This is a genomic window from Holzapfeliella sp. JNUCC 80 (genome assembly GCF_053667655.1).
Genome location: NZ_CM132205.1, coordinates 1,095,758 through 1,153,428, shown reverse-complemented (window position 1 = coordinate 1,153,428; position 57,671 = coordinate 1,095,758). Strand labels below are relative to the sequence as shown.

Genomic DNA, 57,671 nt, shown 5'->3' with positions numbered 1-57,671 from the left:
AAGCTCCGTGTGTCGGCAGTTCGATTCTGTCCCGAGCCATTTTCCGGAGGAGTAGCGAAGTGGCTAAACGCAGCGGACTGTAAATCCGCCCCATTATTGGTTCGGTGGTTCGAATCCACTCTCCTCCATTGAATAGGGATATAGTTTAACGGCAAAACTACGGTCTCCAAAACCGTCGATGTGGGTTCGATTCCTACTATCCCTGTTTTGTTATCACGGCGGTATTGGTGAAGTGGTTAACACACCGGTTTGTGGATCCGGCATACATGGGTTCGAACCCCATATACCGCCCTTATTAATGGGTTATAGCCAAGCGGTAAGGCAACGGACTTTGACTCCGTCATGCGCTGGTTCGAATCCAGCTAACCCAATATAATCTTATATGTTTCTGGCGGTATAGCCAAGTGGTAAGGCAGAGGTCTGCAAAACCTTTATCGTCGGTTCGAATCCGACTACCGCCTTTTCACTTGGGCTATTTTAGGATTATGGAATTTTATTATGCCGGTGTGGCGGAATTGGCAGACGCGCTGGACTCAAAATCCAGTGCCCATTATGGGCGTATCGGTTCGACCCCGATCACCGGTATCTTAATGCTTATACGAACAAATAGAACCCTAATAATTATTTAATTATTAGGGTTTTTATTTTTGTAAAAATTACAAAAACTAACTTTTATATCGATTAATTCTTTAACTTTTTTTAACTGTGATCTGTTTGAAGTGGAGAAATATAACCGGTATACTTAATAAGATAGTAATAAGGAGGACATGATATGAATATTGGGATTTTTACGGATACTTATTTTCCACAAATTAGTGGTGTTGCAACGTCAATTCAAACTTTAAAAAATAGCTTGGAAAATTTGGGGCATTCCGTGTTTATATTTACAACAACCGACCCAAAAGTATCATCAGATGATTCTGAACCTAATATATTTAGATTTGGTAGTGTGCCGTTTATTTCTTTTACAGATAGACGTGTTGTGTACAGGGGACTCTTTCACGCTACAGAAATCGCCAAAGAATTAAACTTAGATATTGTCCATACGCAAACCGAATTTTCGATGGGGTGGATTGGAAAATATGTTGCTAAAAGCCTAAAAATCCCAGTAATTCATACTTACCATACGATGTATGAGGACTATTTACACTATGTGTTAAATGGTCATCTATTAAAGCCTGTTCACGTTAAACGCTTTACACGTGCATTTTTACATCATACAAAAGGCGTTGTTGCACCTAGTTTGCGTGTTAAAACAACACTAGAAAGTTATGGGGTTAAACAACCAATAGAAATTATTCCGACAGGAATTGAACTCAATAGTCTAAACGATAGTTATAATAGTGGTTTACGAGAAGAACTAGGGTTATCAGCGGATACGCCTGTTATGTTGACATTGAGTCGTATTTCAATGGAAAAGAAAATCAGTCGTATTCTTGAAGCAATGCCTAAACTGATTGACTCAGTAAAAGGAATCGTTTTGATTGTTGCTGGGGATGGTCCTGATTTAAAGACACTACAAAATGAAGCTAAAGACTTAGGAGTATCTGATTCAGTTAAGTTTATTGGGGCGGTTCCTCATGAAAAAGTAGGCAGTTATTATCGAATTGCAGACCTATTTGTTTCAGCAAGTGATACGGAAGCACAAGGGTTAACTTACATTGAAGCGATGGCAACTGGAACTAAATGTGTTGTGTTCAGCGGGGAATATACTGATCGACTATTTAATACACCCGAATACGGTCGAACATTTACAGACCATGAAGAAATGTATCAAGAAATTGTTGATTATTTACAAGAAGGTCCAGGCAAAATTAAACCTGAATTGTTGGAAGAAAAGTTAGAAGAAATATCAGCCGATACTTTCGGTGAAAAAATAGAGAAGTTCTATCAAACAGTTATTGATGAGAACTAATTAGTATAGTGTCATAAGGAGTATACAAGTGATCAAAATTAATATGTTTTCGCATGCAGACTCAGTACAAGGACAAGGAGTCGGTAGTGCATACAAAGAATTGATTCGATTATTAGATCAGCATTTGAAAGAGACTTTTGAAGTGACGATTAATCAAAAACAACCGGTAGATCTTACGCACTACCACACCATTAACCCTTCTTTTTATTTGAATTCATTCAGCCGTAAAAGAGGCCGTAAAATTGGTTATGTTCACTTCTTACCTGAAACGCTTGAAGGCAGCATTAAATTACCTTGGATTGCGCGAAAAGTATTTTATAAATATGTTATCTCTTTTTATAAACGAATGGACCAGATTGTAGTAGTTAACCCGATTTTTATTGATAAGTTAACACAATATGGTATTCCACGTGAAAAAATCAAATATATTCCAAACTTTGTGACCAAAGATGTCTTCTATGAAAAGACAGCAGAGCAAAAAGCAGAACTGAGAAAAGCTTATAACATCGATCAAGATAAATTTGTTATTTTTGGTGATGGTCAAGTGCAACAAAGAAAAGGTGTGCTTGATTTTGTTAAATTAGCAGAACAAAATCCCGACTTACAGTTTATTTGGGCTGGTGGTTTTTCTTTTGGAAAAATTACAGATGGCTATGAACAACTGAACAAGGTCGTTAAAAATCCGCCTAAAAATTTAATTTTCACAGGAATTATTCCAAGAGATCAGCTTGTTGATTATCTTAATATGGCAAACCTATTCTTATTACCTTCATTTGATGAGTTATTCCCAATGTCAGTACTAGAAGCATTCAGTACAGGAACCCCTGTTATGCTGAGAGACTTAGAACTATACCGTGCTGTGATTGATGGATACTATGAGTCTTGTAAAGATGCAGATGAAATGCAAGCCAAAATCCGTGAATTAATTCATGACGATAATCGATTAGACGAATTAAAATCCTTTTCAAGGACAGCTTCAGACAGATACTCTGAAGAAAACTTAACTAAAATTTGGAAGCAGTTTTATGAAGAACAATACAAAATTGCTAAAGAAAATAATCAAAGTAGAGGATAGCTGGACTTATGACTAGGAAAAATAAATTATGGTTTATCGGGATGCTTTTATTTGGGTCATTTATTTTTTGGCTTGAAGCAAAAGATGTGCCGTTTTCACACTTAGTTAACGCAACAAAAAACTTCAATTGGTTTTACTTAGCTATTGCGTTTTTGTGTATGATTGTCGCTTATTACTTTGAATCTTTGATTTTGAAAGTATTGTTGATAGGTAAAGAAAAATCGAAGTACTCGATGTGGCAGTTTTATCGCATACCGTTAGTACAAGCCTTATTCAATGCTATTACGCCATTCTCATCTGGTGGACAGCCAGCGCAACTTTACGCGTTGTCTACAATGGGAGTTGAAGTTGGGCGTGCGAGTTCGCTGTTAATGACTAAATTTATCATTTACCAATTGGCAGTACTGGTGAACTTCATTTTGACAATGATTTTTGGGTTTCAATTAGTTGCTCAACACTTTGGCGGATTAGCCTTTTTGATCTTATTTGGGTTCATTATTCATGTATTTGCTATCGTGTTTCTTCTATTAGTAATGTTCCAATATAAATTTACCAAAACGATGATGCACACATTCTTGAATATTGGTGTGTACTTTATTGATAAATTTTATGATTTTATCGGATTTGCTATTCGTTCAAGAACCGAAAAAGTTACTGAACTTAAGCGAAATCTACAAGGTAAAAAAGTAAAATGGGAAGAAGCTGTCGATGAAAAGATTGATACTTTCTATAATGAAGGACAGCATTTGAAGAACGAGAAGAAAAAAGTAATGTGGGCTGTATTATACACAATGATGCAATTAGTTGTGTTTTATGCCATTCCGTATTTTGTTTTGCTAGCACTCGGCGTGAAGGCTAACCTTCTGACTGTTATTTTTATGCACATTATGATTGTGATGATTACCTCTATTTTTCCTTTGCCAGGAGGAGCAGGGGGAGCAGAGTACAGCTTCAAGATGTTGTTCTCAACATTTGGACTAGCTCAGCCCCAACTAGTGTTAGCCCTATTCTTATGGCGTTTTATTACCTATTATTTAGGGATGTTTCTGGGAGCCTTTGCCTTCTTATACAAGAAGAAGTCATAGTGCTTCTTTTTTTTATAGAAAAATAGGAAAAAAGGTTGACCCAAAGAAACAGGGATGCTATTATAGTCTTTGTCGTTGAAAAGCGACAGCTAAGCAGCTCAAACGAAATCAAAAAGATTTCAAAAAAGAGTTGCAAAGCAAAAGGGAACATGGTATATTAATTAAGTCGTCAAGTTGAACAAACAAATTATTCTTTCATAAGAAAAAAATAATTTAAAAAATTCTTGACACTGGTTATCAGCTTTGATATAATAGAGAAGTTGTTAAACAAAGTAGACCTTTGAAAACTGAACAAAGTTTCGCATAAATGTGTGGGGGTAATTAACCCCAAGCAATGAGCGAAGTCAATTCGCTAGTAAGTTTTAAAAAGAGCAAGTCAAACAATCTAAAATGAGAGTTTGATCCTGGCTCAGGACGAACGCTGGCGGCGTGCCTAATACATGCAAGTCGAACGAGTTTGCTCTTATGATGGTAGTGCTTGCACTACTTGACTAAGAATCCAAACGAGTGGCGGACGGGTGAGTAACACGTGGGTAACCTACCCTAAAGCGGGGGATAACATTTGGAAACAGATGCTAATACCGCATAACAATAAGAATCGAATGTTTCTTATTTAAAAGATGGTTTCGGCTATCACTTTAGGATGGACCTGCGGCGTATTAGCTAGTTGGTAAGGTAATGGCTTACCAAGGCGATGATACGTAGCCGACCTGAGAGGGTGATCGGCCACATTGGGACTGAGACACGGCCCAAACTCCTACGGGAGGCAGCAGTAGGGAATCTTCCACAATGGACGAAAGTCTGATGGAGCAACGCCGCGTGAGTGAAGAAGGGTTTCGGCTCGTAAAACTCTGTTGTTAGAGAAGAAAGATAGTAAGAGTAACTGTTTATTATTTGACGGTAACTAACCAGAAAGCCACGGCTAACTACGTGCCAGCAGCCGCGGTAATACGTAGGTGGCAAGCGTTGTCCGGATTTATTGGGCGTAAAGCGAGCGCAGGCGGCTAATTAAGTCTGATGTGAAAGCCTTCGGCTTAACCGGAGAAGTGCATTAGAAACTGATTAGCTTGAGTGCAGAAGAGGAGAGTGGAACTCCATGTGTAGCGGTGAAATGCGTAGATATATGGAAGAACACCAGTGGCGAAGGCGACTCTCTGGTCTGTAACTGACGCTGAGGCTCGAAAGCGTGGGTAGCAAACAGGATTAGATACCCTGGTAGTCCACGCCGTAAACGATGAGTGCTAAGTGTTGGAGGGTTTCCGCCCTTCAGTGCTGCAGCTAACGCATTAAGCACTCCGCCTGGGGAGTACGACCGCAAGGTTGAAACTCAAAGGAATTGACGGGGGCCCGCACAAGCGGTGGAGCATGTGGTTTAATTCGATGCAACGCGAAGAACCTTACCAGGTCTTGACATCTTTTGACCACCTAAGAGATTAGGTTTTCCCTTCGGGGACAAAATGACAGGTGGTGCATGGTTGTCGTCAGCTCGTGTCGTGAGATGTTGGGTTAAGTCCCGCAACGAGCGCAACCCTTATTACTAGTTGCCAGCATTAAGTTGGGCACTCTAGTGAGACTGCCGGTGACAAACCGGAGGAAGGTGGGGATGACGTCAAATCATCATGCCCCTTATGACCTGGGCTACACACGTGCTACAATGGATGGTACAACGAGCAGCGATACCGCGAGGTTTAGCTAATCTCCTAAAACCATCCTCAGTTCGGATTGCAGGCTGCAACTCGCCTGCATGAAGCTGGAATCGCTAGTAATCGCAGATCAGCATGCTGCGGTGAATACGTTCCCGGGCCTTGTACACACCGCCCGTCACACCATGAGAGTTTGTAACACCCGAAGCCGGTGAGGTAACCTTTTGGAGCCAACCGTCTAAGGTGGGACAAATGATTAGGGTGAAGTCGTAACAAGGTAGCCGTAGGAGAACCTGCGGCTGGATCACCTCCTTTCTAAGGATATACGGAAACACACATTTGAAACTTTGTTTAGTTTTGAGAGGTTTACTCTCAAAATGGAGCATAATGGATTGGGCCTATAGCTCAGCTGGTTAGAGCGCACGCCTGATAAGCGTGAGGTCGATGGTTCAAGTCCATTTAGGCCCATTTAACTAAATAGTTAATAAACCTGGGGGTTTAGCTCAGCTGGGAGAGCGTCTGCCTTGCACGCAGAAGGTCATCGGTTCGATCCCGTTAACCTCCATAGACAACGAAAGTTGTCGGTTGAACATTGAAAACTGAATATGATTTAAGAACCAAAAGCCGAGGTTATCGAAAAGATAATCAAACACCGCGTTTTTAAGAGTAAATTAAAGAGAAATCACAGGTTAAGTGATAAAGGGCGCATGGTGGATGCCTTGGCACTAGGAGCCGATGAAGGACGGGACAAACACCGAAATGCTTTGGGGAGTTGTAAGTAAGCTTTGATCCAGAGATATCCGAATGGGGGAACCCACTAAGAGTAATCTTAGTATCTGTATGTGAATACATAGCATGCAGGAGGAAGACGCGGGGAACTGAAACATCTCAGTACCTGCAGGAAGAGAAAGAAAAATCGATTTCCTGAGTAGCGGCGAGCGAAACGGAAAGAGCCCAAACCAAGAAGCTTGCTTCTTGGGGTTGTAGGACTACAATAACGGACTTAAATAAGATAGAAGAATGAGTTGGGAAGCTCAGCCAAAGAAGGTGACAGCCCTGTATTTGAAATCTTGTTTATACCAAAGTAGTATCCTGAGTACGGCTGGACACGAGAAATCCAGTCGGAATCCGGGAGGACCATCTCCCAAGGCTAAATACTCCCTAGTGACCGATAGCGAACCAGTACCGTGAGGGAAAGGTGAAAAGCACCCCGGGAGGGGAGTGAAATAGATCCTGAAACCATGTGCCTACAAGTAGTCAAAGCCCGTTAATGGGTGATGGCGTGCCTTTTGTAGAATGAACCGGCGAGTTACGTTATGATGCAAGGTTAAGTTGAAGAGACGGAGCCGAAGCGAAAGCGAGTCTGAATAGGGCGAATAAGTATCATGATGTAGACCCGAAACCAAGTGACCTATCCATGTCCAGGTTGAAGATGCAGTAAAATGCATTGGAGGACCGAACCCACGTACGTTGAAAAGTGCGGGGATGAGGTGTGGATAGCGGTGAAATTCCAAACGAACTTGGAGATAGCTGGTTCTCTCCGAAATAGCTTTAGGGCTAGCCTTGGAGTAAAGGATCGTGGAGGTAGAGCACTGTTTGGACTAGGGGCCCGTCAAGGGTTACTGAATTCAGATAAACTCCGAATGCCATTGATCTATATCCAGGAGTCAGACTATGAGTGATAAGATCCGTAGTCGAAAGGGAAACAGCCCAGATCACCAGTTAAGGTCCCAAAATTTATGCTAAGTGGAAAAGGATGTGGCATTGCGTAGACAACTAGGATGTTGGCTTAGAAGCAGCCATTCATTTAAAGAGTGCGTAATAGCTCACTAGTCGAGTGACGCTGCGCCGAAAATGTACCGGGGCTAAGCATAATACCGAAACTGTGGATGTGTTATTTATAACACGTGGTAGGAGAGCGTTCTAAGGGCGAAGAAGGTAGATCGTAAGGACTGCTGGAGCGCTTAGAAGTGAGAATGCCGGTATGAGTAGCGAAAGATAGGTGAGAATCCTATCCGCCGAAAGACTAAGGTTTCCTGGGGAAGGCTCGTCCTCCCAGGGTTAGTCGGGACCTAAGATGAGGCCGAAAGGCGTAATCGATGGAAAACAGGTTGATATTCCTGTACTATAATGCATTGTTTGAACAATGGAGGGACGCAGCAGGCTAAACGAATGTGCGAATGGAAGAGCACGTCCAAGCAACAAGTTTTATTATGAGTCAAATGCTTATAATTATACGGATGAGTTGTGATGGGGAGCGAAATTATAGTAGCGAAGTCGTTGATGTCACACTGCCGAGAAAAGCTTCTAGTTAGATGTATTGTGCCCGTACCGCAAACCGACACAGGTAGTCGAGGAGAGAATCCTAAGGTGAGCGAGCGAACTCTCGTTAAGGAACTCGGCAAAATGACCCCGTAACTTCGGGAGAAGGGGTGCTGATTTTAAATCAGCCGCAGTGAATAGGCCCAAACAACTGTTTATCAAAAACACAGGTCTCTGCTAAATCGAAAGATGACGTATAGGGGCTGACGCCTGCCCGGTGCTGGAAGGTTAAGAGGAGAGCTTAGCGTAAGCGAAGGTTTGAATTGAAGCCCCAGTAAACGGCGGCCGTAACTATAACGGTCCTAAGGTAGCGAAATTCCTTGTCGGGTAAGTTCCGACCCGCACGAAAGGCGCAATGATTTGGGCACTGTCTCAACGAGAGACTCGGTGAAATTATATTACCAGTGAAGATGCTGGTTACCCGCGACAGGACGGAAAGACCCCATGGAGCTTTACTGTAGCTTGATATTGAGTATTTGTGAAACATGTACAGGATAGGTAGGAGTCGATGAAGTGAGAACGCTAGTTTTCATGGAGACATTGTTGGGATACTACCCTTGTTTTATGAATCCTCTAACTTTTGCCAATTATCTTGGTAGAGGACAGTGTCAGGTGGGCAGTTTGACTGGGGCGGTCGCCTCCTAAAGTGTAACGGAGGCGCCCAAAGGTTCCCTCAGAATGGTTGGAAATCATTCGCAGAGTGTAAAGGTATAAGGGAGCTTGACTGCGAGACTTACAAGTCGAGCAGGGACGAAAGTCGGGCTTAGTGATCTGGTGGTACCGTATGGAAGGGCCATCACTCAACGGATAAAAGCTACCCTGGGGATAACAGGCTTATCTCCCCCAAGAGTTCACATCGACGGGGAGGTTTGGCACCTCGATGTCGGCTCGTCGCATCCTGGGGCTGTAGTCGGTCCCAAGGGTTGGGCTGTTCGCCCATTAAAGCGGCACGCGAGCTGGGTTCAGAACGTCGTGAGACAGTTCGGTCCCTATCCGTCGCGGGCGTTGGAAATTTGAGAGGAGCTGTCCTTAGTACGAGAGGACCGGGATGGACATACCGCTGGTGTACCAGTTGTTCTGCCAAGGGCATCGCTGGGTAGCTATGTATGGACGGGATAAGCGCTGAAAGCATCTAAGTGCGAAGCCCCCCTCAAGATGAGATTTCCCATTCCTTTAAGGAAGTAAGACACCTCAGAGATGATGAGGTCGATAGGCTAAGAGTGGAAGTATAGCGATATATGGAGCGGATTAGTACTAATCAGTCGAGGACTTAACCAAGTTAAGCGGTAGGCTTTTGGAAAATAAATCATATTCAGTTTTGAGTGTTCAGCACTCAAGGTAAATAAAAGTGTGGTGGCGATAGCAAGAAGGTTACACCTGTTCTCATGCCGAACACAGAAGTTAAGCTTCTTAACGCCGAAAGTAGTTGGTGGGTGACTACCTGCGAGGATAGGACGTTGCCACGCTTTTTTTTATTCCGGTTTAGCTCAGTTGGTAGAGCACTTGACTGTTAATCAAGCTGTCGTCAGTTCGAGTCTGACAACCGGAGTTGAAGTTACAAGTAAGAGCCGTAAGCATATTTAATATATGTTTACGGTTTTTTTGATGCATAAACAAAACAATATTCTTAGTTCTTAGATAGAAACTATAGTAATTTGAGCTAAGGATTGCTTTCTAAAAAACTTTTTAAGGATTACTTGTTTCCCCCCTTCTTTGATGATTGGGAAGTAAATAAAGTCTTATTTTGACTATTGAAGTATTTATCTGTGGTCAGAGAAGACCTTTATGAAAGAATCTCACATGAGGGACAATAGTAAAATAAAAACACATAGGCAGTTGCAATTGAATTGCTTTTGCCAGAGTAATCTGTTGCCCGATATTGTGTCCTTAAATAAGCAATCAAGTGAGCATATTTGGATTTGATTTTATAGTGATGCTATGTTCTCTACTACTCATATATTTAAATATCCAGAGAAGAGGATTTTACTGCTTTGTAGAGTCCGACGCTTTATAGTCAACTGTACGGGGAAGTCCGCTAGATTAAAATCAGAGATAAAAAAAAGAGGATCACCAATTACTTGGTGATCCTCTTTTTATATATAGGCTACTATTTGATATTTAACATCCATAAGAAAATCATAAATACGACAGCTAGACCGTACATAATAGGTGAAACTTCTTTACCACGTTTAGCAGCAAGCATTGTGAATGGATAAACAACCATACCTAATGCTAAACCATCTGAGATAGAGTAAGTTAGCGGCATACCGATAATAATTAAGAAAGCAGGAACTGCAATTTCAAATTTATCCCATTCGATTTTTGCAAGTGAGCTTGCCATCAGAGTACCTACAATAATAAGTGCTGGAGCAGTCACTTGATTAATAATTACAGCCAATAATGGTGAGAAGAATAAACTCAAAATGAACATGAAACCAGCAACGATGGCAACGATACCTGTACGACCTTTAGCAGCGATACCAGCTGAAGATTCAACGTAAGCACCAACTGGTGAAGTTCCTAGTAATGAACCCACTAACATAGCTACTGAGTCAGACATTAGTGCACTACCAACACGAGGCATCTTGTTATTCTTCATGAAACCAGCTTGTTCAGCAAGACCAACTAAAGTACCTGCTGTATCAAAGAAAGTAACCAGCAAGAATGTTAAAACAACGATTGCAAGTTGTAGTGTATTGATGTTACCAACATGTGCTAAAGCAACTCCAAATGTAGGTGCAATACTTGGTGGTGTTGCAACGATTGAACTAGGAAGTGCAATCAAACCTGTTGCCATTCCTAAAATAGCACTCAATATCATTCCGATAAAAACAGCACCTTTAACATTTCTAACCATTAAAATAACAGTTACAAGTAATCCGAAAATTGTAATCCAAGTTGCGGGTACATTTAATGAACCTAAAGCAACTAATGTAGAATCACTTTTTTGAATTAAACCACCATTTTTAAGTCCGATAAAAGCGATAAACATTCCAATACCAGCTGAAATGGCTTGTTTAATGTTAGCAGGAATGGCATCAATAATCTTTTCACGTAATTTAAAGACAGTAATTAAGATGAATAAGATTGAAGCAATGAAAACACCTGCAAGAGCGGTTTCCCAAGGAATCTTCATTCCAATAACAACTGTATAAGCAAAGAATGCGTTAACTCCTAGCGCGGGCGCCGAGGCGAAGGGATAGCGTGCAAAGACTCCCATTAAGATACAACCTAAAGCACTTGCTAGAGCAGTAGCTGTAAAGACAGCACCTTTATCCATTCCAGCGTCTCCTAAAACGTTAGGGTTTAAAAATAGAATGTAAGACATGCTAATAAAAGTCGTTAAACCGGCAATAATTTCTGTTTGCCAGCTTGTATTGAATTTATCAAACATGAAATAAGATTTAACTTTATCCATATTTTCCTCCGATTGCGAAATATAATGTTCGCGTTTTTATTTTTAAAATCATATACTAATATCTTAACACTTTCTTAAACGTTTGAAAACCAAACATTAACATCAAAAAAGAAAAAAGCGTACGAAAAAAGACTAATCTGGCGATTAGTCTTCATCTAATTCTACTAATTTATCCTTAATTAGCTTGATAACAGCTTGGCGGTCATCTTCATTTGCAATAAAATCGTATTTATCGCCATCAATAATCATCTTCTTAGAGTAATTATAGTTGTCATACCAAGGCTTATAATAGTCTAATAGGCGCTTATAATAATCTTCAAGATCTGGATTTTGATCAATTTGTTCATATGAGCGGCCACGCTTTTTGATTCGTTTGATCATCGTTTCGTAAGAAACACTAATATGAATTAACAAATCAGGATGTTTTTTAGGCATGCCGTCAAGTTCTTCCATCATATTATCAAGCAATTCGTTGTATAAATCGACTTCGACATCAGTCGCACGACCCATGTCAGCGTTCATTTGGAAGAACAAAGCGTCTTCATAGATTGAGCGGTCTAAAACATTGTGACGATGTGTCAGTGCCTTTTTAATGGAAGCAAAACGTTTATTTAAGAAAAAGATTTGCAATAAAAAAGCATATTTTTCAGGATTATCGTAAAACAAAGGTAAAATTGGATTATCTTGAACTTCTTCAAAAAAAGGTGTTGTACCTAATTCATCGGCAATGATTTGGGTAAGAGTTGATTTTCCGGCGCCAATGGCACCACTAAGTACTAAAACGGTCATCACATTCCTTCTATTCTGGTTGATATTAATTAGAGAAAACATTACTAATCTTACCGCAAAATGTGGCGAAAATCAGCCCAATTTTCATAAATTTTAGTAAGGAAATACCCTCTTATTATCGTGAAGGAATTGGATTTGGTATAATAGAAATAAGGAGTGATATCATGAGAATTTTAGACTATCAAGGCGAAAAAATAAGCGAGCTCGGTATCGGAACTTGGTACTTGGGCGAAGGTTCAGAAATTAAAACCGCTGAAGAAATAACAGCGATGAAGTATGCCTTAGATCGTGGTATTAATATGATTGATACAGCTGAGATGTATGGTAATGGACTAGCTGAAGAACTCGTTGGAAAAGTGATTAAAGACTATAAACGTGAAGATATTTTCTTAACTTCTAAATTTTATCCACACAATGCTTCAACAGGTGATATGAGACAAAGTTTAGAGGCTAGTTTGAAACGCTTACAGACTGATTATTTAGATACATATATGCTACATTGGCGAAGTGAAGAACCACTTGAAGAAACAGTCGAAGGACTAAACAAACTTCAACAAGAAGGCCTTATTCGTCATTGGGGTGTGTCAAACTTCGATGTTGATGATATGCAAGAGCTACTTGCGGTTAATGGTGGTGATAAAGTTGCTGCTAATGAGGTGCTTTATAATATTGATTCCAGAGGAATTGAATATGATTTAATGCCATTTCAAAAGAAAAATGATATTGCTTTGGTGGGATATTCACCGTTCGGTTCAGGATTTGGTGATTCAATTGCAATTACAAATAATTTAAAAGAGATTGCTGAAACTCATCAAGCTACGCCACACCAAATCTTACTGGCTTGGGTTATGCGTAATCACAATCTGATTACTATTCCTAAAGCCGCCAAAGTTGGCCATATGCAAGAAAATATTGCGGCTAGTGATATTGTGTTATCACCAGATGAACTAGCTGTTTTGGATCAAGACTATCCAGCGCCAGATCGCAAAATGATATTGAAAGTTATCTAAAAAAGACAAAATAAAAACGCCGCTAATTTATTAGCGACGTTTTTTTAGTGCGGGATATAAGATAAATCCGCTGAGTAAAACAATAATAATGCCAACATACTTCAGTGTTAAGTTATGTTTTTGACCTGTTTGTGGTAAGTTTGATGTCGGTTTACTAGTGCTTGATTGTGTAGCTGTTGATTGAGTTGTACTGTTTGATGTACTTGAGTCGGAATGACTGTTTTCAGATGATTGAGAAGATTCTTTATCTTGAGGGATAGAAGAATCAGAGTCACTTGAATTTGATTGTGATGACTCGCTGCTACTTGATGAATCTGGTTGAGAAGACTCTTTGTTTTCAGCTGTTCCAGTATTATTCTTATCTTTACCTTCATCTTCATCAGAAGAAGGTTTTTGATTATCAGAATCATGTTCATTAAGTATTGTTTCGGTTAATTCATATAAATTAGGGGAACTAATTCCTATATCAATTTGTTTTTCTTTTGCAATTTTGTAGCCTTCATCGGCAACTGTTTGGATTAATTTGTAGTTATTTCTACTAAGTCCTTCAAATGTGAAACTACCATTATTTGTTACACCTTTATATGTAACATTGTCAGAAGATTCAAGAATAAAAGTACCGTTAATTATAGTATCAGGATTTTCTTTATCCCTTAAATTTAGAGTTAGTGAATAAGGTGCGCTATTAAAAGAAACTTCGGAATCTCCACGGACTGGATTAGGAGCAGTAGCAGAAACCGAGGACAAAATATGATTATTCATAAACAATTGACCAGAGTTGACATAATTACTTTCAGGATCAATTTTTTGAACAGTGGTGGAGTATTCAATTATATAGGGTTTAGATACAGAATTCATAAACTCTATCGTAAATTGATTATTTCCGCTAGATGTAACGACATAGTCTGTACCTTGTACCAGAGTATTGCCACTGTTAGTTATGTTGCTGTCATTATCAACACTGACCTGGTTAATTTTGATGGACTGCATGTCAACAATTTGGTTATCAACAGGGTCATCAAAAAATTTCATATTATCTAGTTTTGATTGAGACTTGTTTAACGTTACTTTCCAGTTAATTTGATTTTTTATATTATTGTCAAATCGTCCTGTTTTTTCTAAAAATTCCCCACTATTTGGGATTTGAACTGTTGAACTAAATTTCATGTCCTGTTTTGACGTTGTACTAGTTATGCTTGATTTGGAGTCGAGAATCATGTTATCCCAGGATACGATGCTCCTTAGTAAGTATATGTCATTGGAGTTGTTTTCAGGTTGAAACTCAACACTTTGCTTGCTTTGATTAATATCAAAATTTTCGCTTTTAATAAGATTATCACTAGATAGAGAACTAGAATCAATTTTTCCATCATTTGATAACTCAATTTTATAAACTTCATATCCAATAATTCTGCCATTTGTTATTTTATTTGTGATGGGACTGTTATTAATTGGTCGTTTACTAGGGTTAACGACACTATCAAATATTATCTGTTTTGTAGGTGTATCAACTGTTGAATAGATAAAACCATCCATATTGTTGGCATTTAGCTCTAGATTATCTTTGCTTGTTAACCTAGTTTCTTTGTCAGTATCTAAATTTTTGATTTTGGCATTTCCAGTTACTTCAAAAATATATTTATTAGTGTTTTGATTTTTACTGGTATCAAAAGCTGTATCAAATCCTATTGTATATCTTTTTGAAACATTAGTAGTTTCAAGTTTGAAATTTTTGCCATTATCTAAAATAGTAAATTTAAATTCAGTGTCTCCATCTTTAGCAGTCAAATCAGAATTTATTTTGATTTGTTTATTATTCTGTCGTATAAAGAAATTTGGGTTATCAGATAATTGGAGTCCTGGTGACATAGTATTCTCAATTAATATATCTTGATTTGGTAAATCCGATAATCTGTGAATGTCATAATACCAGCTAGCATTTGAGTTTTGGTAATCGATTTTTTTATCGTCTTGTTGTAGCGTAAATGCTAGACCATCAACGAATGATTTAGAAATTACATAACTAGTTGTATCAGAATAATTTTGTCCTTCAGGGGATTTAACGGATGAAGTGGAACTAACTGAATTTGACTGGCTGGTGTATGTTCTGTAAGTAACTAGATAAGCATCTTGCGTTGGATTTTTGAAAGTAATGTTTATTGTATTATTTTCAATATCAATGGAATAATCGTTTTCATTTACCTTATCAGACGCAGAAGGATTATATTTTCTTTTAGAAGAATCGCTGTCCTGTGTGTTGAAACGGTAAACGCCATTGTCATCTGTTGATACTTTATATAAGTTAATAGAGTTTCCATCTAAAAAATGAGAATCATCATTTTTCGAGATATCAATTTTTAAAGTGTTATTTTGAGGTAAGCTTTTATGGTTATAGTTATATTCACTGCCCCAAAGGAAAGAAATATTATTACTATTGTAATAAGACCCATTACGTTTCGTTGTTACAAAGCTGTCATAAGGTATAGTTACTCTACTGTCGGATTTCTTAGAAATATCATCTGATAAGTAAATGCTTTGACGAAATTCCTGGCCATTAATTTGACTGTAGCTTAACTTATTAGTATTAATATTGAAGTAATACTTTACTTTTAGTGTATCAGAAGTATTTTTGTGTAGTTCGATTGAACCGTCTTCTTTATTTAAATCATAGTCGGATTCTGAAAGTTGTGCTTTTGGATAGAATTGTCCATTTACACTGTCTAATGTACCCGATGTTACGTCAACCTTAACTAATTCCATTGTGGGGTCGAATGTTGTTAAAATCTTGCTGTTTTTATTAAATTCGCTGCCATTTTGATTAATAGTTGCTTCACTCACTAGTGCTTTACTATTAATAATATTTCTTGAATTGTTAGGAACACCATTTAATCCGTTAAGGACAAAGTCTGATTTAGTATCGCTCTTGATTTTATAACTCGTAGAGGAGTTACTATTTAGAGGGAAACCGGAAAAATCAATAGAATCACCGTTTTTAACATTAGAAGATATTTGACCTTCTACATCCAAAGAGCCATTTATACCATCTTCACTAGTTCTATCAATTTTTTTAAATGTAAAGGTTACATTACCATCTGAGGTTACTTTAAGTGTACCAATTTCTGAACCCGCAGATACAAACCGTCTTTCTTGCTGTACGTAGGTTATATTTTCAGGCAGTTTATATTGGAAAGTGTCACCTTCTTTTGGTTCTTGTCCACTATCTATCTTCCAAACATAATTAAACTTGATGTTATCACTGACTCGAATGTCAGATACATCTACGCTTTGATTATTTCTTGAAATTTGGTAAGAATCATTTTCTTTAGGTTTTATTGTAACATTTGCTGTTCCTTGAGTTTCTGCACTAACATTAACTTGCATTAGTGGGATGACGTATCCTAACGCCATCACAGTAATTATAAGAATATTGATAATATTAAATAGTTTATTTTTCAAGTTATACCTCCTAGTCCTATTAAATATTACTAATCATTTAAAATGACATACCTCAGAATTTTACCACAAAAAAAAGAAGCTGTTAAGCTTCAGGCTTTGAAATATAATATTTATTTAACTTTTTAAATATCATTCGGTAAAACACGAACAATGGCCATGCTGTTAGGATTAGTGGGATATACCAAACAGCAAGTTGAATATTGAATATTGAAGTAAGTTCAAATAGTTTGCCTAAGAACCCATACGAAACGATAATCCCAATAACCACAAGGGACAAGAGTCCATACTTGATGGGTGTTAGTGGTTTGCTTAGGTAAAGTAAAGTGATGAATCCGACTACTGTAATCATAAGTGAAACCATGGTTGAACTATCCGCAAATGGCACTTGTGCGTAGCTTTGTAAAAATGAAAAGATAATGACATAAGTTACAATTGAGAAAGCCGCAGGTGCTGCAATTGATAAGACGTTATCCATAAATCGCCCGGTTGGTCGGCTAAAATCAGGTTCCAAGGCTAAGAAAAATGAGGGGATTCCCACCGTTAACATTGTAGCTGGTGTTAATTGGCTAAGGTGGAATGGATATTGTAGATTAACAAAAATGAAAATAACAGCCAAAATAATCGAATAAATGGTTTTGTTCAAGTACATTGAAGCAACACGTTCAATATTGTTAATAACACGACGCCCTTCATTTAAAATATGGATCATATTATCAAAGTTAGCATTCAATAAAACAAAATCAGCAACAGATTGACTGGCATCGTTTCCACCTGCCACAGCAATCGCACAATCTGATTGTTTAAGCGCTAACACGTCGTTAACGCCATCACCTGTCATTCCAACAGTTTTACCAAGTTTTTGGTAGGACTTGATTAAATTACGTTTTTGAGTAGGGGAAACACGGCCAAAAATATTGTAGTTTTTTACGAGATAAGTAAAATCAACGTTGTCGGTTTGTTGGCTCATATCGACATAATCTTTAGCGCCTTTAATCCCAGCACGTTGGGCAACATTGCTAACGGTTACGGGATTATCACCAGAAATCACTTTTAAGTCGATGCCTTGTTCAGCTAAGTAATTGAAAGTCTGTTTAGCTGAGGGACGAACTTCATCAGCGATTTTGAGCCAACCCATTGGTTTGAGGGATGCATCATCCAGTTTCTTTAAGTCACCAGTTCCTTTAGCAATCAAAATAATTCGAAAACCATCGGCTGTGGCTTGTGCAATTTTTTCAGCCACATCAATAGGAAGTTTTTGGTTTTTAAAGATAAATTCAGGCGCTCCCATTAACCAAAATTCGTCGGGTTTATCAGTGAAACTAGCGCCACTCATTTTTCGATCTGAAGAAAATGGGAGTGTTGCAGAGGCTTCTTTTGTAGTAGGTGTCTTAGTGTAACCCAAAATCACACGTGCAGTAGCATTATCATCTTGATTAGCTTGAACAATGGCTTGTGTTTGGTCGATTAATTCTTCTTTAGTTAAATCAGCAACCGGTTCAATTTCATGAATATGCAGATTACCGGTTGTAATAGTTCCTGTTTTATCTAAACAAAGTGTATCGATACGTGCTAGTGATTCAATCGCATTAATTGAACGCGTTAAGACTTTTTTACGGCTAAGGTTCAATGAACCAACGGCTAATGCAACAGAAGTTAATAAAACAAGTCCTTCCGGAATCATGCCGATGACAGCAGTTGCTGTTCCCAAAATGATTTGGATATAACCGCCACCTTTTAAGTAACTTGAGATGGCTAAAATAATTCCCAGCGGAATAATGATATAGGTTAATATTCTGATGATTTTGTTAATCATATTAAGTAATTGACTTGAAGGCTTTTTCTCAGTTTTAGCTTCAAGTGATAATTTTGAAATAAAACTTTCATGTCCAACTTTTGTCAATTGTACAATAGCTTGACCACTATTAATAAAAGAGCCAGATAAAACTTCATCTTGATCTTTTTTGATAATGTTGCGAGATTCCCCAGTTAAAGGTGATTCATCGACTTCAAGTCCATTGGTTTGTAGCACAATCCCATCTGCAGGGATTTCATTTCCACGTTTTAAGGTAACAACATCACCTTCAACAAGTTCATCTTGTGATAACTGAATTGACTTGCCATCACGTTTAACGGTAATTTGTTGCATAGTGATTAAACTCATGGCGTCAACTTGTCGTTTTGCTCGGAGTTCTTGAAAAATACCAATAACAGTATTGAATAAAACGGGGCCTAAAAACCAAAGGTTGGCGTATTTGCCGGTGATGGCGACCAAAATCGCAAAGAACAGATTAATCGCATTAAATAAGGTTAACGTGTTCTCAGATATAATCTGACCAACGCTTCGGGTTAGCGATTTGACAGGGACGTTAACTTTACCTTCTGATTTTTTTTGTTCGACTAGCTTTGAACTTAGCCCATTTTGAATGAGTTCAGTTGTTGCTTGATTCTTCATTGACACAACCCCAATACTTATATATTTAGAAACGACAGTGGGTTAAAACCCTTCCTATACTACTATGCTTATTTTTCTTTAATAATTCAACCATTTGACCATAATTTTTGCAGATTATTAAGATTTTAACAAAATAAAAAAGACCTGTTAAGGTCTTTTTTATTATTCGCTACGTAGAGCAGTTGAAGCGTCTTTTTTGGAAGCCATTTTTGATGGAATGTGACCACCTAACATTGTTAATGCTGTACTAATAATAATTAGAACAACCGCATGAACGGGGTTAAGGTTGGCAACATTTTCCATTTTGGTAATTTGGTAAAGTAGTGTATTGATTGGGAATAATGCTAAGTAACCAATAACAACACCTAACACACCAGAACCAAGTCCTAAAATAAAGGTTTCAGCATCAAAGACGTGTGTAATATCTGATTTTCTAGCACCTAGCGCTTTTAGAACACCAATTTCTTTTGTACGTTCAATAACAGAAGTGTAAGTTAAGATACCAATCATGATCATACTTGTCACAAGAGAAATACCTGCAAAGGCAACTAGAACGTAAGTAATACCGTCCATTAAACCACCGGTAAGGCTTGAAACAGTACCAGCCATATCAGTATAGATGATTTTATCTTCGTCTGATTTGCCTTCATTATATTTGTCTAGGTAAGTTAAGACATTTTCTTTGTTTTTGAAGTTATCAGTGTAAATTAAAATACTTGATGGAATGCCATTACCCCCAAGAAAAGCAAGTGTTTGGGTCTTAGCCATATCACTTGTAATAGGTTGACCAGTTAACACATTGTTGTTGCTTTCTTTTTGTGCTTTGACGATTTCTGAGTTTGCGTTATCTTGAATGATTTCTTGCGCTAGTTTGTCAGAGTAAGCAATTCCAGGAGCAAGTGCTGTTGTTCTTGAAGTTTCATTTGACTTCAAAATACCGACAACTTTAACTTCACGATTTTGTGAGTTATTGTAAGCCGTTGTTAAATCTTGTGTTGGCATAAAGTTACCTGTCTGTAATTGTTGGTAGTAGTTATTGTTATTAACTAACTTAATACTTGTCCCAATAATTTGGTTATAGTCTAGTTTTTGATCATTTGAAACATCAAATCCTAAGTTCTTAAGTGAGTTGATATTTGTTTTATTGTCTTTATCAACAATTAAAACCACATCAGTTGGGTTTGAAGGATAGTCACCGTTCACAAGTTGGTAGTTATCTTTTAAGAAATTACCTTTATTGGGATCAAGTTGTTCAGGGAAAACAGATACGCCCATTCCTGTCATAGCAGACATTTGTTGAGCCATACTGCTGCCATTGTCGGATTGATTTGAGAATTTAACAGCTTGAACTTTACCATTAACTTCACGAAGTAAGTTCATCCCAGTAGCACGGCTATAACTTATGTTATTACTATCATTAGGATTCATTTTATTAAGGTAATCAAGATAATTGCTGTCGATTTTGTTAGTATGCGTTGCGGCTTCGTTTTGATCTTGCTCAGCAATGACATAGTTAACATTTTCAGATTGAGAAGCATCGGATTTATTCTGCGTAAGTGAAGAACCGGCTGAAGTTTGAGTAGCTACTTGTGAAATTGTAATCGGAAACTTCGATAATGTCTCACCTTGAGTTTGTCCAATTTGAATTCGAAAACCATTGGATAATCCTAGAACAATGGCAATACTAATAATTCCAATACTTGAGGCAAAAGCAGTTAATAAAGTACGCCCTTTTTTAGTTTTAAGGTTGGTGAAGGATAACTTAAGTGCAGTCCACCAACTCATTTTCGTGCGTTTTAAATTGAATTGTTGGTTACGATTGCTATCATCATAAGGATTAGTATCATCTTGAATTTTACCATCAGCAAAACGTACGATACGATCTGAATAATCTTTGGCGAGTTCTTCATCATGGGTAACCATAATAACTAAACGGTCTTTAGAAATTTCTTTAATCAAGTTCATAATTTGAACACTGGTTTTACTATCTAAAGCCCCTGTTGGTTCATCAGCTAGCAGGATTTCTGGGTCATTTGCAATCGCACGCGCAATTGCCACACGTTGCATTTGACCACCAGAAAGTTGTGCGATTTTTTTATTGATATGGTCACCAAGGCCTACACGTTTAAGAGCGTCTACAGCTTTTTGAGTTCTCTCTTCACTGGATACACCACTTAAAGTCATCCCAAGTTCAACATTATCCAAAATAGATAAGTGACCAATAAGGTTGTAGCTTTGGAAGATAAAGCCGACTGAGTTGTTACGATAAGCGTCCCAGTCTGTTTCTTTAAAATTCTTAGTTGATTTATTTTTGATTAATAAATCACCAGAATCATATTTATCTAGTCCACCAATGATGTTAAGCATAGTGGTTTTACCAGAACCACTAGGTCCTAAAATCGAAACGAATTCTTTGTCCCGAAAAGAAAGTGAAACATCATCTAGTGCTTTAGTTGTTGTATTCCCAACATGGAAATACTTTTTAAGATGTTTAAGTTCTAACATGGTTAATGTCCTTCCATATAGTATGATTTATATATATTAATTATTAACAATTGTAAACTGTTTGACAAAATTGTCAATGCACTATATTATTTTTTAGAAAAGGACGTGAAAACTTAATGGAAAATAAAGAAAATAACCCAACCAATTCCTCACTTGAAGTTGTGAGTATTTTAATGCGAGTTTTGTTTCATAATATGAAGTTGAATGGCTCGCTTTCAAGAATGCAATTATTAACGTGTTTCGTTGTAATCGACGAAAAGAAAGTTAAAATGTCAAGATTAGCCGATTTAATGGGCATTTCACGCGTGCAGGTGAGTCATTTAGTTAAGTCACTTGAAGAACAAAATATTGTTGCTAGAAAAACTAACCCTGATAATCGCCGAGTAGTTGAAGTTGAGATGACTCAATATGGTTATGATTATGTCCATGAACAGTCAGAAGAATGGCGTCAAAATTTTGAAAAAGAAATGGTGAGCGTTTCTAAAACTGATTTGGCTGAATTAGATCAGCATTTAAGTCAAGCAGTTGAAATATTGAAGAGAAATGGCAAATAAATTTGCGAATGTAAACTAAATACCAATAATATTAATATAAAATTTAAGTTTAAAAAAATAATTAAATTATTATATTTAGGTATAATAATTTAATGGTTAATTTTATAAATGTTGTTAAAACAACGTTTATATGGTTGACTTGATTAGCTAGAAGTGTATTTTTCACTTATAAAAAATAAATGACCGGTTAATATAATACCTAATCATGATTGGTCATATTTAAAATAGATGACATTTTTGACTAAGAAGAGTACCCTCCTAGATGTAAAATCTAGGGGGTATTTTTTATGAAAAATAAACAAAAGAATTTCGACTCAAAAGTATCTAAAAAAGTAATATATGCCAGTTCTGCATTACTTGCAGCTACAGCATTTGCAACTGTCGCCACATCTGATATGGGACAAAGTATTCAAGGGGTTAACCCTGTTGTTCAAGCAGCTACTGATTTGAAAGTGGCACGCTTGGATGGATTAGTAACTAATACAAGAAATATTAGCTTTTATGTGCCCGGGGCACAAAATCATACTATTTCCTCTATTAGTGTAAAATCTCCTAGAACGGGGAATTGGCTTTCTTGGCGTGCCTCTTCAGTTAAAGTATCATCAGATAAGCAACATTTCGATGTTACATTTACTAATTCAGATAATTTAAATTTTATCAACAACTCTGAAAATGTTGGTAAATCTATGACCTTTGAACTAAAATTTGATGGAGATAACGGTATAAAAATTCCTTATAGTAAGGCCATCGATTCGTCCGAATTAATGAACGCTAAAAAGCAAGGGAAATCAAGTATTGACGCTTTAGTTAATCTAACTGCTCAACAGTCTGAAGATTACAAGACTCAAATTGAAAATAGTCAAAATACAACTCAAGTTAATACAATTGTAAATCAAGCCCAAGCCACTAATGACTTAGCCACTTTAAATCAATATAAAAAACAAAAACAATCTGAATTAAAGCAAAAAGGTAAAGAGATAATTGATTGGATTATGTCTTGGTTTAGGAGAAATCCGATGACTCTACTTAATCCCAAAGAATTAGCAAGACAAACTTCTTTAATTAATCAAATTAATTCATCCTTGAATAAAGCACAAACCGATATTAATAATGCTAATTCAATGGATGAGGTTGACCGAATTGCCAATAATGCAACTACACAATTTAATCAAACAAAAGATACAACAGATACAGCTAATGCAGATGCACTTAAAAAGTCAGCACAAAATCAAGCTAAAAAAGAATTACAAACAAAGTATGATAGCTTAAATGAGCAACTTAATATGATGTCTGATTTAACAGATAAAAGTAGTTTGCAAACAGAACTAACTAATGCGTTAAATTCTGGAAAGACAGCAATTGAAGGAGCTTCTTCAGCAGCCGATACTAATGATAAAAAGGCAGCGGCTATTAGCAATTTAGAAGGAGTTTTAGCAAAAGCTAAAAATGATCAAAAATCTAATCAAGATAATCGCTTATCAACTAGTCGAAATCAAGCTAAACCAGGCTTTGATAACCAATATCAACAACTACAGGCTAAACTAAACAGTTTACCAGATAGTAGTTCAAAAAAATCAGATTTAACTCAACGAGTAACAGATTTTTACTCTCAATCTAATCAAAATAGTTTAACTCAAGCTCCTGATGAAGCAAGTCTAGCTCAAGCCAAGACTGATTTAACACAAACATTTAACACACTATCCAATGACTTAGATATTGCTAAGTTACAACAAGAAGTAACAGATTTAATTACTGCTAAATCTACAGCTGTTAAAGATGCCATTAATGGAATGGGAAGCATCATTGACAAGACTGATATTATAAACTCCATTAAAAATACGACAACAGATTTAACTAAGACTATTCCCAATACACTTTCAGATTTAGCAATTTATAAAGAAAAAGTTAGCCATGCTTTTGATAAAATTCAAGCTGATGCGGGTCTTTTGAATCAAGGTAACTTAGAACAGGCTAAAAATGACGCAAAAAGAGCTATTAATCAAAAAACTGATGAAGTTCAAGCTATTATTGATGAATTAGCTAATCCACAAAAAGCACAGCTACAGTCAGAGTTAAATGCTAAATCAAAAGCAGGCAGAGATAATGTAGATGGTGCGTCAAAATCCTCAGATGCGTTACTTGCTAAAGACAGTTCTTTAATAGATTTAGAAGCTCTTAAACAAAAAGCAAACCAAGCAAAAGCTGGTCAACAAGCCGCTAATAACAATCAACAATTAGCTCAATCTGCTCGAAACTATATTCAAGGTCTGCAACCACTTTCAGATGATAAAAAACTAGGGTTTAACAAACAAGTTAATGATTTGGTAAGTAACTATCAAACTCAATTAGCAGCTGATAATGCTGATGTTAATGCTTTATCAACTAATTTTGCTCAAGACCTTGAAAAAATAAAATCAGCAGCTAATTTAGATAATCAAAAACAAATTTTAGATAGTCAAATCACACAAAAAAATGCTGATGCTCAAAAGGTTATTGATAATAGTTATAACTTAGATAGCGGCCAAAGAAGTCAATTGACTAAAGATTTAACTCAAAAGACAAAAGATTTGCGTCAATCAGTTTCTGGTGCTCAAAATACTGCTGATTTAGAAACTAAGAAGAGTGAGATTGGTCAACTAGATAATTTTGCTAAAAATACAAAATTAGCAGACGATAAAGCAAAAGCAGCCCATGATTTGAAAACCAAGGCACAAGAAGTGAAGAATAATCTTGATAAGTTACCGGGATTAACAAAAGAGCAAATTAAAAGTGCCCAAAAATCAATCGATGATAAGTTAAATGATGGGTTAGCTGATTTAAGTAAACCAGAAACTACAGACGTTAATGGTAAAAAACAAAGTATTGCAAGTACTTTAGATGCTATTTTGAGTCAGAATACACAAAGCTCCAACCAAGTATTAACTGATAAACGTACAGATCTAGAATCGCAATTAGAAAATAAAAGAAGTGAACTAGAAACTAAAATTAAGGCATTATCTTACTTAGATTCAAGCCAGATTAATTCTGGTATTGATAAAGTTAGTGGCCTAAAAAGTAAGGCCGTTACCGATTTAGTTCCAATTGAATCTATTGATCAACTTGAACAAGTTGCTAATTTAGCTCTCGCTAATATGGAGGATGAATACAATCAACTCAAATTAGCAGATGATAAGGCTAAAGCTAGTGCAACATTATCTGAAAATATTGATAGTGAAAATGGTCGAATTGACAATTTGACAGGATTAAGTCCAGATGAACAACAAGCAGCAAAAGCTGAATTAAAAGCAATCAAAGATCAACTACCAGCAGTATTTGATGGTTTAGATAGTGATAATGCAATTGCCCAAAAACAATTGAATTTACAAAATCAAATTAATCAAGTTTATGATAAATATAATCAAAAGAGCAATGCTAATCTTGAAAATGCTAAAGCAAGTGCTAAATCAAGATTAAAAACACAACGTGACGATTTACTAAGTGAACTTGATAATGATGCAGATTTTAATTCCTTAACTGCAGAAGAAAAACAAAATTATATAAATCAAGTTAACGATGCATTCAATGAAACAGCACAAGATAATACGAAAATTGACAAATCGGATTCGACACAAGCTATCGGTTATTTTGAACAAGCTACAAAAGCTAAACTTACTGATTTATCAAATCAAGCTAAATTAGCAAGCATGAAAAATCAAAAAGTTGCTGAACTTTTGGAACAAGCTAAACTTGAAACCTTGCAACGAAATCAACAAACTTCAGTTGATCAGTCAAATGGCGATATCAAATCTGATTATAGCCTTTCTGGTTTAACGGAAGAGGCTAAACGACAATTGCAAGATGAGTTGAATAATTTAGCAAGCACAACGGTAGATTTAACCAATGCCAAAAGCGAGCAAGAAGTTTTATCTGCGTTTAATCAACAGTTAGCTGCAATCAATCACAGATTTGACGAAGCAGCTAACACGAGTCAAAAAAACATAGAAAATGCTAAATCTTCTGCTAAATCTGAGTTAAAATCGCCGATTTTAGATGGATTGAATTTAACTGAAACTCAAAGACAAGAATTTGACAATCAAATTAATCAGAAATTATCTGAGGGCGAATCCAATATAAATAATTCAAAAGAATTTGAAACGATTTCTCAATACAAAGATTCAGCAAATCAAGGGATGCAAGCTATTTTAGAGCAAGCACAACTTCAATCTGATAAGAACACAGCTATTGCCAAAGCAAATCAACATCGAGATAATCAAAAACGTGCTATTGACCAAATGCTAGGCTTGAGTGATTCAGATAAAAACGGTTTGAAAGGTCAAATTGATAATAGCATTAATGCATTAGTTGCCGACAATTCAGAATCGATTTCTGGTGTCAATTCTAGTGAACAAATTACATCCTTAGTAGCTGACAATAATGCTGCTATCGAAAAAATTATGGACGATGCTAAACAAAAGAATCTCGATAAAATTAATGATGTTCGAACAAATGCTAAATCAGAATTACAAAAAGAAATCAATAATAATACGCTTCCAGAATTAATGGATAGTAACTTATCTCAAAGTTATCAAGATGAAATTAATCAAATACAATCTGATATGGAAAATTCAATAAAAGATAACGATAATCCTAGTGATATCGCTTACCAATTAGAACAGGCTAAACTCAAAGTAGCCGATGTCAAAAGACGTGCTGAGCTAGACCAAAAACGTGAAAATGCACGCCAGCAATTGCTTGATTATGCTCAAAAATTGACAGGTCAATTAGATAAGCTACAACCAGTAGATCAAACAGATAAAGATAATGCAAAGGATTTGATTAATCTTATTTCTGATGAAGCAGAATTTGGTTCAGCAAATTCACAAGCAGAAATCACACAAGTTCTAAGCCAAAAACAAAAAGATATGGCAGATTATTATCAATCGGCTGAAGATATTAAACAAGCCAATTTAGAGTCAGAAAGAACGGATAGATTTGAAAAATTAGCTGAACAAGTTGATAATTTACAAAATGAAATTATCAATCAAAGAAGTTTAACACCTGAACAGCAAGAACAATACATTAATCAACTTTATACTGCGTTGTTCAATGCCAATGATGATTTGCAACAAGCCCCATCTAAAGAAGATATGGATGGCATTGAAACTACAATGAATAAAGTGGCACAAGATGTCATTAAAGATGCTAAATTGACCAATAACAATCAACAACCAACACCAACACCAGTTCCAACTGATGATAATAATGACTCACCACAGCCAACCAATCAAAAACCAACTGCAAGTGAAGTGAGTCAAGAAGTTGGTCAAGCAGTTAAACAGGCGCAAGATACAATTAATCAAAATACAACGTTAACTCCTCAACAAAAACAAAGTTATTTAAATGCTTTAACTAACTTGCAAACTGAGTCGAATAATCAATTGAATCAGCCTGGATTTGATCCAAGTACATTCAACATGCCTAACTTAAATCAAAATGTGCAAGCTATTTTAACGAGTTTCAATTATTTTGTTAAGAGTCAACCAACAAAACAAAATAACACAACACCTAATAATCAACCAACTAATGCTAATACAACAGCTAATACTCAAAATGCGGGTAATAATACTATTGCAAATAATAGAAATGGTAATCCTACTCAAAATGCAGGCACAACCAGAACTGATTCAGGCAATAGCTACCGTTATTATCCAGCAACCACAGCTCAAACAATCGGGTCTCAAGGACAACTTGAACCAGCTAACTCAGGCCAAACGCAAAACAGCAATGGTAACAGAGATACTGGCGGTTTAATTCAAAGATCAAACCAAGGTAATAACCGTTCATCTGTTGCTAATGGTGGAAGCAATGGTTCTGTTAATAAGGTAGCAAACCTAAACAAAGATAATGACGCAGGTCAATCTAATAAATGGTGGGATGCTATTCCTTATATTGGTGCTTTAATCGTCGCTATGGGTGGTATTTTCTGGTTAATTGCTAAACGAAGAAAAGACGATAATGAAGAAGAATAGAATTAAAAAAACAGACCTTTTAGGGTCTGTTTTTTTAGTTTGCTTTAGGTTTGCAATTTGAGCATTTCTGGCATAAGCCTTCAAGAACAAATTGATGAGATAAAATTTCAGCTCCTGGAATCTGCGATTGGTAAATCGACATGGGGCATTCTTTAAGTTCAGTGACTAAACCACAGTTTTGGCAAATGAAGTGATGATGGTGATCAAATTCACAAATGACTTTAACCATAGCGTGTCCCATTTGATTATTTTGTTCAAGCAGTCCGGCTTCTTCAAGTTGCTTAAGATTGCGATAGACGGTATTGTAACTCATTGAAGGAAATGTTTGGCGCATTAATTGATCAATTTTTGTAATATCTAAATACGTATCACGGTGTTCAATTAGCAAGTCAATTAAGACTTCACGTTGTTTGGTTATTTTAAGTTGGTTTTGTTTCATCTTGGCTAAGACTTGTTGTTTTAGATGATTCATTTAATTTCCTCTTTTCTTTTGATCAATAATCCTATATAATTATAAATCGTAATGATTATCATTTAAAGGAGAAGTAACTATAATTATGAAAAAAATATTTTCGACAATCGTACTAGCGCTTGCAGCCGTTGTTTTTGTAGGATGTCAAAGTCAATCTCAGCAAACAACAACAACTAGTGGCTCAAATTCGGAAAAAGCAATCAATGTGATTACTTCAACGGATGTTTATAGTAATATTGTATCAGAAATCACACAAGGAACTTCTGCAAATGTGACGCCAATTATTTCAGGTTCTAGTGCAGACCCTCATCACTTTGAACCAACAGCTAATGATGCTAAGAAAATCACGAATGCTGATTTAATTGTGGAAAATGGCTTGGGTTATGACAGCTGGTTTGAAAAACTAGTGAAATCAACCGATACTAAAGCACAAAAAATATCAATTGCAACAGACATTGGCCAACTTAAAGATGGCGATAACGAACACATCTGGTATGATGTTAGCTTAATGAAAAAGTTTGTTGAAACAACCACCCAAAAATTGAGCGAAATTGATTCAGCTAACCAAGCAACTTACCAAAAAAATGCACAAGATTACTTGAAGAAGTTTGATACTTTAACTACAAAGATTAACGATGTCAAAAGTCATCTATCTGATGCCAACAAAAAGGTTAACGTATCAGAACCAGTTGCTGACTATCTCCTTCAACAAATCGGATTTGAAATTAACAACAAGCATTTTGAACAAGCAGTTGCAGAGGAAACTGATCCTTCAGCTCAAGATATTGCCCAAATGCAAAAAGATTTCGAATCAAAAACCGTTTCATTCTTTGTTTACAATACACAAAGTCACAGTCCATTAGCTGACCAAATGGCTGACAAAGCTAAAGCAGCTAACTTACCAATTCTTGAAGTGACTGAAACTAAACCTAACAACATGTCGTACATTGATTGGATGACAGATGTTGTTGATCACATTTCAAAATTAATGAACTAATTTAATTATGATGAGTTATTTTTTCAAAACCTCCAACATGTTTCTAAATGCTATAATGAGATTTAGAATCTGTTAGGAGGTTTTTTATGTTTAAAAAACGCGGAACATTTGAAAAAGTTCTGATGATTTTTATCTTCTGTTTCTTTGATATCTTATTAACTGGATTAATGGGAACAGTTAAGGCAGAACCCATTAGTATGGGATATATCATTAATAATGCCATCAGAATACTTGTGGCAGTAGCGATTATATACGTGATGACCATTGAATATGGATATGAATTAAAGGCTGATAATCAGCGGAAATTCCAATTTGATTGGCGATTTAATAAGCGCAATCTCATGATTACGATTATGGGTGCAGTTACCATGTTAGCTTTTCAATTTTTGATAGCATTAGCAATCCCTGCTAATCAAACTTCATCAAATGAAGCAGGATTGAATGAAATTTTAGCCAGTGTTAACTTTTTATTCCCACTGTTTGTGATGTTTGTAGGGCCTATTGTTGAAGAATATATTTTTAGAGGATTATTTTTCAACTTATTTTTCAAGAAGGATACGCGGTTAAATAACGTTGTCGGGATTTTTGTTAATGGTGTCCTATTTGGGTTAATGCACGAAACATCATTGTCAATATACTTAGTGCTTTATTCGGTGATGGGAATGATACTAGCTTCAGTATACTTGTTCACAAAAGATATTAAGTCATCAATTATCGTGCATATCATTAATAATGTAATTAGTAGTTTATAGTGAGGGGTTAAAAAATGTCGAAAAGTGTCAGCTATGTTGTTCGCTTAATTATGGCGGTTGTCGTTTTTTTCGTTGATCAACTCTTGTTAGTTTTTTTGCAAATGCCAAAAGAAGTTATGAGCTTGGGTTATGTTTTGGGTATTGTTCTTCGGTTAGCTGTTGCGGCAGTTGTCGTTTATGGGATTTATCGTTATTATCGTTACTTACTTGAAAAAGATAATCCTAGACAATTCATGACCAAACAAACCAAGTTTGGCTTTGACAAAGTAAAGCTTGTATTGGGATTATTTGTTGTTTTAATTATTGTTCAAGTTGTTATCAACTTGGTGTTATTAAAAAACCAACCAGAATCAGCTAACCAAGTTAAGATTATCGAATTTGTGAAAGGGAATAACTTTTTATTTGGACTATTCGTTGTCGTCATTGGTCCTATTCTTGAAGAAATTATCTTCAGAGGGTTATTCTTTGATTTATTTTTCAAACAGAGTTCTAATTTAAAGAATACATTAGGTATTATTTTAAACGGGTTACTCTTTGGTCTAGCTCATACTAGTTTTCAGTTTAACTTGAGCTTAGTCACTTATGCAGTGATGGGGGTGCTATTTGCAGGTATTTACCTGAAAACAAAAGATCTTCGCTGTTCAACAGGTGTTCATATGTTGAACAACTTATTATCATTTATTGGCATATTACTTGCAAAATAAAAAGCAGGATAAATTATCCTGCTTTTTTTATATAGTAATTTAACATGAATGGTGTTAAGACGGTTGTTAAAATAACGACAATGATAAGTTGTACATATAAGTCATGTGAAATAATCGATTTGGTTAGGCCGGTTTGTACTAATATTAAAGCAACTTCACCGCGAGCAATCATCCCACTTCCAACAATGTTAGCCTGGTTTTTGGATAGCCCAAAATATTGGCTGACTAATTTGCCAGGTAAAAATTTTGAAAGAATAGCAATTAGGGTGAAAATCAAAATTAATGGCAAGTTATCTAAAGCACCATCTAGTGTCATGTTCAGTCCGATTGAAGCGAAAAATAAGGGGATAAAAATCAGGTAAGCTGTTGCCGATATTTTGTCTGATACTTGATTGAAAAAGGTGGTATCCTTCAAAATAATACCGGCAAAGAATGCGCCCATAATACCGCTAAGTCCGACTTTTTCGGCAAGAATAGATAAGCCAAAAATCATAACTAGTGAAAATATTTCATAGAAATAAGGGAGGTTAATCGACTTTGTTTTGAAAAAATTGTCGATAATAGGGAAGAATTTTTTAAATAGAAAAACAAAACCAAAGAAAATAACTTGCAAGATTAGTGTTTGACATAAAGCAAGGGGATCAAAACTACCTGTACTATTAAAGTTGATGAAAAGACTCAAAATAAATAGCGTCAAAAAGTCATCGACAATTGCAGCACCAATTAGAACATTTCCCATTTTACTTTGCAATAAACCTGATTCTTTTAGAACTTCCAGTGCAATTGAGATGCTCGTTGCAGCGAGTACAATACCTAAAAAGATACTTTCGTTGAATCCGACAGCGAATATTGTGATACTTGCTGTCGCTATCAAAATAATGGGAGCAATAACACCGAGAACAGCGACAGTGAAACTGGATTTAAAGACACTTTTTAGTGTTTTTAAATCACTATGTGAACCCGCAATAAAGAGTAAAAGGATAACTCCGATTTCAGAAACAGTACTAATGGCTTCATCTGTATGAACCCAACCGAGTAAAGCAGGTCCTAGCAAAACACCAGTAAGTAGTTCACCAATTACAAGTGGCAAACTAATTTTTTGAAAACCTGCTTTTAGCAGTGTAGAGACGATTAAAATTAAAAATAAACTTAAAATAAGGTGCATTTTCATCATTCCTTCCAAATAAAAAAACGCACTTTCAAAACTTCTCATCTACCCAAATGAGAGGAAGTCTTGAAAGTGCGTTGCACTCCAACCAAAATACGATTATTTATTTCTATTATACTAAATTTTTAGTAGACTCTCAATATTTTTCGCCACGTGGAGGGAGTTTTGCAAGTAGGCCTAAGACGATTGTGATGGTATCAACGACTTCTTGCAAGATAGCGCCGAATAGTGCTGGAATTAAGCCGAATGAAGCAACTAGCATTAGCATAATCAAAATAACGATACCTGTAATAACGTCTGTTCTTGCAACATTCATGGTACGGCGTGCAATTTTGACAGCACGGCTAACGTGAGCTAAATCGTCAACTAAGATAACAGCATCTGCACTTTCACTAGCGGCAGTTGCACCAGTTGCGCCCATTGCGATACCCACATCAGAAGCAGAAAGAGAAGGCGCATCGTTAACGCCATCACCAACCATCATGACAGGACGATGATTATCTTTGATTGCTTTTAGATAATTGATTTTATCAATGGGTAGACATTCTGCTTTAACTTGATCAATGCCTAACTCTTGAGCTACTTTATTAGCAACCAAGTGATCATCACCCGTTAGCATCATAATATTTTCGACACCTAAAGCTTTTAAATCAGCAATTGTTTGCTTAGCTTCAGGACGGACTTGATCTGAAAAGGTGAGATATCCGGCATATTGTCCAGCAATAGAAACGTGAATGGCAGTTTCGGTCAGTGATAAATCTGGATGATTTAATGAAACGAAGTCTAACTTACCAACTTTGATTTCTTGATTGTTGACAGTTGCAATCACGCCATTACCGGTAACTTCTTTGAGATTAGATACCGGATACAACTTATTATGATTAACTTCGTTTAGTAATGAACGAGCTAAAATATGAGAAGAATTTTGCTCAACACTAGCTGCAAGTTTGAGAAATTCTGCCTCATTAATGTCTGTGTATAATTGCACATCATTAAGCTTTAATTGATTTTTGGTTAACGTTCCTGTTTTATCAAAAGCAACCGTTTTAGTTAAAGCAATTTTTTCGATAGTGGTCCCACTTTTTACGACGATATGATTACGGCTCATGCGGCTCATACCTGCAACTAGTGAAACGGGAGCGGCAAGGATTAAAGGACAAGGTGAAGCGACAACCAAGACTTCGGCAAATCGGACAGGATCTTTGCTGACAGCCCAGGCAACACCAGCGATAACTAGTGCAATGATGGTGAATGGGACGGCATAACGATTTGCCATTTTAACGAATTTCGCTGGTTTTGCTTCAGAGCTTTTTACCAGGTGCACAATTGCTTGATATTGGGATTTTGATGCGACTTTTTCAACCTTCATTGTGACAGAAGAGTCCCCATTAATTGATCCAGACATTAATTTTTGATTTTGCGTCTTTGAAACAGGAGTTGATTCACCAGTTAAAGAAGACTCGTCAAAAGTTGAAGATCCTTGTGTAATGACACCATCTACTGGGACTAATTCCCCAGGTTTAACGACAACTAAATCACCAACATTTAAATCATCTGCGCTGACTTCTTTTAGTTTTGAGTCAGCAGTTAAAAGGTGAGCAGACTGCGGTGCATTTTTGAGTAAAGATTCCAGTTCTTTACCAGCTTGTGAGGCCGCATAATCTTCAAGTGAGTCACCACCTGTTAACATGATTAAAATCATCAAACTGGCCCAATATTCACCAACAATCATAGTAGCAATAATTGCCATAATTGCTAAAATATCGACACCATATTTACCAGATTTGATTGTTTTGACCATTTCGATTACCAACGAAATAGCCATTAAAATTCCGACAATTGTGATTAGCACTCGAGCGCTAATTGGTGAATGAAAAATGAATTCTAAAATTAAAGCCATCACACCAACTAAAAGCGTGACGCCTAGTTTCCATTGATGTTTCACTATTATTCCTCCTCAGGTTAAACTAAAATAACGATAAACTTTGAAACTATCTTTCTAACAATATAAACCCTAAACTAAGGTTTAGGGCAACTAAAATATTTAAAATTGCCAGAATGTGATAGCAAGACAAAGTAGTTAGGTTTACCTAAAATCTAACACAATTAATCCTAAAAGTGAATTAATTAAGGCTAACAAAAAAAGCATTCTAATCGAATGCTTTTAACGTGTATCATGTTGACTGTAATAGTTAGTCATCGGATAAAGCTGATGTTGATATAATTGATCAATGGTGACAAATTCATATCCTGCATTTTTAAGATAATTAATAATAGTGGGTAGAGCATCAGCCGTTGTTTGATGAATATCGTGCATTAAAAGAATAGAACCAGAGCGTACATTTTGTTGAATCGTTTTAAGTAATACGTCTGTGCCTGGTTTCTTCCAGTCCTCACTATCAATGTTCCACTCTATAAGTGGTTTAAAAATAGCTTGGTCAACGACTTGATTTCTCGCACCATAAGGCGGTCTGAACAATGTCGGATAAATATGAGCAGCTTCATAAATTGCTTGATCAGTTTGATTAACTTGATTGTTGAGATCATCTGGCGTCAGTTTAGTTAGCATCGGGTGATTAAAACTATGACTGCCAATAGCGTGACCATTTTCTTTTACTTTGTTAACCAAGTTAGGATAGCGTTTTGCATTCTGGCCTAACATAAAGAATGTGGCCTTAACATCAAATTGATTTAAGGTATTCAAAATACTATCGGTTGAACCAGCTCTTGGACCATCATCGAAAGTCAAAGCAATAACTTTCTTTTGACTTTGAGTAGGCTGTTCAGTAGAAATTTGGTAATCAGGGTTCAATAAATAATTAATTGAAGCTATATCCAAAGTTGCTTGTTTGATAGTTGCGGCATTATCAGGAAGACGCATATCCAGTTGGTTTTGATTTAGTTTGAAATGAGTTGTATCTAAGGAAATGGACTGCAATTGATTTTTTAGTGTAAGGAATTGCTCAGAATTAATAGCGTTTGTTTCAAAAACATGTTTAGTCAAGGCTAGTTTAAAAGCAGCCTGACTCTTGTCATCAGCTTTAATCAAGTCTGCCAGCTTCAAAACTTTACTACCATCTTTTGTAGAATTGAATTCAGCGACTACTTTTGAATCCGTTGTTAGATTCTGACTATTTTTTGGAACACTATAAATTGTGTTCACTGAAATAGTGCTGTTTTCCTTTGATGTGAGGTAATATACATTGCCAGCTTCCAGGTGCTGATTGATTAGTGTTGTGGCAGTATTTTTAATAACTTCATTTTCTGGCAAAAAGTAAGCTTGGGGCTGGTCATTGCTTGTTGTAGTCAATTTTTTTAAGTTAGGATAAGTTTGTTCAATTAGTTGGTCGGCTGTTGGTTCAGAAGGAGAAGATGCCATTTTTATTGTCGCAATAGTAATCAAAGTTAAGACAATAAAAATACTGAATAAAATAAGGCCCCATTTTTTGAAGTTACGATTGTTTTTTCGACTTTGTCGTCTGACTTGTTTGCGCGATCGATGCATAGTGACAGTCCCTTTATCTATATGGTTTTTAGTAATCTATTATTAAGTCTATCATAATCAAATAACTACAAAAACAAAAAAGACATTCGATTTAATCGAATGTCTTTTATTAATCAAATTAGTTAGATGATGATTCTGATGAAGCAGCTTCTGAACTTGATGATTGAGATGATGAATCAGCAGCTGAACTTGATGATTGTGAGCTTGATTGATCACTTGATGATGATTGTGATGATGAATCAGCAGCTGAGCTTGATGATTGTGATGTTTGTGCATCTGATGATGAACTGTTTGAGCTGTTACCGTTTGAACAACCTGTTAATAACAATGCTGAAGCAAATAATGTGCTTCCTAGTACAACTAATTTTTTCATAGTATATTCCCTCCGAATATTTCCAATAAATATATATAAATAAGCTTTTAATGTCATCACGCTTGGACTAAAAATAATATTAATATTATGCAATAAAAAAAACAACTTATAAAATTGTAATTTAAAAAAAACATAATAAATAGAATCAGTTTCTTGTATGTACGAGATAATTGAACTTATGTAATCCAAACAGATTGGTACTAAAAGATTATCTTTAATCCTAATATTGCTACTTATTAACAGTTTTGTCAAGCAAAAAATAGCATAATAAAAAGCCAGCCCGGGGAGGCTGGCTTTTCTTTTGGGTCGACTAAAAAGTCGACGCAACGTTCAATCTACTTGGAGGAGTAAGAATGAATGAAAACAAAAGTTGGGTCATATTTGTTTATAACAAGCCTCAAGGGGGGTAACCTATTGGCTATGGTTAAACTATACTGATAAAATGTGAAAAAAGTGTGACCATTTTATTCAAATTCATTGAAAAATTGTAAAATGACCTGTTTTAGTGTTGTGATTGTCTCTAAATAACTTGATATTGTTGTGAACTCATCAACTTGATGCGCATTTTCCCAAGCATCAGGGCCAAATACTGCTACGGGGAGCGTTGGATTTGCTTTAACAAAATCGCTAGCATCTGTTGCACCATGGATGATTTTTAACTCAGCTTTTTTATCAAAGTTTGCGGTTGAAAGCGAAGTAAGTTGTTTAATTAACTTATCATTAGGGTCAGTGACAACTGGATAAAAGTCATGAATAATTTCAAGTTCAAGGTGGCCAGCTATTTCTTGATTTAATTGGTCAATAGTACGAGTCAAAATATCAATAATAGCTTGGTTAGGAGCAGTACCGGTTGGTCTGATATTACCTGATAATTCAGCATATTCAGGAATGGAATTGATTTGATGACCACCTTCAATTTTGGTAATGCTGTGGGCTAATTCACCTAAAATAGGGTCAGATTCAAACTTGTCAAAAAGGTGTGGTTCTTGATTAGCAAAAGCTATCAAATCAGTGATGGCATTGATACCATTTTTTGGAGCGGAACTGTGCCAAGCTTTACCATAGCTTTTAACGCGATAATTTAGTGAACCACAATGTGCATAGATAACATCTCCACCTGTTGGTTCAGAGATAATAAGCGCATCTAAATCTTTACTGTAGCCTTTTTCAGTTAGTACCTTAGCACCTGAAGCACCATCTTCTTCATTATTTGTCATTAAAAATCTTAGAGTACCGGCTGGTAAAGTATGCTCTTCAACTAATTCGATAATAGCGATAACTTGTGCTGCCAGACCACTTTTCATGTCACTTGATCCGCGACCATACAGCTTATCTCCTACAATTGTTGTTTTGAAAGGATCATATGTCCATTTACTAATATCACCGGCAGAGACAGTGTCAGCATGTCCTGAAATCCCTAAAATTTTATCAGATTTTTTTGTCCCTATTTCTGCGACCAACGTTGCACGATTAGGAGCAACTTCATCTACAATAGAAGAAATACCATGTTGGTCAAATAATTCTGCGATGTAATCAGCAATTTCTTTTTCATTTTGATCAACGGTATTAATTTCAATTAAGTCACTTAATATTTTTACTTTTTCTTCTTGTCTCATTTTTAACTCCTAACTATTTGACATAGTATACTGTAACTAAGAGACTAAATTAAAACTAGATGAAAATCAAATTTAATTTTTGGGTGTTGACAACTTACAAAAAATGACTTATTATTTAGCCAACAACGGAATAAAGCAAACAAGTTGATTGAGAAAGTAACTTTGTTAAAGACTGTACAGAAAACTTACATTTGATGAGAGTAAGGTAGTTCACACGAAGCGAAAATGGCTCATGATTGGCGTTACTGAATGATTTTAAGTAACGATGGATTGGCACCCATTAACCGTGCACGCGTATCACAACTCTTTTTGAGTTTGGTTGTACGTTGTTGAGGAAGTAAGTGTAAGCTTGCTTCGAAGTAGAATGGTAATCACGATAAACTCGTTTCTAATTAATATTAGAGGCGAGTTTTTTTTATTTTAATAGGAATTTAGTTTGTAGGAGGAATTAGTTATGAAAAAGTCAGTTAAAAAGATTTTATTAGGTTTAGTTACCGTGGTAGTTGCGTTGGTAGCCACAGCGTGTTCATCAGGTGGCGGTGGTAATGAGGTCAAAGTAGGTATCATGGGTTCAGATACACGTATTTGGGACGTTATCAAGACAAACCTTCAAAAAGAAGGCGTTAATATTAAGTTAGTTCAATTTAATGATTATGATCAACCTAACCAAGCGCTTGCTGGTGGTGACATTGACTTGAATGCTTACCAACACGTTTACTTTTTAGAAAACTGGAACAATGCTCGTAAGACAAATCTTACAGCAATTGGTAATACAGTAATTGCACCTTTAAGTGTTTACTCAGATAAAATCAAAAGCTTAAATGATTTACCAAATGGTGCACAAATTGCACTTCCAAATGATGTTACAAACCAAGCACGTGCACTTCAACTACTAGAATCAGCAGGTGTGTTGAAACTAAAAAGCGATGTTAAATTACCATCACCAAATGATGTTGTAGATAATCCAAAAAATATCAAATTATTACCTTTAGATGCTTCACAAACAGCACGTTCATTGTCTGAAGTGAGCGCATCTGTTGTGAATAACACAGTTGCCTTAGATGCAAAATTAGATTTAAACTCAGCAATTTATAGAGAACCAATTACAGAAAAATCAAAACCTTGGATTAATGTGATTGCAACAAAACCAGAAAACAAAGATAACGAAACTTACAAGAAAATCGTCGCAGCTTACCAAACACAAGAAGTTGCTGATAAGATTAAAGAAGTATACCAAGGTTCAACAGTTCCAGCATGGGATTACAAATTTTAGATTAGACGAGGTGTAAAGGATGGCACAGCCCTTAATTCAACTAAAGAATATTAGTGTTAATTTTAAGAATAAAGAACGCGATGTATTAGCAGTTGATAACGTTAATTTAGACATTCAACGTGGTGATATATTTGGTATTGTGGGTTATTCTGGAGCAGGTAAAAGTACACTTGTTCGTGTGATTAACTTGCTTCAACGACCAACAGGTGGTGAAGTGCTGATTAATGGTGAAGATATTTGCCAATATGATGCGCCAAAGCTACGTCAAACACGTAAGAAAATCGGGATGATTTTTCAACACTTCAACTTAATGATGTCACGTACAATTGCGCAAAACGTCGCTTATGCTTTAAAAGGGAGCCCCCTTTCTAAGCAAGAAAAAACTGATAAAGTTAATGAACTTTTAGAATTAGTTGGATTGTCAGATAAAAAAGATACTTATCCTAGACAACTTTCTGGCGGTCAAAAACAACGTGTGGCAATTGCCCGTTCACTAGCTAATGACCCAGATATCTTAATTTCTGATGAAGCAACAAGTGCGTTAGATCCTAAAACAACCGAATCAATTTTGAATTTATTACAAAAATTAAATAAAAAGTTGAACTTAACTGTCGTTTTAATCACTCACCAAATGGAAGCGGTTAAACAAATCAGTAATAAAGTAGCTGTGATGGAACAAGGAAAAGTAATTGAACGCGGCTCAGTGCTTGATATTTTTGCTAATCCAAAAACTAGTTTGACCCAGTCATTTATTGATACCACGACAAGACTAGATGCAACATTAAAAGGTCTAGCACAACAAGATAACTTAAAACACCTTAAGCCGGGTGAACAATTAGTGCAGCTTTCTTACTCAGGGGATACAACCGATGAACCCATTATTGTTAGCCTTTACCAAAAATTTGGCGTAAGTGCCAATATCTTATATGGTAATGTTGAAATCTTACAAGGAACACCAATAGGAAGCTTAATCGTGATTTTAAGTGGCGAAGCGTCAAAAGTAGCAGAATCATTAGAATTTTTAACTAAATCTGGTGTTCGCATTAAGAAACTCAATTTAGCTGATTTTGGAGGTGACGATTAATGGATTTTCTAAAACAATATATTCCTAACGTTTTTGATAACTGGCATGGTGATTATGGCTTTGAAGGTGCAATTTCTCAAACTCTTTATATGACAATCATTAGTGCGATTATCGCAGGTGTTATCGGTCTAGTTGTAGGACTGATTTTAGTTATTACTGAAGACGGTGCAATTGCCGAAAATAAAACGATTTACAACATTACTGATAAGATTGTCAATGTGTTAAGATCTATTCCGTTTATTATTTTGCTAGCTTTAATTGGTCCCTTGACTAAAATAATCGTTGGCACTACAATAGGCCCACAAGGAGCACTTGTTCCGCTTGTAATTGGAACATTTCCTTTTTATGCTAGACAGGTTCAAAATGCTTTAGTGCAAGTTGATAAAGGTGTTATTGAGGCGGCTCAATCAATGGGAGAATCAAACTTTGGGATTGTTTGGAGCGTCTACCTAAAAGAAGGATTACCTGATTTGATTAGAGCAAGTACTTTAACAATTATTAGTCTAGTTAACCTAACTGCAATGGCTGGAGCTGTTGGAGCAGGTGGACTAGGAAGTCTTGCATTGGATATTGGATATAAACGTTTCCAAAATGATGTGACTATCGTTGCAACACTGATGGTTTTATTATTTGTTTTCGTTATCCAATTCATTGGAGACTACATTACAAAAAAAGTAAGTCATTAAAAAGAACACTGTCTTAATTAAGGCGGTGTTCTTTTTGTTGTTATAGCATTTTAAGTAAATTTTTATTATATTTATGATATAATTAATATTTGATAATTATAATGAATATAAAATAAAAGTTATAGTGAGGAGGACATTAGTTTGGTTCAAATTAGTCGTGATCATATTGCTTGGCAGGTAATCGAAAAATTACAAAAAAGTTCTTTAACTGAAAAGTTGAGCTTTTTCGAAGAAAAATATGGTTCTCTTTATGCTGAAGAGGTTAGAGCACAGCTAACACATCATGATTTAGAAATTTTAACTTTGATATTGGGGAAAGAAGTTATGATTTCAGATATTGTTAATCAGATGTCAATTACACAAGGCGGTGTTTCTAGACGAATCAAGAAATTAAATGAGTTGGGGTATCTTGAAAGATTTAGAGGGCTAGAAAATTATCGTAATGTTTATGTTAAATTAACCTCTAAAGGGGAGCATTTAGCTAATGCTAATTTAGCTTTTCACGAATTAGCTTATGAAAAGGTTAAACAAGATTTTAGTTCATTTACACAAGATGAATTAGATACAATTGAAAAATTCTTAGGTATTGTTCAAAAATACGGTGAATTTGGTGAATAAAAAAAAGGAAACTCAAACTTTGAGTTTCCTTTTTTATTTGTAGTTAATTTTGAAATCATTTTGTGACATGTAGCCTAGTTTTTGAATAAACAAGTAGTAGCTGATTAGGGCTAACAAAATCGGAATTACAATAAAAGTTAAGCCAACCACTAACCGGCTAGCAGAATATTCTAATGCTGTGATAGGGCCAACTGCACCAATAAAACCAAATCCGCCACTAACAGGCGTTCCTTGAATATTAAATAAGGGTCCTAAAGCTCCCATGATTGCGGCGTTAACCACGATTGGGAAAATGACTTTAGGTTTTTTTAAAATATTAGCGAGCTGAATTTTCGGTGATCCTAATATCAATGCGATCGCAGTTCCAAAAGAGTTGACTTTAAAGCCGTATGCGGCTAATGAAAAGGCTGTCGCGACAACGCCCAGTCCTGCTGATCCAGAAGCAATTCCCGAAACGCCAACAGCTGTCGCAATCCCAACAGCTGATATGGGTGAAATCATAATCAAGGCAAATGAAGCACCAAGTAATCCCCCCATTAAGAATGGTTGAAGATGCATAAATTGCATGACCAAACTATTAATGAGGAGTGTGATTTGACCAACAGGTTTTAGCGTTAAGCTTCCTAATCCACCTCCAATTAGAAGGACCAATGACGGCATTAATAAAATCGTATAAGATTTCAAATGATTACCCAGAATCAATATGATTAGATAGGCAATTAAAATAGTAACACCAACATTGATAACATCTCCAGTTCCAGCAATAGATAAGCCATCAGCTGAAACTTTGATATTACCAGCTCCCACAACAGTTGCTAAGGTTAGCGAGGCTGTTTGGATAGGTGTAAACTGGCTAATCATCCCAACACATAATGCACTAACTGCTGGAAGTAGAGTCGTTGCAATAGCAGTGAATAATAGAACAGATTGTGACCAAGAGTATTGGGTGAACAGCTTCATTAAATTGTTCAAAATAGCACCAGGTACCAGCGTGGTAATCACGCCAATCGAAATACCATTTAAAATGTTCACTAAAATTTCTTTAAACTGGGCAAAAGTTAAGGGCTTCACATTTTTCTCCTTTAATCGTAATTAAGTGTAAAGTCTTTAATGTCCATAAAGCGCCATCTTAGAATAAATAAATAATGGCTAATTAAAGCTAAAGCAAACGGTACAATAATGAAAATAATAATTAATGTCAAAATATTTGAACCTTGTTCAAGTGCGGCAATAGGCCCGATTAAACCTGAAAAGCCAAATCCAGCACTCATAGCGGTTCCGTTGATGTTTAGCAGTGCACCTAACCCACCTAAGATACCAGAGTTAATCGCAATCGGCAGCATGACCTTTGGTTTTTTAACGATGTTGGCCATTTGAATCTTAGGAGAACCGATGATGTGAGCAAGGGATGCACCGAGTGAATTAACTTTGAAACCATAAACAGCTAAAGCAAAAGCAGCTGCCACAATCCCAAGGTTAGCAGAACCGGAAGCAACGCCTTGTAAGCCAACTGCAGAAGCAATTCCTACCGAAGAAACGGGCGAAATAATGATTAAAGCAAATGAAATACCAAGTAAAATTCCCATCAGAATAGGTTGAAGATGCGTCACTTGTGCGATGAAATCGCCAATAAATTGAGTAATTTTACCAACTGGGTGCAGTGTTAATTGACCAATTCCACCACCAATAATCAAAACAATCGATGGTAATAGCAAAATCGTATAAGATTTTAGGCGATTGCCTAAAAGTAGTATCAACATATAACTAATTAAAATTGTGACACCAACGTTAATAACATCACCTGATCCAGCGATTGTCAGTCCGTTGGGCGTTGCTTTAATATTACCAGCACCAATTGCTGTTGCTAAAACAAGCGAAGCACTTTGAATAGGTGTCAATTTTCCCATTAAACCAACACAAAGCGCGCTGACTACAGGAAGCAGGACTGCTGAAATCGCTGTAAAGTTCAAGACGGTTTGCGCAAGTCCAAAATGAGGTAACAAGGCTTTCATAATATTATTAAGTAAAGCACCTGGAACCAAGGCAACGATAACACCAATGGAAACACCATTAAGCGTTGTCATCGTAATTTTTTTGAGTGTTTCAAGCCAGTTTTTGTTCAAAATAAAGCTCCTTTTCTGGGGTGAAATGATTGACTGAGTCAGTCGTCGCTTTTATTTTACCTGGTTTAAAAATGTTTTGATACGGTCTAGTGCTGTTTTTATATTTTTTTCACTAGCAGCAAAGCTAATACGAACATAGCCTTCACCACCAGGACCAAAACAAGAACCTGGAATGACAGCAACTTTTGCTCCGTGAGCAAGCTGACGGCTAAATTCAAAACTGTCTTGTGTAAATTGTTCAGGAATTTTGGCAAATAAGTAAAAGGCACCGTTTGGTTTAACGTAATCAAATCCAAGTTGACTAAGCCCTTCTTCTAAAATGGCAACACGTTTAGCATAGGCTTCTCGCATTTGAGGGCCATCTTCAAGACCATTTTTGAACGCTTCAGTTGCAGCTGCTTGAGCATTGGTTGTAGCTGATGTGATTAAGAATTGGTGCACCTTATTAACTTCATTAATAATAGGAGCGGGTCCACCAATCACACCAATACGCCATCCAGTCATAGCGTGTGACTTTGAAACACCGTTAAAGACAAGTGTTTGCTCAGGTAAAATTGTTCCCATTGAAACGTGATCATGTTGATAAGAAAGTTCGCTATAAATTTCATCACTGATACAAAAAATATCGTAGTTGGCAATAACAGATGCTAAATCTTCTAATTCAGCTTGATTATAAGTTACACCAGTTGGATTGTTTGGAAAGTTTAAGACAACTGCTTTTACTGATTCGCCATCTTCATCAAGTGCTTTTTTCAGTTGTTCTTTTGATAATTTGAAATCTGTTTTTGAAGTATCAATATAAATTGGTGAAGCACCTAAGAATTCCATAATCGGGATGTATAGAGGGAAAATAGGTGTAGGTAAGATGACTTTATCACCTGGATTCAAAATTGTAGACAATGTAGCATAAATTGCTTCAGTTACACCGGCTGTAATAATTAATTGATCTTCTGGATTGTAGTTTAACCCATACTTAGATTTTAAAAATTGGCTTGCGGCTGTTCGAAGTTCGATTGTACCACGGGGATTTGTGTAGTGACTTTCATTGTTTTCAATACTTTTGATAGCGGCTTGTTTGACGTGATCAGGTGTATTGAAATCAGGCTCACCAATTGTAAGGTGAACAATATCTTCAATCTGTGAAATTTCAGCGTTGAATTCTAGAATTGAATTGGGTTTCAAAATAGATAAATTTTTGTTTAAGCGATTAATCAGTGATGACATAGCGAATCTCCTTTTAATATTTTTTATTATTTTTATCATATCATTTTAATATAAGCAGTCAATTATTTTCAAAATTTTAGTATAAAGTAGTTAACAAATTTACATTCTAGCGCTATAATAGAATTAAATTAATGAGGAGGAATACATTATGGCATTTAATTTTGACGAAATGAAAGACAAAGTATCAAAGGGCATTGATTCAGTTAAAAACAGTGACGCTGTTGATAAAGCTAAAAAAGCAACTGATGATGTTCACAAAAAAGTGAGCGACGGTTTAAACGAAGCTGGCAAAAAAGTGGATGAATTCCGCGGTAAAAAAGATTAATAAAAAAAACTCTGAGCGAAAACGCTCAGAGCTTTTTTTATTTTAATTGTGATAATGATTTAATAATCGAGAAAATAACTAGCAAGATAATGACAATGGTATGGAAATTTCGGTGCGCAAGTAAGACAGCGATATACTCTCTAATGATTGCATTTGGTACAAAGAAAAATCTTGTTTTCGCACCCAAACCATTAATTGGCATACCGGCATCTCTAGCGTATTGAGCACCACGATAAAGGTGGTAGTAGCTTGTAACAAAGATACCATTATGAATATCTAGTCCAAGTTGATCGATAATTTGTCTTGAAAATGTCATATTTTCAATTGTATTTTTTGCTTTGGTTTCCGCAATCACACGTTTAGCATCAACACCATGGTCAATGGCATACTGACGCATAGCTTCACCTTCTGAAGTGCTTTCATCAGCTCCTTGACCTCCTGTACAAATAATGTAAGGTGCGGGTTTTCCTTTTTCAATTTGTTTTTGATAAAACCAAATGGCACGGTCAATTCTAGCTGCTAATAAAGGTGGCACCTGATTGCCGTTGATTAATCCTGAACCTAAAACAATAATGAAGTCTTTATCCTTTTTAGGTCTATAAAAGTAAAAGAGTAACAATGAGCTTAAAAAGTTAAATAAGCAAAAGACAATATAAGCAAGCACAGTACTCAATGTGTTATCAAAGAAAATGAAAATGTTTTCAGGTAATAACCAGTGAACTAATCCAAAAATTAGTGGATAGATAACACTCATAATACCCAGTATTAAGGTTAAAGTGTTAGCGAGTGAGTGAGATTCTTTTCGCCAAACAATAATACCGTTCCAAATTAAAAAGACACCGTAAAACACAGAAAAGAACAGGATAATCAGTGCAAGTAATCCAGCAATAACTAAACTAGCAGTGGTTAGGGGTTGATAGTTAATACTGAGCACAATAGCGCCAAATACTAATCCTGTCATTAAAATTGATAAGTTAAGTAGTAGACCATTGCGAAGTCTACTTTTGTTTTGTTTGTAGCTATAGGCAAAGGCTGCTACCATTATCACATCGATTAATAATAAGAATAAAATAAACACAGTTAAACCTCGTTTCTATCTAAATAAGTAGATTAAGGCAATCCCAATAAGGGAAATAATTGCTCCCCAGAAAAGTTGGAAAAATACGCTTTTGTCGCCTAAAAATAGACGTAATACAGGAGCTTTTTTACCGAATCCAAATAAAATGATTCCAAAAATAAATATCGCAAACGCAATAAATCCTTTTGGATTACTATTGAAAAAGTCGGCAATTTCTTTTAGTAAATCGTTCATGTCAATCCTCTTTTCTCTTAGGTAATAATACCTAATTTTACCATATTTGCAGTTAAACAAAGAAAAAAAGCAAAGTGATTAAGCTTTGCTTTTTTTGGTAGTAGCTAAGAGGAATAACCCTATTATGTAACCGATAATTGCAGGGACAACCCAACCTAGTCCAAGTGAACTAAACGGAATAATTGCATGGTAAAAGTCTATCATTGACTTGATGGTATCAGTTATTAAAAACTCTGGTAAGTTATTTAGTCCATCCATTATGGCTGGAATTAAGACAAATAAGGTTGTTGTTTGATATAAAATTCTGTGATCACCAACTAAAGGTGTTAATAAAGCTACAAAAATTAGAACTAAAGCGAGTGGGAAGACAAACATCAAGGCAGGAATTGAATAAGCAATGATATTTGTTAACCCAATGTTTGCAAAGATTGCTGGTAAGATACAAGCAATTGCAATGAATGTTCGGTAAGAAATTCTGGGGAATAAGTGGTTCATCGCTTCCCCAAAGGCTGTAATTAAACCAATTGCTGTTTTTAAACAAGCAACAATAATAATAGCAGCTAGTAGCACATTTCCCATTTTACCCAGATAATGAGTCGCAATTTGAGCAAGTGCAACACCACCGTTAGCACCTGGTGCTAATGTTCCAAGACTAAGAGCACCCATTAGAGCGAGTAAAATGTAAATAATACTCATAATAGCAATAAAAATAATACTTGATTTTGTTAGTTCTTTAGCAATTTGCTTAGGTTCAGTGATGCCGAGGTCTTTGATAGCATTAATAACAACAAATGCCATTAATTGAGCGCCTAAGGCGTCCATTGTATTATATCCTTCTAAAAATCCCTTGAAGAAAGTACCACTTTGATAGCTGACTTGTGGTGCTTGATTAAGATTTCCCATTGGGTTAGTGAAGGCAAAAATCATCAAAATAGCAATTAAAATTAAAAATAAGGGGGTTAAATATTTACCAATATAGGTCATTAATTTTGCAGGTTTTAATGTTAAGACAAAAGTTAAAGCAAAAAACAAAATTGAAAAGATAGCTAAAACTAATTTTTCAGATCCAGGACTAATTAGAGGTTGGATACCAACGTCAAAAGATGTTGTGGCTAAACGTGGTGTCGCAAATAAGGGACCTAAGATAAAAAAGACAAGCATTGTAAAGATGTAGGCATAGGGCTTATTCACTTTGCGAGCGATTTCATAAATGCTATTTTCCTTGATAAAAGTGACACTAAGTACCCCTAGAAGTGAGAAACCAACAGAAGTCACCAAAAACCCTAATGTGGCCATTGGCGTTTGGCTAGCAGCTTGTTGTCCTAAGAAGATAGGAAATATAACATTACCTGCCCCAAAAAAGATTCCAAATAATAGTAATCCGATATAAATTGTATTTTTGAGTGATAAACGATCTGAATTCAATTGATAGTAATCCTTTCGAATTTTTAATAGTTTTAAATGATATATAGTGCTAATCATTTTACAGGTTATTTAATCAAAGTAAAAGACAAGAATTAGTTTGAAATTAAAAAAACAGCTACTGAATATAGCTGTTTTTAGTAGAAGTCCGATATTATCCACTCAATTGTTTGACTTCCGTCGGCATCCAAAGTCGTGTTAGCAGTTATTGTGAAATCCTTTTCAGAAAAACTGCCGATCCAAGCTTGAAACGTAAATGAAGCAGTAACATCGTGATTTGTTTTTGTAGCAGGACCATAGCCGCCATACTGAATAAACCAGGGATGCAATTCACTGTTTACATTTGTGATATCAACAATGGAAACACGATTATTTTCGACAAAAAAATTATTCAAGACCGTAAAGTGGCCCACTAAATGGTTACTTGTATTAAAAATTGAAAGATCTGCTTTAATATTATGATAATTTCCATTAATTTCTGACTTATCGGACTTTAAAGCGTAAAAATGTGAACCTAAGGATATTGGTTCATTATTATTAGAAGTATTGATGGCTTGCTGTCTTGATGACAATTGATCCTTCAAATCTAAAATATGGGACTGCCCAAAGCGTTGCTCAATCGACTTTGTTCTTAAAATACGGCTAGCCGTATTTAAACTAATGACCATAGAAAGTAGAAGCAAAACAATGGTTGTAATATAAATGAAGACAGTGGTTAGTACGCGTTTGTTCATAAAATCTCCTATCAAAAATATGCATATACTATACTATCATAGACCATAAATCAATTAAGAAAAACTATTGATAATTTGAGGACCAAATAATTTACTAATACTCATCATAGGACTAGACTGGTGACATAAAATATAGACTTTAAATAACTAGATTATAAGTTGAAGCCTACGGAGGTCTGCATTTATGTATAACAAGAATCAATACCAAAAAGTTAATGAAAAAAAAGTAATGAAAAAACATAAAAAACAGTGGGTTGTTGTTTCACTTGCAACGCTTGCGCTTCTTGGGACTCCTATTGCTTCATATAGCGCCCCTGTTACAGCAGCTCAAGTATCTTCAACACAAACGCTAAATACTACTGGAACTACTAATTTGAATAGTTCAGGTAGCGATTCTGGCTCGGTTCAGAATGGAACCAGTACTGCTAAGGCTTCTCAGGCTGATGCTGATAATGCAAACAATAAGTCAAACGAAAAAAGTAAATCGACAAGTGATTCAGTTCAGACAAATGACAATTCTAGTACTAAATTTGACGAGAATTTAATGAGTAAAATGCAACCATCATATATGACTCAAACTGCCGATCAAGGAGAAAGAGATGGTGCATATGAGGCTAGTACGGGATTAACTACTAGTCCATTAGCCAATCAAGAACCTAACAATCAGTACACTTCAGAATATATAAAGGGGTACAATGATGCATTCAGTGGATATATAATGGGTCAAACTAAAAGTCAATTATCTCAAATTCCACCAGAAAATGCCTCACCTCAGTTTAAAAAAGGATACGAATCAGGGAACAGTGATAATCCTACGGTCGTTGGATACAACGAAGGTCTAGCTGATATTCAAGCATTTAAAGAAAACAGGTTTAGTAAAGGAATCCAAGGGCAGGACGCAAAGTTTGTAGCAGGTTATCATTCAGCTTATAAAGGTTTCACTGATGGGACAAACTATAATTCCCCACTGCCAGCAAGTATAACTTTACCTGATTGGAATAATTTGCAAACAAACTCTACAGACTTGGTCGATTCATTGTATAGCCAGTCTTATAACTTAGGTAAATCGTATTATGATAGTACTAAAACAAAGCTTGTCGCAACATCGTTTCAACTCTACCAAAGCTATTTAGATAGTAGTGTTCAAAACATTAAAATATTAAATAATATTAGTATGTGGGAAACAACAGGAATAAACGGAAAAACAGGATACGGAAACGATGGAAGACCAACCAGCATTTATAGCTCAGCTATTGCTGCAGATGGTAAAACAACTTACTCTAATGCTCCTGAACTTATCCAGCACTTTTCAACAAGTAATCTGACAGTTGATGGTCAAGGAAAGACAGTGGATTATGGTCCATATACTTTTACTGATGATGCCTACACTGATTTAAATATTAAAAATATTACGATGTATGGTGGTAATTTTTATGGTCCTATGAAAAAAGAAAACGGCGGGAATATATCTTACAATAACGTAACTTACACTGGCCCCCAGTTGGTAAATGCCACCAACGCTAACGTTACCGTATACAACAATTTAACAGTTAACGGTGGTCAAAACTATTCTCCTATGAACATTGGAATGGATTTTCCTACTAGTGCTACAACAGGAAGCCAAAGGTATGTGCCAGATTTTGTCAATGGTGAAGCTCCTGCAGGGTATGGTCCTATTTCTGTCAATAGTGGTAGCACGCAGGAAAATATGGAAATATCAACCATCACTTTTGCTAAAAATAGCCACTACATTGGTTCAACTTACTCAGGAACAGCTTTAGCTGTAACGGGAAATGGAAATGTGATAGTTGACGATGGAGCGACAGTAGATTTAAAGCCATCCGGAGATGCTTTAGGTGGTGCTTCAACACCTGGTGGCGGTGTTGCGGTTGGGTTGTTCGTAGAAAACAGTTCGAACGTTTCCATTAATAAGGGTGCATCTATTAATATTAATCCACAGGTCAACTCGTATGTTGCCCAAAACGGTCGTCCTAATAATTTAGCTAATGCTTATTATCAAAATGGTGGTACGCTAAATATCAATGGTGGTATGCTAAATGTTACGATGAATGGCCACACTAGTTTAAATTATTTATATGCATTAACCATCGCTGGTGGTCAAGTTAATATGGATAAAGGAACTATCAATATTACAGGTCAGAACTTAGCAGATAGTAGTAGTACGTTGATGTACGCTGGAGGTGCTGTTAATGTGAATAACCAATCAAATATAAAAATAGCTACGGCAGACGGTACAGGGAATATGACATTGTTAAATGGAAGCAATGTTTTGGTTAATAATCCAGGATCTAAAGGAGCCATATTTGATTTGGGGAATAACAGTGGTCCAGCAAGTCAATTATTTACTAATGGTAATATGATGGCTAACAATGTTAATGTTGATCATAATGGAACCTATACACCTTACCATAATATTTCAATTCCTATGGGCGGCGGTCAAGTAATTGGTCAAGGTATGACAGATAGTTCCAATATTAATAGTCAGGTTTTTTATTATTCAAACGCTGCGGACAATACAAAAACAAAATATGTTGAGTTTATGTCAATTGCCGATTTTGGTTTTACCCCTAACTCATTAAAATTAGATATTGATACAAATGGTAATTATGTTGTAAACGGCGATTTACAGACTGTTAGTTCAACGCCTACAAATAATAAGTCTACAAATAGTATTTATTTAGGAATCGTTGATCAGAATGGTAATCCTTTGCCAACAAATACAATAACTAATAAAGAAGATATACAGGATTCTAACAGTAAATACAGCAATGTCATTCAGGATGCGACGCAGCAAGATGGACAAGATATTCCTTACAGAATCACCTTGCCACAAGGTTTTGATTTAACACAGATAAACAATTATAAAATCAACGGCCATTACATAATCAGTAGTCACTTGAATCCATTTAATTTTAGCCAAGCAGATATTGATTCTATAATCAATAAAAAAAATAATTATATACCTGATACAACCGATACAGCTTTTAACCAGGCAAGTAACGCAAATGTGAGTGCACAAAGGTATGCTGCAAAAGCTAAGTCGAGTGCTGATCAAGCAACAGAGGACTCAAATGATGCGAAAGATGCTAATGCGAGTGCTAACATTTCTAAAAATACAGCAAGTAGCGCTGCATCAAATGCTGCAAATACGGCAAATGCAAATTCTGGAAATATCACTATTTTAAATGCAGCAAGCGCAGCTTCTAGCGCAGCAAGCAAAGCTTTTGATGAACAAGCCAAAGCATCAAGCTCATCAATCTTAGCTACAAGCGCAGCAGGAACAGCTTCAAGTGCATACTTAAGTGCCAGTCAAGCAGCATCAAATGCAAGTCGTGCGGAGGTAGCGGCAAGTGCAGCAAAATCAAGCGCAATTTCAGCCGAAGGTGCTGGCAGTTACAATGCTGCTATAAGCTATATGGGAGTTGCACAAAGTGCAGCAAGCATGGCTGTGGACAATCAAAATCAAGCATCAATGACAGCAAATCAAGCATCAAGCGCAGAATTAATTGCAAGCAGTGCAGCAAAAGATGCTGATGATTCTAAAATAGCAGCATCAAATGCAGCAATGGAGGCTGTTAAAGCAAATGAGGATGCCACCCAAGCAGAAAATCAACTGTCTGAGGCAAATACAGCTTCAACACAAGCCCAAGCAAATGCAACGCAAGCAGGTAACTACGCTAAATCAGCTAGTGACAATGCAAATAGTGCAACAAGTGCTGATACAGTTGGTCAAAATGCAGCAACAAGTGCAAACGATGCTAATACAACAGCGCAAAGTGCAGCAGCTAGTGCTAATAGTTTGAGCAATCAGTATCCAGATAATACAGTTGTTAAAACTGAAGCAAGCCAAGCAACAGATGAAGCCAACCAAGCAAGTAAAGCCAATGCAACAGCGCAAAGCGCAAGCAGTCAAGCAACAAGTGCGACAACAGTTGCAAACCAAGCAAAAGCGGATGCAAGTCAAGCAGCCGCAAATGCAAGCAGTGCAGCCACGGCCGCAAGTGTTGCAAACGCCAACGCTATTTCAGCAGAAAAAGCAGGAAATGAACAAGATGCGCAACGCTATGTGACTGAAGCACAATCAGATGCAGCAAGTGCTGCAAGTTATACAAATACAGCTTCAAGTGCTGCAACAGTAGCCTCAAGTGCAGCTGTCGTAGCAGAATCAGCTGCTAACCAAGCAAGTCAAGCCAATGAAACAGCCCAAACAGCCAGCCAATCAGCCAAAGATCATGAAGCAGCGGCAAGTCAAGCAACTGCTAACCAAGATCAAGGAACTAGTGCTGTAACAACGGCTAATACAGATGCAACGCAAGCAGGTAACTATGCTAAATCAGCTAGTGACAATGCAAATAGTGCAACAAGTGCTGATACAGTTGGTCAAAATGCAGCAACAAGTGCAAACGATGCTAATACAGCAGCACAAAGTGCAGCAGCTAGTGCTAATAGTTTGAGCAATCAGTATCCAGATAATACAGTTGTTAAAACTGAAGCAAGCCAAGCAACAGATGAAGCCAACCAAGCAAGTAAAGCCAATGCAACAGCGCAAAGTGCAAGCAGTCAAGCAACAAGTGCGACAACAGTTGCAAACCAAGCAAAAGCGGATGCAAGTCAAGCAGCCGCAAATGCAAGCAGTGCAGCCACGGCCGCAAGTGTTGCAAACGCCAACGCTATTTCAGCAGAAAAAGCAGGAAATGAACAAGATGCGCAACGCTATGTGACTGAAGCACAATCAGATGCAGCAAGTGCTGCAAGTTATACAAATACAGCTTCAAGTGCTGCAACAGTAGCCTCAAGTGCAGCTGTCGTAGCAGAATCAGCTGCTAACCAAGCAAGTCAAGCCAATGAAACAGCCCAAACAGCCAGCCAATCAGCCAAAGATCATGAAGCAGCGGCAAGTCAAGCAACTGCTAACCAAGATCAAGGAACTAGTGCTGTAACAACGGCTAATACAGATGCAACGCAAGCAGGTAACTATGCTAAATCAGCTAGTGACAATGCAAATAGTGCAACAAGTGCTGATACAGTTGGTCAAAATGCAGCAACAAGTGCAAACGATGCTAATACAGCAGCACAAAGTGCAGCAGCTAGTGCTAATAGTTTGAGCAATCAGTATCCAGATAATACAGTTGTTAAAACTGAAGCAAGCCAAGCAACAGATGAAGCCAACCAAGCAAGTAAAGCCAATGCAACAGCGCAAAGTGCAAGCAGTCAAGCAACAAGTGCGACAACAGTTGCAAACCAAGCAAAAGCGGATGCAAGTCAAGCAGCCGCAAATGCAAGCAGTGCAGCCACGGCCGCAAGTGTTGCAAACGCCAACGCTATTTCAGCAGAAAAAGCAGGAAATGAACAAGATGCGCAACGCTATGTGACTGAAGCACAATCAGATGCAGCAAGTGCTGCAAGTTATACAAATACAGCTTCAAGTGCTGCAACAGTAGCCTCAAGTGCAGCTGTCGTAGCAGAATCAGCTGCTAACCAAGCAAGTCAAGCCAATGAAACAGCCCAAACAGCCAGCCAATCAGCCAAAGATCATGAAGCAGCGGCAAGTCAAGCAACTGCTAACCAAGATCAAGGAACTAGTGCTGTAACAACGGCTAATACAGATGCAACGCAAGCAGGTAACTATGCTAAATCAGCTAGTGACAATGCAAATAGTGCAACAAGTGCTGATACAGTTGGTCAAAATGCAGCAACAAGTGCAAACGATGCTAATACAGCAGCACAAAGTGCAGCAGCTAGTGCTAATAGTTTGAGCAATCAGTATCCAGATAATACAGTTGTTAAAACTGAAGCAAGCCAAGCAACAGATGAAGCCAACCAAGCAAGTAAAGCCAATGCAACAGCGCAAAGTGCAAGCAGTCAAGCAACAAGTGCGACAACAGTTGCAAACCAAGCAAAAGCGGATGCAAGTCAAGCAGCCGCAAATGCAAGCAGTGCAGCCACGGCCGCAAGTGTTGCAAACGCCAACGCTATTTCAGCAGAAAAAGCAGGAAATGAACAAGATGCGCAACGCTATGTGACTGAAGCACAATCAGATGCAGCAAGTGCTGCAAGTTATACAAATACAGCTTCAAGTGCTGCAACAGTAGCCTCAAGTGCAGCTGTCGTAGCAGAATCAGCTGCTAACCAAGCAAGTCAAGCCAATGAAACAGCCCAAACAGCCAGCCAATCAGCCAAAGATCATGAAGCAGCGGCAAGTCAAGCAACTGCTAACCAAGATCAAGGAACTAGTGCTGTAACAACGGCTAATACAGATGCAACGCAAGCAGGTAACTATGCTAAATCAGCTAGTGACAATGCAAATAGTGCAACAAGTGCTGATACAGTTGGTCAAAATGCAGCAACAAGTGCAAACGATGCTAATACAGCAGCACAAAGTGCAGCAGCTAGTGCTAATAGTTTGAGCAATCAATACCCAGGTAATACAGTTGTTAAAACTGAAGCAAGCCAAGCAACAGATGAAGCCAACCAAGCAAGTCAAGCTAATGCAACAGCGCAAAGCGCAAGCAGTCAAGCAACAAGTGCGACAACAGTTGCAAACCAAGCAAAAGCGGATGCAAGTCAAGCAGCCGCAAATGCAAGCAGTGCAGCCACGGCCGCAAGTGTTGCAAACGCCAACGCTATTTCAGCAGAAAAAGCAGGAAATGAACAAGATGCGCAACGCTATGTGACTGAAGCACAATCAGATGCAGCAAGTGCTGCAAGTTATACAAATACAGCTTCAAGTGCTGCAACAGTAGCCTCAAGTGCAGCTGTCGTAGCAGAATCAGCTGCTAACCAAGCAAGTCAAGCCAATGAAACAGCCCAAACAGCCAGCCAATCAGCCAAAGATCATGAAGCAGCGGCAAGTCAAGCAACTGCTAACCAAGATCAAGGAACTAGTGCTGTAACAACGGCTAATACAGATGCAACGCAAGCAGGTAACTATGCTAAATCAGCTAGTGACAATGCAAATAGTGCAACAAGTGCTGATACAGTTGGTCAAAATGCAGCAACAAGTGCAAACGATGCTAATACAGCAGCACAAAGTGCAGCAGCTAGTGCTAATAGTTTGAGCAATCAGTATCCAGATAATACAGTTGTTAAAACTGAAGCAAGCCAAGCAACAGATGAAGCCAACCAAGCAAGTAAAGCCAATGCAACAGCGCAAAGTGCAAGCAGTCAAGCAACAAGTGCGACAACAGTTGCAAACCAAGCAAAAGCGGATGCAAGTCAAGCAGCCGCAAATGCAAGCAGTGCAGCCACGGCCGCAAGTGTTGCAAACGCCAACGCTATTTCAGCAGAAAAAGCAGGAAATGAACAAGATGCGCAACGCTATGTGACTGAAGCACAATCAGATGCAGCAAGTGCTGCAAGTTATACAAATACAGCTTCAAGTGCTGCAACAGTAGCCTCAAGTGCAGCTGTCGTAGCAGAATCAGCTGCTAACCAAGCAAGTCAAGCCAATGAAACAGCCCAAACAGCCAGCCAATCAGCCAAAGATCATGAAGCAGCGGCAAGTCAAGCACTCAAAAATCTTAACCAGGGTGATGGTGCAGTAAATGAGGCTAATACTAATGCTAATGATGCTCAAGATTATGCACATTCAGCAAAATATAGTGCAAGTCAAGCAACTGAAAGTTCTAAAACTACAAGTGCTGCTAACGAAGACATTAGTCGGTCAGTTAATACTGTAAATCAAGTTACAAATGACACTAATGATTTGGCTAAACAACATCCTAATGATTTTGTGATAAAAAGTGCCGCAAGCCAAGCACAAAGTGACGCACAAGTTGTTGCAAATGCTTTTCAACAAGCTACAAGTGCAACAATTAAAGCTGAAAGCGCTGTAATTGTTGCTAATCAAGCAAAAGCAGATGCAAGTACAGCAGCCTCAAATGCAAGCAGTGCAGCTATTGCAGCAAGTGAAGCTGATGCCAATGCTATTTCAGCGGCAAATGCTGGCGATGAAGGCAAAGCAGAAAGTTATGTTGCGGCAGCTGAAAATGATAATCAAGAAACTGTAAGCTATACCCGCCAGGCTAGAAATGCAGCAAGTACGGCATCGAGTGCTGCGTCCGTTGCATCACAAGCATCACAAATAGCACAAGTACAGTTAGGTTTGGCTAATGCCGCTTTGTCAGATAGCCAAAATGCTCTTTCTAAAGCTAAGAGCCGAAGCTCATTATATTGGCAAAATGATGATTATGGGTTTGATGCGGGAATATCAGATGCTAAAAAAGGAATACCTCACGATGTATCAAATGAACCCTTGGACTTTCAAAAGTCTTATCAAGAAGGATATGATCAATATATTCAAGAAAATTTGAAGATGGCTACGGTGAACTATGTACCAGGATATTCAGTAAGAATTTGGGATATAGGGGAGAACAATATCCCTGAATCTGGAGAACTAGTGGAATCTGGCGAAAATATCCAAGTTTCTAACGAAACAAAAGTTATAAATGGTACTGAATACACCAAAATATATGGTAGGTTCAGTGGTCAATGGATTCAGACACAATATTTGCAAGCCGAAAATCAACGAAAAGTTTACTATGTTGCTGGTTATGGAATTAGAACTTGGCATTTTAAGGATAATCAACCAATAATGGATAATCAGTATATTGAAGACGGTCAGTATGTCAAAATAACAGGATTGATTAAAACTATTGATGGCGTTGACTATGCCGAAATAGATGACGAAGGTAGCGATAGCTGGGTAGAAGCAAAATATCTAAAAGCACCAGAAGTCAAAAAAGTTGATTATTTACCACTATATGGTGTGCAAAATTGGCAGATAGTGGACCAAAACAACCACCAAACAATGGAAGCAATTACAGGTAGCTATACGCATTCTGAATCTTCTGTATCTGTATTTGATGCTAAGATGATAGAGGGTGTTTGGTATTCTCAAGTTGACGCGCCAGATAGTAATATTTGGGTCCAGAGTCAGTATTTAAAATAAATCAAAAAGTATAACTCAAAAAGAGTTATACTTTTTTTATTGATTAATATTTTGAATTCTAGTATTGTAATGGATAAGAG

33 protein-coding genes, 10 tRNA genes and 3 rRNA genes (1 of these 46 cut by a window edge) are annotated in these 57,671 nt (G+C 36.7%); 28 read left to right on the top strand and 18 right to left on the bottom strand.

Annotation, left to right across the window (positions count from 1 at the left end; genetic code table 11):
• The 16 genes from JNUCC80_RS05665 to JNUCC80_RS05590 form a co-directional block, all read left to right on the top strand.
• A tRNA-Phe gene (locus JNUCC80_RS05665) sits at positions 1 to 39 on the top strand; it begins 34 nt to the left of the window's first position.
• A 6-nt stretch (positions 40 to 45) separates the two neighbouring features.
• Positions 46 to 128, top strand: a tRNA-Tyr gene (locus JNUCC80_RS05660).
• A gap of 6 nt (positions 129 to 134) precedes the next feature.
• A tRNA-Trp gene (locus tag JNUCC80_RS05655) sits at positions 135 to 205 on the top strand.
• 13 nt (positions 206 to 218) lie between these two features.
• A tRNA-His gene (locus JNUCC80_RS05650) sits at positions 219 to 291 on the top strand.
• Positions 292 to 299: 8 nt separating this feature from the next.
• Positions 300 to 371, top strand: a tRNA-Gln gene (locus JNUCC80_RS05645).
• A gap of 19 nt (positions 372 to 390) precedes the next feature.
• Positions 391 to 461: transfer RNA gene (locus JNUCC80_RS05640), tRNA-Cys, on the top strand.
• 39 nt (positions 462 to 500) lie between these two features.
• Positions 501 to 585: transfer RNA gene (locus JNUCC80_RS05635), tRNA-Leu, on the top strand.
• A 187-nt stretch (positions 586 to 772) separates the two neighbouring features.
• Positions 773 to 1,915 (top strand): glycosyltransferase family 4 protein, encoded by a 1,143-nt coding sequence (locus tag JNUCC80_RS05630; RefSeq protein WP_454152888.1) that lies wholly within the window; start codon positions 773 to 775, stop codon positions 1,913 to 1,915.
• 28 nt (positions 1,916 to 1,943) lie between these two features.
• Positions 1,944 to 2,990: a glycosyltransferase family 4 protein gene (locus tag JNUCC80_RS05625; protein WP_454143769.1), complete on the top strand. Its 1,047-nt coding sequence runs from the start codon at positions 1,944 to 1,946 to the stop codon at positions 2,988 to 2,990.
• Between the two features lie 8 nt (positions 2,991 to 2,998).
• Positions 2,999 to 4,075, top strand: coding sequence for a lysylphosphatidylglycerol synthase transmembrane domain-containing protein (locus JNUCC80_RS05620; protein WP_454152887.1), 1,077 nt, complete (start codon positions 2,999 to 3,001; stop codon positions 4,073 to 4,075).
• Positions 4,076 to 4,461: 386 nt separating this feature from the next.
• Positions 4,462 to 6,033 (top strand): 16S ribosomal RNA (locus JNUCC80_RS05615).
• 79 nt (positions 6,034 to 6,112) lie between these two features.
• Positions 6,113 to 6,186, top strand: a tRNA-Ile gene (locus JNUCC80_RS05610).
• Positions 6,187 to 6,210: 24 nt separating this feature from the next.
• Positions 6,211 to 6,283, top strand: a tRNA-Ala gene (locus JNUCC80_RS05605).
• Between the two features lie 122 nt (positions 6,284 to 6,405).
• Positions 6,406 to 9,318, top strand: a 23S ribosomal RNA gene (locus JNUCC80_RS05600).
• Positions 9,319 to 9,389: 71 nt separating this feature from the next.
• Positions 9,390 to 9,506, top strand: a 5S ribosomal RNA gene (gene rrf / locus JNUCC80_RS05595).
• The 16S, 23S and 5S rRNA genes sit together here with 3 tRNA genes alongside, the layout of an rRNA operon.
• Positions 9,507 to 9,516: 10 nt before the next feature.
• Positions 9,517 to 9,589: transfer RNA gene (locus JNUCC80_RS05590), tRNA-Asn, on the top strand.
• Between the two features lie 558 nt (positions 9,590 to 10,147).
• Here JNUCC80_RS05590 and JNUCC80_RS05585 read toward each other — a convergent pair.
• Entirely contained in the window at positions 10,148 to 11,458 is a 1,311-nt protein-coding gene (locus tag JNUCC80_RS05585; RefSeq protein WP_454152886.1) for an NCS2 family permease, read from the bottom strand.
• Between the two features lie 144 nt (positions 11,459 to 11,602).
• The gene (locus JNUCC80_RS05580; RefSeq protein WP_454152885.1) at positions 11,603 to 12,247 is read right to left on the bottom strand and encodes a deoxynucleoside kinase; all 645 of its coding nucleotides are present in this window, start codon (positions 12,245 to 12,247) and stop codon (positions 11,603 to 11,605) included.
• A gap of 164 nt (positions 12,248 to 12,411) precedes the next feature.
• On the opposite strand from JNUCC80_RS05580, the gene JNUCC80_RS05575 reads away from it, so the two are divergent.
• A complete protein-coding gene (locus JNUCC80_RS05575; RefSeq protein ID WP_454152884.1) occupies positions 12,412 to 13,257 on the top strand; it encodes an aldo/keto reductase in 846 nt (281 codons plus the stop codon).
• A 30-nt stretch (positions 13,258 to 13,287) separates the two neighbouring features.
• Here the strand turns inward: JNUCC80_RS05575 and JNUCC80_RS05570 are convergent, their stop codons facing one another.
• The 3 genes from JNUCC80_RS05570 to JNUCC80_RS05560 all read right to left on the bottom strand — a co-directional run bounded on the left by JNUCC80_RS05570 (position 13,288) and on the right by JNUCC80_RS05560 (position 21,670).
• Positions 13,288 to 16,638, bottom strand: coding sequence for a collagen binding domain-containing protein (locus tag JNUCC80_RS05570; RefSeq protein WP_454152883.1), 3,351 nt, complete (start codon positions 16,636 to 16,638; stop codon positions 13,288 to 13,290).
• A gap of 157 nt (positions 16,639 to 16,795) precedes the next feature.
• On the bottom strand, positions 16,796 to 19,165 hold the full coding sequence (locus JNUCC80_RS05565) for an HAD-IC family P-type ATPase (RefSeq protein ID WP_454152882.1): 2,370 nt from the start codon (positions 19,163 to 19,165) through the stop codon (positions 16,796 to 16,798).
• A 162-nt stretch (positions 19,166 to 19,327) separates the two neighbouring features.
• Positions 19,328 to 21,670: an ABC transporter ATP-binding protein/permease gene (locus JNUCC80_RS05560; RefSeq protein WP_454152881.1), complete on the bottom strand. Its 2,343-nt coding sequence runs from the start codon at positions 21,668 to 21,670 to the stop codon at positions 19,328 to 19,330.
• 116 nt (positions 21,671 to 21,786) lie between these two features.
• Here JNUCC80_RS05560 and JNUCC80_RS05555 point away from each other — a divergent pair, with 116 nt between their 5' ends.
• Together JNUCC80_RS05555 and JNUCC80_RS05550 are read left to right on the top strand one after the other, a co-directional pair.
• Positions 21,787 to 22,224 carry a MarR family winged helix-turn-helix transcriptional regulator gene (locus tag JNUCC80_RS05555; protein ID WP_454152880.1) on the top strand — a complete coding sequence of 146 codons (438 nt, stop codon included), beginning with the start codon at positions 21,787 to 21,789 and terminating at the stop codon, positions 22,222 to 22,224.
• 287 nt (positions 22,225 to 22,511) lie between these two features.
• The gene (locus JNUCC80_RS05550; protein WP_454152879.1) at positions 22,512 to 28,232 is read left to right on the top strand and encodes a hypothetical protein; all 5,721 of its coding nucleotides are present in this window, start codon (positions 22,512 to 22,514) and stop codon (positions 28,230 to 28,232) included.
• A 34-nt stretch (positions 28,233 to 28,266) separates the two neighbouring features.
• Here the strand turns inward: JNUCC80_RS05550 and JNUCC80_RS05545 are convergent, their stop codons facing one another.
• The gene (locus tag JNUCC80_RS05545; protein ID WP_454152878.1) at positions 28,267 to 28,704 is read right to left on the bottom strand and encodes a Fur family transcriptional regulator; all 438 of its coding nucleotides are present in this window, start codon (positions 28,702 to 28,704) and stop codon (positions 28,267 to 28,269) included.
• An 85-nt stretch (positions 28,705 to 28,789) separates the two neighbouring features.
• Between JNUCC80_RS05545 and JNUCC80_RS05540 the strand changes: the two genes are divergently transcribed.
• The 3 genes from JNUCC80_RS05540 (at position 28,790) to JNUCC80_RS05530 (ending at position 31,157) form a co-directional block, all read left to right on the top strand.
• Positions 28,790 to 29,701, top strand: coding sequence for a metal ABC transporter solute-binding protein, Zn/Mn family (locus JNUCC80_RS05540; RefSeq protein WP_454152877.1), 912 nt, complete (start codon positions 28,790 to 28,792; stop codon positions 29,699 to 29,701).
• 86 nt (positions 29,702 to 29,787) lie between these two features.
• On the top strand, positions 29,788 to 30,453 hold the full coding sequence (locus tag JNUCC80_RS05535; RefSeq protein ID WP_454152876.1) for a CPBP family intramembrane glutamic endopeptidase: 666 nt from the start codon (positions 29,788 to 29,790) through the stop codon (positions 30,451 to 30,453).
• A 14-nt stretch (positions 30,454 to 30,467) separates the two neighbouring features.
• Positions 30,468 to 31,157 carry a CPBP family intramembrane glutamic endopeptidase gene (locus JNUCC80_RS05530; protein WP_454152875.1) on the top strand — a complete coding sequence of 230 codons (690 nt, stop codon included), beginning with the start codon at positions 30,468 to 30,470 and terminating at the stop codon, positions 31,155 to 31,157.
• Between the two features lie 13 nt (positions 31,158 to 31,170).
• Here the strand turns inward: JNUCC80_RS05530 and JNUCC80_RS05525 are convergent, their stop codons facing one another.
• The 5 genes from JNUCC80_RS05525 to JNUCC80_RS05505 form a co-directional block, all read right to left on the bottom strand.
• On the bottom strand, positions 31,171 to 32,322 hold the full coding sequence (locus JNUCC80_RS05525) for a cation:proton antiporter (protein WP_454152874.1): 1,152 nt from the start codon (positions 32,320 to 32,322) through the stop codon (positions 31,171 to 31,173).
• 139 nt (positions 32,323 to 32,461) lie between these two features.
• Positions 32,462 to 34,270 (bottom strand): heavy metal translocating P-type ATPase, encoded by a 1,809-nt coding sequence (locus tag JNUCC80_RS05520; RefSeq protein WP_454152873.1) that lies wholly within the window; start codon positions 34,268 to 34,270, stop codon positions 32,462 to 32,464.
• Positions 34,271 to 34,489: 219 nt separating this feature from the next.
• Positions 34,490 to 35,830: a polysaccharide deacetylase family protein gene (locus tag JNUCC80_RS05515; RefSeq protein ID WP_454152872.1), complete on the bottom strand. Its 1,341-nt coding sequence runs from the start codon at positions 35,828 to 35,830 to the stop codon at positions 34,490 to 34,492.
• A gap of 118 nt (positions 35,831 to 35,948) precedes the next feature.
• Positions 35,949 to 36,203, bottom strand: a complete 255-nt coding sequence (locus JNUCC80_RS05510) for a hypothetical protein (RefSeq protein WP_454152871.1) — start codon at positions 36,201 to 36,203, stop codon at positions 35,949 to 35,951.
• A gap of 464 nt (positions 36,204 to 36,667) precedes the next feature.
• Entirely contained in the window at positions 36,668 to 37,819 is a 1,152-nt protein-coding gene (locus tag JNUCC80_RS05505; RefSeq protein WP_454152870.1) for an ArgE/DapE family deacylase, read from the bottom strand.
• Positions 37,820 to 38,273: 454 nt separating this feature from the next.
• Here JNUCC80_RS05505 and JNUCC80_RS05500 point away from each other — a divergent pair, with 454 nt between their 5' ends.
• From JNUCC80_RS05500 to JNUCC80_RS05485, 4 genes are all read left to right on the top strand, one after another.
• A complete protein-coding gene (locus tag JNUCC80_RS05500) occupies positions 38,274 to 39,092 on the top strand; it encodes a MetQ/NlpA family ABC transporter substrate-binding protein (protein ID WP_454152868.1) in 819 nt (272 codons plus the stop codon).
• A 19-nt stretch (positions 39,093 to 39,111) separates the two neighbouring features.
• Positions 39,112 to 40,176 (top strand): methionine ABC transporter ATP-binding protein, encoded by a 1,065-nt coding sequence (locus JNUCC80_RS05495; RefSeq protein WP_454152867.1) that lies wholly within the window; start codon positions 39,112 to 39,114, stop codon positions 40,174 to 40,176.
• The gene (locus JNUCC80_RS05490; protein ID WP_454143809.1) at positions 40,176 to 40,862 is read left to right on the top strand and encodes a methionine ABC transporter permease; all 687 of its coding nucleotides are present in this window, start codon (positions 40,176 to 40,178) and stop codon (positions 40,860 to 40,862) included. The genes JNUCC80_RS05495 and JNUCC80_RS05490 overlap by 1 nt, the downstream gene beginning before the upstream one ends.
• 141 nt (positions 40,863 to 41,003) lie before the next feature.
• Positions 41,004 to 41,480: a MarR family winged helix-turn-helix transcriptional regulator gene (locus JNUCC80_RS05485; protein ID WP_454152865.1), complete on the top strand. Its 477-nt coding sequence runs from the start codon at positions 41,004 to 41,006 to the stop codon at positions 41,478 to 41,480.
• Between the two features lie 33 nt (positions 41,481 to 41,513).
• Here the strand turns inward: JNUCC80_RS05485 and JNUCC80_RS05480 are convergent, their stop codons facing one another.
• The 3 genes from JNUCC80_RS05480 to JNUCC80_RS05470 form a co-directional block, all read right to left on the bottom strand.
• Entirely contained in the window at positions 41,514 to 42,551 is a 1,038-nt protein-coding gene (locus tag JNUCC80_RS05480; RefSeq protein WP_454152864.1) for a PTS sugar transporter subunit IIC, read from the bottom strand.
• Positions 42,552 to 42,562: 11 nt separating this feature from the next.
• Positions 42,563 to 43,564: a PTS sugar transporter subunit IIC gene (locus JNUCC80_RS05475; protein WP_454153365.1), complete on the bottom strand. Its 1,002-nt coding sequence runs from the start codon at positions 43,562 to 43,564 to the stop codon at positions 42,563 to 42,565.
• A 90-nt stretch (positions 43,565 to 43,654) separates the two neighbouring features.
• Positions 43,655 to 44,827: an aminotransferase class I/II-fold pyridoxal phosphate-dependent enzyme gene (locus tag JNUCC80_RS05470; protein WP_454152863.1), complete on the bottom strand. Its 1,173-nt coding sequence runs from the start codon at positions 44,825 to 44,827 to the stop codon at positions 43,655 to 43,657.
• A 148-nt stretch (positions 44,828 to 44,975) separates the two neighbouring features.
• On the opposite strand from JNUCC80_RS05470, the gene JNUCC80_RS05465 reads away from it, so the two are divergent.
• Positions 44,976 to 45,152 (top strand): hypothetical protein, encoded by a 177-nt coding sequence (locus JNUCC80_RS05465; protein WP_156403337.1) that lies wholly within the window; start codon positions 44,976 to 44,978, stop codon positions 45,150 to 45,152.
• A gap of 37 nt (positions 45,153 to 45,189) precedes the next feature.
• Here the strand turns inward: JNUCC80_RS05465 and JNUCC80_RS05460 are convergent, their stop codons facing one another.
• The 4 genes from JNUCC80_RS05460 to JNUCC80_RS05445 all read right to left on the bottom strand — a co-directional run bounded on the left by JNUCC80_RS05460 (position 45,190) and on the right by JNUCC80_RS05445 (position 48,620).
• Positions 45,190 to 46,230: a YdcF family protein gene (locus tag JNUCC80_RS05460; RefSeq protein WP_454152861.1), complete on the bottom strand. Its 1,041-nt coding sequence runs from the start codon at positions 46,228 to 46,230 to the stop codon at positions 45,190 to 45,192.
• A 15-nt stretch (positions 46,231 to 46,245) separates the two neighbouring features.
• Complete coding sequence (locus JNUCC80_RS05455) at positions 46,246 to 46,464, bottom strand: hypothetical protein (protein ID WP_454152860.1); 219 nt, start codon at positions 46,462 to 46,464, stop codon at positions 46,246 to 46,248.
• Positions 46,465 to 46,542: 78 nt separating this feature from the next.
• Positions 46,543 to 47,889, bottom strand: coding sequence for a branched-chain amino acid transport system II carrier protein (gene brnQ, locus JNUCC80_RS05450; RefSeq protein ID WP_454152859.1), 1,347 nt, complete (start codon positions 47,887 to 47,889; stop codon positions 46,543 to 46,545).
• A 134-nt stretch (positions 47,890 to 48,023) separates the two neighbouring features.
• Positions 48,024 to 48,620, bottom strand: coding sequence for a hypothetical protein (locus JNUCC80_RS05445; protein ID WP_454152858.1), 597 nt, complete (start codon positions 48,618 to 48,620; stop codon positions 48,024 to 48,026).
• Between the two features lie 184 nt (positions 48,621 to 48,804).
• Between JNUCC80_RS05445 and JNUCC80_RS05440 the strand changes: the two genes are divergently transcribed.
• Positions 48,805 to 57,591, top strand: coding sequence for a hypothetical protein (locus JNUCC80_RS05440; RefSeq protein ID WP_454152857.1), 8,787 nt, complete (start codon positions 48,805 to 48,807; stop codon positions 57,589 to 57,591).
• Positions 57,592 to 57,671 lie beyond the last annotated feature (80 nt).

Excerpts from the sequence above, each read along its gene's own strand:
- JNUCC80_RS05530 (WP_454152875.1), top strand. The coding sequence starts at position 30,468 with ATGTCGAAAAGTGTCAGCTATGTTGTTCGCTTAATTATGGCGGTTGTC.
- JNUCC80_RS05490 (WP_454143809.1), top strand. The coding sequence starts at position 40,176 with ATGGATTTTCTAAAACAATATATTCCTAACGTTTTTGATAACTGGCAT.
- JNUCC80_RS05585 (WP_454152886.1), bottom strand. The coding sequence starts at position 11,458 with ATGGATAAAGTTAAATCTTATTTCATGTTTGATAAATTCAATACAAGC.
- JNUCC80_RS05555 (WP_454152880.1), top strand. The coding sequence starts at position 21,787 with ATGGAAAATAAAGAAAATAACCCAACCAATTCCTCACTTGAAGTTGTG.
- JNUCC80_RS05550 (WP_454152879.1), top strand. The coding sequence starts at position 22,512 with ATGAAAAATAAACAAAAGAATTTCGACTCAAAAGTATCTAAAAAAGTA.
- JNUCC80_RS05525 (WP_454152874.1), bottom strand. The coding sequence starts at position 32,322 with ATGCACCTTATTTTAAGTTTATTTTTAATTTTAATCGTCTCTACACTG.
- JNUCC80_RS05465 (WP_156403337.1), top strand. The coding sequence starts at position 44,976 with ATGGCATTTAATTTTGACGAAATGAAAGACAAAGTATCAAAGGGCATT.
- JNUCC80_RS05570 (WP_454152883.1), bottom strand. The coding sequence starts at position 16,638 with ATGCAAGTTAATGTTAGTGCAGAAACTCAAGGAACAGCAAATGTTACA.
- JNUCC80_RS05565 (WP_454152882.1), bottom strand. The coding sequence starts at position 19,165 with ATGAAGAATCAAGCAACAACTGAACTCATTCAAAATGGGCTAAGTTCA.
- JNUCC80_RS05545 (WP_454152878.1), bottom strand. The coding sequence starts at position 28,704 with ATGAATCATCTAAAACAACAAGTCTTAGCCAAGATGAAACAAAACCAA.
- JNUCC80_RS05620 (WP_454152887.1), top strand. The coding sequence starts at position 2,999 with ATGACTAGGAAAAATAAATTATGGTTTATCGGGATGCTTTTATTTGGG.
- JNUCC80_RS05510 (WP_454152871.1), bottom strand. The coding sequence starts at position 36,203 with ATGAAAAAATTAGTTGTACTAGGAAGCACATTATTTGCTTCAGCATTG.
- JNUCC80_RS05580 (WP_454152885.1), bottom strand. The coding sequence starts at position 12,247 with ATGACCGTTTTAGTACTTAGTGGTGCCATTGGCGCCGGAAAATCAACT.
- JNUCC80_RS05575 (WP_454152884.1), top strand. The coding sequence starts at position 12,412 with ATGAGAATTTTAGACTATCAAGGCGAAAAAATAAGCGAGCTCGGTATC.
- JNUCC80_RS05515 (WP_454152872.1), bottom strand. The coding sequence starts at position 35,830 with ATGCATCGATCGCGCAAACAAGTCAGACGACAAAGTCGAAAAAACAAT.
- JNUCC80_RS05475 (WP_454153365.1), bottom strand. The coding sequence starts at position 43,564 with ATGACAACGCTTAATGGTGTTTCCATTGGTGTTATCGTTGCCTTGGTT.
- JNUCC80_RS05540 (WP_454152877.1), top strand. The coding sequence starts at position 28,790 with ATGAAAAAAATATTTTCGACAATCGTACTAGCGCTTGCAGCCGTTGTT.
- JNUCC80_RS05495 (WP_454152867.1), top strand. The coding sequence starts at position 39,112 with ATGGCACAGCCCTTAATTCAACTAAAGAATATTAGTGTTAATTTTAAG.
- JNUCC80_RS05630 (WP_454152888.1), top strand. The coding sequence starts at position 773 with ATGAATATTGGGATTTTTACGGATACTTATTTTCCACAAATTAGTGGT.
- JNUCC80_RS05500 (WP_454152868.1), top strand. The coding sequence starts at position 38,274 with ATGAAAAAGTCAGTTAAAAAGATTTTATTAGGTTTAGTTACCGTGGTA.
- JNUCC80_RS05470 (WP_454152863.1), bottom strand. The coding sequence starts at position 44,827 with ATGTCATCACTGATTAATCGCTTAAACAAAAATTTATCTATTTTGAAA.
- JNUCC80_RS05535 (WP_454152876.1), top strand. The coding sequence starts at position 29,788 with ATGTTTAAAAAACGCGGAACATTTGAAAAAGTTCTGATGATTTTTATC.
- JNUCC80_RS05440 (WP_454152857.1), top strand. The coding sequence starts at position 48,805 with ATGTATAACAAGAATCAATACCAAAAAGTTAATGAAAAAAAAGTAATG.
- JNUCC80_RS05505 (WP_454152870.1), bottom strand. The coding sequence starts at position 37,819 with ATGAGACAAGAAGAAAAAGTAAAAATATTAAGTGACTTAATTGAAATT.
- JNUCC80_RS05560 (WP_454152881.1), bottom strand. The coding sequence starts at position 21,670 with ATGTTAGAACTTAAACATCTTAAAAAGTATTTCCATGTTGGGAATACA.
- JNUCC80_RS05455 (WP_454152860.1), bottom strand. The coding sequence starts at position 46,464 with ATGAACGATTTACTAAAAGAAATTGCCGACTTTTTCAATAGTAATCCA.
- JNUCC80_RS05445 (WP_454152858.1), bottom strand. The coding sequence starts at position 48,620 with ATGAACAAACGCGTACTAACCACTGTCTTCATTTATATTACAACCATT.